At 41.7% G+C, this 57671-nt stretch carries 46 protein-coding genes, 1 tRNA gene and 2 pseudogenes (1 of these 49 running past the window's edge); 18 read left to right on the top strand and 31 right to left on the bottom strand.

The window, feature by feature from the left end; genetic code table 11:
• Window positions 1-44 carry the 5' end (the start) of a helix-turn-helix domain-containing protein gene (locus V5804_RS13555; protein WP_369591935.1) on the bottom strand. 262 nt of this gene lie to the left of the window's left edge, so only the first 44 of its 306 coding nucleotides appear in the window; it begins with the start codon at window positions 42-44; the stop codon falls past the left edge of the window.
• Window positions 44-169 (bottom strand): annotated as a pseudogene (locus tag V5804_RS13550) (type II toxin-antitoxin system RelE/ParE family toxin); the annotation flags it as partial. The gene V5804_RS13555 and the pseudogene V5804_RS13550, both read right to left, overlap by 1 nt.
• Window positions 170-245: 76 nt before the next feature.
• On the opposite strand from V5804_RS13550, the gene V5804_RS13545 reads away from it, so the two are divergent.
• Window positions 246-947 (top strand): IS1 family transposase, encoded by a 702-nt coding sequence (locus V5804_RS13545; RefSeq protein ID WP_369591934.1) that lies wholly within the window; start codon window positions 246-248, stop codon window positions 945-947.
• Here V5804_RS13545 and V5804_RS13540 read toward each other — a convergent pair.
• From V5804_RS13540 to V5804_RS13520, 5 genes and pseudogenes are all read right to left on the bottom strand, one after another.
• A pseudogene (locus V5804_RS13540) lies at window positions 910-1098 on the bottom strand (hypothetical protein); the annotation flags it as partial. The gene V5804_RS13545 and the pseudogene V5804_RS13540 sit on opposite strands and share 38 nt — an antisense overlap.
• A 351-nt stretch (window positions 1099-1449) precedes the next feature.
• On the bottom strand, window positions 1450-2001 hold the full coding sequence (locus V5804_RS13535) for a hypothetical protein (protein ID WP_369591933.1): 552 nt from the start codon (window positions 1999-2001) through the stop codon (window positions 1450-1452).
• 225 nt (window positions 2002-2226) lie between these two features.
• Complete coding sequence (locus V5804_RS13530) at window positions 2227-3459, bottom strand: IS256 family transposase (protein ID WP_369591932.1); 1233 nt, start codon at window positions 3457-3459, stop codon at window positions 2227-2229.
• A 94-nt stretch (window positions 3460-3553) separates the two neighbouring features.
• A complete protein-coding gene (locus V5804_RS13525) occupies window positions 3554-4423 on the bottom strand; it encodes a hypothetical protein (RefSeq protein WP_369591931.1) in 870 nt (289 codons plus the stop codon).
• Window positions 4424-4430: 7 nt separating this feature from the next.
• Window positions 4431-5087: a hypothetical protein gene (locus V5804_RS13520; protein ID WP_369591930.1), complete on the bottom strand. Its 657-nt coding sequence runs from the start codon at window positions 5085-5087 to the stop codon at window positions 4431-4433.
• 304 nt (window positions 5088-5391) lie between these two features.
• Between V5804_RS13520 and V5804_RS13515 the strand changes: the two genes are divergently transcribed.
• From V5804_RS13515 to V5804_RS13500, 4 genes are read left to right on the top strand one after another with little or no spacing between them, the layout of a single operon-like run.
• Window positions 5392-6186 (top strand): carboxypeptidase-like regulatory domain-containing protein, encoded by a 795-nt coding sequence (locus tag V5804_RS13515; protein ID WP_369591929.1) that lies wholly within the window; start codon window positions 5392-5394, stop codon window positions 6184-6186.
• Between the two features lie 11 nt (window positions 6187-6197).
• Window positions 6198-6458: a hypothetical protein gene (locus V5804_RS13510; RefSeq protein ID WP_369591928.1), complete on the top strand. Its 261-nt coding sequence runs from the start codon at window positions 6198-6200 to the stop codon at window positions 6456-6458.
• Window positions 6455-6601 carry a RagB/SusD family nutrient uptake outer membrane protein gene (locus tag V5804_RS13505; RefSeq protein ID WP_369591927.1) on the top strand — a complete coding sequence of 49 codons (147 nt, stop codon included), beginning with the start codon at window positions 6455-6457 and terminating at the stop codon, window positions 6599-6601. The genes V5804_RS13510 and V5804_RS13505 overlap by 4 nt, the downstream gene beginning before the upstream one ends.
• A gap of 26 nt (window positions 6602-6627) precedes the next feature.
• Window positions 6628-7725: a phosphatidylinositol-specific phospholipase C1-like protein gene (locus tag V5804_RS13500; RefSeq protein ID WP_369591926.1), complete on the top strand. Its 1098-nt coding sequence runs from the start codon at window positions 6628-6630 to the stop codon at window positions 7723-7725.
• 191 nt (window positions 7726-7916) lie between these two features.
• Here the strand turns inward: V5804_RS13500 and V5804_RS13495 are convergent, their stop codons facing one another.
• The 15 genes from V5804_RS13495 to V5804_RS13425 all read right to left on the bottom strand — a co-directional run bounded on the left by V5804_RS13495 (window position 7917) and on the right by V5804_RS13425 (window position 24934).
• Window positions 7917-8252: a TlpA family protein disulfide reductase gene (locus tag V5804_RS13495; RefSeq protein ID WP_369591925.1), complete on the bottom strand. Its 336-nt coding sequence runs from the start codon at window positions 8250-8252 to the stop codon at window positions 7917-7919.
• Entirely contained in the window at window positions 8249-8470 is a 222-nt protein-coding gene (locus tag V5804_RS13490; RefSeq protein WP_369591924.1) for a hypothetical protein, read from the bottom strand. The genes V5804_RS13495 and V5804_RS13490 overlap by 4 nt, the downstream gene beginning before the upstream one ends.
• A gap of 197 nt (window positions 8471-8667) precedes the next feature.
• The gene (locus V5804_RS13485) at window positions 8668-10035 is read right to left on the bottom strand and encodes a M16 family metallopeptidase (protein ID WP_369591923.1); all 1368 of its coding nucleotides are present in this window, start codon (window positions 10033-10035) and stop codon (window positions 8668-8670) included.
• A 29-nt stretch (window positions 10036-10064) separates the two neighbouring features.
• A complete protein-coding gene (locus V5804_RS13480; protein WP_369591922.1) occupies window positions 10065-12005 on the bottom strand; it encodes a protein-disulfide reductase DsbD family protein in 1941 nt (646 codons plus the stop codon).
• A 10-nt stretch (window positions 12006-12015) separates the two neighbouring features.
• Complete coding sequence (locus V5804_RS13475) at window positions 12016-12474, bottom strand: sugar transporter (RefSeq protein WP_369591921.1); 459 nt, start codon at window positions 12472-12474, stop codon at window positions 12016-12018.
• A gap of 6 nt (window positions 12475-12480) precedes the next feature.
• Window positions 12481-13803: a M16 family metallopeptidase gene (locus V5804_RS13470; protein WP_369591920.1), complete on the bottom strand. Its 1323-nt coding sequence runs from the start codon at window positions 13801-13803 to the stop codon at window positions 12481-12483.
• 124 nt (window positions 13804-13927) lie between these two features.
• The gene (locus V5804_RS13465; RefSeq protein ID WP_369591919.1) at window positions 13928-14983 is read right to left on the bottom strand and encodes a redoxin domain-containing protein; all 1056 of its coding nucleotides are present in this window, start codon (window positions 14981-14983) and stop codon (window positions 13928-13930) included.
• Between the two features lie 173 nt (window positions 14984-15156).
• Window positions 15157-16530 carry a RagB/SusD family nutrient uptake outer membrane protein gene (locus tag V5804_RS13460; RefSeq protein ID WP_369591918.1) on the bottom strand — a complete coding sequence of 458 codons (1374 nt, stop codon included), beginning with the start codon at window positions 16528-16530 and terminating at the stop codon, window positions 15157-15159.
• 10 nt (window positions 16531-16540) lie between these two features.
• Window positions 16541-19777, bottom strand: coding sequence for a SusC/RagA family TonB-linked outer membrane protein (locus V5804_RS13455; RefSeq protein WP_369591917.1), 3237 nt, complete (start codon window positions 19775-19777; stop codon window positions 16541-16543).
• Window positions 19778-20030: 253 nt separating this feature from the next.
• Window positions 20031-21140, bottom strand: a complete 1110-nt coding sequence (locus tag V5804_RS13450) for a FecR family protein (protein ID WP_369591916.1) — start codon at window positions 21138-21140, stop codon at window positions 20031-20033.
• A gap of 112 nt (window positions 21141-21252) precedes the next feature.
• Window positions 21253-21831: an RNA polymerase sigma factor gene (locus tag V5804_RS13445; protein WP_369591915.1), complete on the bottom strand. Its 579-nt coding sequence runs from the start codon at window positions 21829-21831 to the stop codon at window positions 21253-21255.
• Between the two features lie 169 nt (window positions 21832-22000).
• Window positions 22001-22501: an Arm DNA-binding domain-containing protein gene (locus tag V5804_RS13440; protein ID WP_369591914.1), complete on the bottom strand. Its 501-nt coding sequence runs from the start codon at window positions 22499-22501 to the stop codon at window positions 22001-22003.
• Between the two features lie 327 nt (window positions 22502-22828).
• Window positions 22829-22902, bottom strand: a tRNA-Asp gene (locus V5804_RS13435).
• A 59-nt stretch (window positions 22903-22961) separates the two neighbouring features.
• Complete coding sequence (prfA, locus tag V5804_RS13430) at window positions 22962-24035, bottom strand: peptide chain release factor 1 (protein WP_369591913.1); 1074 nt, start codon at window positions 24033-24035, stop codon at window positions 22962-22964.
• A 110-nt stretch (window positions 24036-24145) separates the two neighbouring features.
• Window positions 24146-24934: a UDP-2,3-diacylglucosamine diphosphatase gene (locus V5804_RS13425; protein ID WP_369591912.1), complete on the bottom strand. Its 789-nt coding sequence runs from the start codon at window positions 24932-24934 to the stop codon at window positions 24146-24148.
• Between the two features lie 153 nt (window positions 24935-25087).
• Between V5804_RS13425 and V5804_RS13420 the strand changes: the two genes are divergently transcribed.
• A complete protein-coding gene (locus V5804_RS13420) occupies window positions 25088-27145 on the top strand; it encodes a prolyl oligopeptidase family protein (RefSeq protein WP_369591911.1) in 2058 nt (685 codons plus the stop codon).
• Window positions 27133-27942, top strand: coding sequence for a GDSL-type esterase/lipase family protein (locus tag V5804_RS13415; RefSeq protein WP_369591910.1), 810 nt, complete (start codon window positions 27133-27135; stop codon window positions 27940-27942). The genes V5804_RS13420 and V5804_RS13415 overlap by 13 nt, the downstream gene beginning before the upstream one ends.
• A 370-nt stretch (window positions 27943-28312) precedes the next feature.
• On the opposite strand, the gene V5804_RS13410 is transcribed toward V5804_RS13415, so the two are convergent.
• Together V5804_RS13410 and V5804_RS13405 are read right to left on the bottom strand one after the other, a co-directional pair.
• Window positions 28313-30058, bottom strand: a complete 1746-nt coding sequence (locus V5804_RS13410) for a S41 family peptidase (RefSeq protein ID WP_369591909.1) — start codon at window positions 30056-30058, stop codon at window positions 28313-28315.
• A gap of 225 nt (window positions 30059-30283) precedes the next feature.
• Window positions 30284-30499 (bottom strand): hypothetical protein, encoded by a 216-nt coding sequence (locus V5804_RS13405; RefSeq protein WP_369591908.1) that lies wholly within the window; start codon window positions 30497-30499, stop codon window positions 30284-30286.
• A 123-nt stretch (window positions 30500-30622) separates the two neighbouring features.
• Between V5804_RS13405 and V5804_RS13400 the strand changes: the two genes are divergently transcribed.
• Window positions 30623-31213 (top strand): porin family protein, encoded by a 591-nt coding sequence (locus V5804_RS13400; protein WP_369591907.1) that lies wholly within the window; start codon window positions 30623-30625, stop codon window positions 31211-31213.
• Window positions 31214-31297: 84 nt separating this feature from the next.
• Here the strand turns inward: V5804_RS13400 and V5804_RS13395 are convergent, their stop codons facing one another.
• The 4 genes from V5804_RS13395 to V5804_RS13380 all read right to left on the bottom strand — a co-directional run bounded on the left by V5804_RS13395 (window position 31298) and on the right by V5804_RS13380 (window position 38760).
• A complete protein-coding gene (locus V5804_RS13395; protein ID WP_369591906.1) occupies window positions 31298-32233 on the bottom strand; it encodes a DUF4397 domain-containing protein in 936 nt (311 codons plus the stop codon).
• A 15-nt stretch (window positions 32234-32248) separates the two neighbouring features.
• Window positions 32249-33826, bottom strand: a complete 1578-nt coding sequence (locus V5804_RS13390) for a SusD/RagB family nutrient-binding outer membrane lipoprotein (RefSeq protein WP_369591905.1) — start codon at window positions 33824-33826, stop codon at window positions 32249-32251.
• 174 nt (window positions 33827-34000) lie between these two features.
• Complete coding sequence (locus V5804_RS13385; RefSeq protein ID WP_369591904.1) at window positions 34001-37126, bottom strand: SusC/RagA family TonB-linked outer membrane protein; 3126 nt, start codon at window positions 37124-37126, stop codon at window positions 34001-34003.
• A gap of 449 nt (window positions 37127-37575) precedes the next feature.
• On the bottom strand, window positions 37576-38760 hold the full coding sequence (locus V5804_RS13380; protein WP_369591903.1) for an anhydro-N-acetylmuramic acid kinase: 1185 nt from the start codon (window positions 38758-38760) through the stop codon (window positions 37576-37578).
• A gap of 98 nt (window positions 38761-38858) precedes the next feature.
• Here V5804_RS13380 and V5804_RS13375 point away from each other — a divergent pair, with 98 nt between their 5' ends.
• The 8 genes from V5804_RS13375 to V5804_RS13340 all read left to right on the top strand — a co-directional run bounded on the left by V5804_RS13375 (window position 38859) and on the right by V5804_RS13340 (window position 52507).
• Window positions 38859-40001 carry an acyltransferase family protein gene (locus tag V5804_RS13375; protein WP_369591902.1) on the top strand — a complete coding sequence of 381 codons (1143 nt, stop codon included), beginning with the start codon at window positions 38859-38861 and terminating at the stop codon, window positions 39999-40001.
• Between the two features lie 222 nt (window positions 40002-40223).
• Window positions 40224-41255 carry a DNA cytosine methyltransferase gene (locus tag V5804_RS13370; protein WP_369591901.1) on the top strand — a complete coding sequence of 344 codons (1032 nt, stop codon included), beginning with the start codon at window positions 40224-40226 and terminating at the stop codon, window positions 41253-41255.
• A gap of 8 nt (window positions 41256-41263) precedes the next feature.
• Entirely contained in the window at window positions 41264-42007 is a 744-nt protein-coding gene (locus V5804_RS13365; protein ID WP_369591900.1) for a hypothetical protein, read from the top strand.
• An 89-nt stretch (window positions 42008-42096) separates the two neighbouring features.
• Window positions 42097-44943, top strand: coding sequence for a M16 family metallopeptidase (locus V5804_RS13360; protein WP_369591899.1), 2847 nt, complete (start codon window positions 42097-42099; stop codon window positions 44941-44943).
• Window positions 44944-45269: 326 nt separating this feature from the next.
• Entirely contained in the window at window positions 45270-45851 is a 582-nt protein-coding gene (locus V5804_RS13355; protein ID WP_369591898.1) for an RNA polymerase sigma factor, read from the top strand.
• A gap of 126 nt (window positions 45852-45977) precedes the next feature.
• Window positions 45978-47162, top strand: coding sequence for a FecR family protein (locus V5804_RS13350; RefSeq protein WP_369591897.1), 1185 nt, complete (start codon window positions 45978-45980; stop codon window positions 47160-47162).
• 464 nt (window positions 47163-47626) lie between these two features.
• Complete coding sequence (locus V5804_RS13345) at window positions 47627-50992, top strand: TonB-dependent receptor (RefSeq protein ID WP_369591896.1); 3366 nt, start codon at window positions 47627-47629, stop codon at window positions 50990-50992.
• Between the two features lie 21 nt (window positions 50993-51013).
• Window positions 51014-52507, top strand: coding sequence for a RagB/SusD family nutrient uptake outer membrane protein (locus tag V5804_RS13340; protein WP_369591895.1), 1494 nt, complete (start codon window positions 51014-51016; stop codon window positions 52505-52507).
• A 193-nt stretch (window positions 52508-52700) separates the two neighbouring features.
• Here the strand turns inward: V5804_RS13340 and V5804_RS13335 are convergent, their stop codons facing one another.
• The gene (locus V5804_RS13335) at window positions 52701-53285 is read right to left on the bottom strand and encodes a hypothetical protein (protein ID WP_369591894.1); all 585 of its coding nucleotides are present in this window, start codon (window positions 53283-53285) and stop codon (window positions 52701-52703) included.
• A gap of 111 nt (window positions 53286-53396) precedes the next feature.
• Between V5804_RS13335 and V5804_RS13330 the strand changes: the two genes are divergently transcribed.
• A complete protein-coding gene (locus V5804_RS13330; protein ID WP_369591893.1) occupies window positions 53397-53882 on the top strand; it encodes a BON domain-containing protein in 486 nt (161 codons plus the stop codon).
• Between the two features lie 78 nt (window positions 53883-53960).
• On the opposite strand, the gene V5804_RS13325 is transcribed toward V5804_RS13330, so the two are convergent.
• A complete protein-coding gene (locus tag V5804_RS13325) occupies window positions 53961-54164 on the bottom strand; it encodes a type II toxin-antitoxin system HicB family antitoxin (RefSeq protein ID WP_369591892.1) in 204 nt (67 codons plus the stop codon).
• A gap of 288 nt (window positions 54165-54452) precedes the next feature.
• On the opposite strand from V5804_RS13325, the gene V5804_RS13320 reads away from it, so the two are divergent.
• Window positions 54453-56945, top strand: coding sequence for a ligase-associated DNA damage response DEXH box helicase (locus V5804_RS13320; protein ID WP_369591891.1), 2493 nt, complete (start codon window positions 54453-54455; stop codon window positions 56943-56945).
• Window positions 56946-57256: 311 nt separating this feature from the next.
• Here the strand turns inward: V5804_RS13320 and V5804_RS13315 are convergent.
• Window positions 57257-57671: hypothetical protein (locus V5804_RS13315; protein WP_369591890.1), on the bottom strand; the 415-nt coding region annotated here is incomplete at its 5' end.

Below are 57671 nucleotides of genomic sequence, written 5' to 3'. Positions count from 1 at the left end.
AATTCGTCAAAATTTTTGACATTTTTAATATTTTCTTTGTTCATTACTTTTTCTTTTTTAAGTTAAAATATTCGTCTTTCAGTTTTAAAGCCAGGTCTATTTCATTCTTTGGTGTTTTTTGGGATTTCTTTTGAAAGCCGTTAAACAAAACCACTAAATTCCCTTTGTCAAAACAGCAAAATAGGTTGTGATTCTAAATGTATGATGGGATAAAATAGCAGCGGGGCTGCCGGGGTTTGTTGGTTGTGAAATCAAACAAAACAGTTGGCTGCCCCCGCTGCCATAGTGGAAAGGTAGTAAAAAACGGCAAGAAAAAGACAGGCGTGCAAAATATACTTTGCAAGTCCTGCGGGCTTCAGTTCCAGGAAGAATACCTTTACTGGGGCGCAGGCCATAGGAACAAGGGCTTGCTGAAGCGGATGCTTTTAAGGGGCAGTGGCGTAAGGGACTGTGCCGTAGTGCTTGGCATTAGTGTAAACTGTGTGCCCAGGAGTATTTTAAGCATGGGCAAGGCATCTGTAGTTAGGCCAAAAAAAGCCGCTTATCACATAATACAGATCGACGAACAGTGGCCATATGTGGGCAACAAGCAAAAGAAAGTGTGGCTGCTGTATGCCATTTGCGAACAAAGCGGTGAAATCCTGGCGGCAAGCTGGGGCAAACGGGACAAGCGGAACATAAAAGAACTGTTAAAAAAGCTCCAGGGGCTGGAAATCAACTTTTATTGTACAGACCAATGGAAAGCGTTTGCCGAAGTGCTGCCAAAAGAAAAACACATCATAGGCAAAAAACACACAAAAAAAATAGAAGGCATCAATACCTGGTTCAGGACAAGGTTGAGAAGGCTGGCAAGAAGGACAGTATGCTTCTCAAAAAAACTGCTTTACCACTATTCAATTATGAAAACCGCTATCTATGAACGTAATATAAGAACATCATACATTTAGAAACACAACCGAAAAATATTCTGTAAATGTTGCTTTCAAATTCAATCCTTATTTCATAAAGTCCGTCAGTCCCTGTCATATGACCAAGGAATTTTTTCGGGACATTTTGAACAGTCCTTAAATTTTTAAAAACATATTCAATCTTCTCTTGAGCTTTTTCCGGTTGCTATAAATAGAAGTCCGTAAAGTAGTGTTCGTAAAAGATAATTTGTCTTTGCTTGTTCACTTTACAAAGTTAACTCAAAAGTTATCAAAAGACAAATTTTTCGATAGAATTATAAGCGAGATTTAGGCGACGTTTACCGCTAACGGCGGGGACTTGGCGAAGAACTGGAATTTGAAACCCGTAAGCCCAAACCAAAGTTAAATTTATAATTAAATGTTGATGCTTCTTTTATCGGCTAAATTTTATTCCGTCCGCCGAAACTGAAGTAAAATAGCAAAAAAAAGTTGAATCAATTCCGTCAGCCAGTTTTTTGCCAAACCCATGTTGTGTGTAGTTTTATTTCTTTGAATTGCCTACTCTGTCGTAGTTTTTTTGATCTATGTCAACTGTAATAATATTTGAATATATAACATTGTTGTTATGATCAAACCTTATTCTAAAGGGAACGCGGATAGGTCCAATCTCATTATGGTCAAGCCGTATCGAAAGTGCAGTTTTAATTTTCAATTTTTGTGTCCAATATGAATTGCCACAATCTGAATTGATAGGTAGTTGAAATTGTTGCCAAATGCTATCTTTTAAAATTTCTGTAGAGAATCCTGTTATAGTAGCATCGGCCCGTCCAATTGATGTAGTTGTATCAGTGCCGTTAACTAAATAACAATGTAAATAGGTGTTACCGTTCGAGGCTGTCTTAATTAAATATTTCTTGGTTAGCACAATCAAAGTCAAATGTTTTTCAGTAACCTGACTAAGAATAGGTTTTGACAAATTTGATTTTGTTATAGTAGCGTCGTCAACCCAAGCTTGAGCCCAATTGTAACCAACACTAAAAGATGAAGTCAAAATAAAAATTAAAATGACAAATATGGAAAGTTTATGCTTCATGTTCGGTAAATTACACACAACGGAAAAGGCTTGGCGAAGGCGGGGGGGATTTCGGCATTACAGCTCAATAGAATTACAAATGCTTAATTAACTCAAGTTGTTAGTTAGGTATTATTTTGTCAAGGGTAAAAGCAAACACGAACAAGGTGATTTTCAGCAGCCAGCCTTTGAAAGTTACCGCATGAAGTTTTGGTAGTGTAAACTGAACTGTGTCAGTGTTATTTTTCAGTTGTTGTTGAGGTGCATTTTGATTCTGTCTTCAAACATAATAAAAAGTTGAGATAAGGTGAGGTTCCAGTTGTGGAGTGGCATGGCCCATTTTTCGGAGATATTCTGTACGATCAGGTATACCAGTTTCAAAAGGGCGTTGTCTGAGGTAAAAGCACCTTTAGTTTTGGTTACTTTTCTGACCTGGCGGTGAAAGCCTTCTACCGAATTAGTGGTGTAAATTACTTTTCTGATATGGGCATCGAACTTAAAGAAGGTGGACAGGTTTTCCCAGTTGTTGTACCAGGAGTTAACCGGAACGGGATATTTTTTGCCCCATTTTTCGTCCAGCATTATCAAGTTTTCATAGCCCTGTTCTTTGGTCAGGGCTTGATAGACCGGTTTCAGATCGGCCATAAATGCTTTCTTGTCTTTTTCCGTGATGTAGCGCAGGCTGTTCCGGATTTGGTGGACTACGCAGGTCTGCACCTCGGTTTTCGGGAAGATGGCAGCGATGGCCTCGGGAAACCCTTTCAGCCCGTCCACGCAAGCGATCAACATGTCCTGCACCCCACGGTTTTTCAGGTCGGTCAAAACAGCGGGCCAGAACTTCGCGCCTTCGCTCTCAGAAAGGTACATGCCCAGCAGGTCTTTCTTGCCATCTAAAGAGACGCCCAGGATATTGTAAACTGCACGGGTAACAACGCTGCTTCCTTCCCGCACTTTGTAATGCATACAATCCAAATAAACAAAAGCATAAACAGAATCTAATGAACGGGACCGCCATTCGTTCATCGCGGGAACAACTTTATCCGTAATGGAAGACAGGGTACTGGCAGAGATGTCCATCTGGTACAGCTCCTTGATATGTTTACTGATGTCCCTGGTGCTCAGGCCAAGCCCGTAAAGGCCAATGACTTTTTCCTCCGGTTCTTCAGTGATAACGACCTGCCGCTTGGGAAGCACCAGCGGCTCAAAGCTGCCTGCGCGGTCACGGCCGCTTTCCAGCTCAAATTCCCCAGAAATGCTTTTTATCTTTTTGCTGGCCTTGCCGTTGCGCCGGTTGGCTATCCCGGCCGCTTTTTCTTCCTGCAAATGCGCTTCCAGCTCGCCTTCCAGTGCCGATTCTAAAAAGTGTTTCAATAAGGGCGCAAATATCCCTTTCTCTCCATTCAGCGGCCTGCCCGCATACATACCCTTGATCGCTTCTGCCTTGAAGCGCTCAAAATCAAAACCTTGTTGCTCGTCCATATTTCTGTATCTTAAAGTTAAAAATCATCATTAATCCTTAACTGACACAGTTTATTTTACACTCTCCCCCAATACTTCTTTTACCACCTCTTTTTTATTCGGCACGCATCAAATTAACATTATTGGTTCTGGAAGAAGTAACCGCGATGCCCTGCTTTGCGCCATCCAAAAAAGCAAAACCTTCCAGTTCATCTGCACGGTCGGTTTCAACTACATTCAAAACAACTTCTTTGCCCGTTTCAATGGATTTCTCCAAATCAACAAAAGTAAAACGCCATTTTCTTCCTTCAATTTGGTTTTGAACCAGCACCAGCGTGTTTGTGTTTTTCATCCAAAACAAATTTTGCACCCAAGGGCCGCAAGTAAACCTTTTGTACAAAACACCCGGTTCCGAAGTTTTAGCGGCCTTTTTCAACGCTTCCGGATCGTACAATCTTACTTCATTTTTCTTGTTCCCGTAATCCGCCGTCGCCACAAACCATTTGCCTTTGTATTTCACATATTCCGGCCGCGTTCCCTGGATGCAGGTGTCGTCGTCAATTGTGCCTAAGATATTGCCGTCCAGCGTTCCGGTTTTTAACAGCCCCGGCCAGTTTACACAATAAATTACCGCTTTCCAGTGTGTTCCTTCCGGGTTTAAGCGGATGGAATTTCCGATAAAAACCGGGCTTTTACCGTTATAAGCAATGCCGGTTGGATGGTTGATCACATCTTTGCCGTCTACCGTCAGCTTGTATTCTTTATGCTGATAATCCAGGCTGTCGTTTGCCAATTTATATTCTCGGATTATGCCAACCTCGCGGTCGCCGTACAAAAATATTTTTCCGTTTTGATAAGAAATCCCCTGGCAAGCGCCTAAAGAATCAACCGTAAACTCGCGTTTCAGCTTTAAATTGATATGAACAGCCATAAAAGCAGATAAATAAAAGGCAACAGCAAAAAGGGTTATACTAATTTTTTTCATGGATTTATTAAGGGTCAAGCGGCTCATCGGCATTTATTTGCCATGCTTCTTTTACCGGGTAAAATTCCTGGTCGGTATCGCTCAGCCGCTTGCCGGGTTTGTACGGCACATAATGCAGTTCCTTTTCGCAACGCGCAGCCATATTGGTGATGGCAAAACTTTGGCCTTTAGTGGTAGATGTGAGAAAAGGTTTATCAAAAGGGATTTTATGCGCGTCCTGTTCCCAGGCTTTTTGTAAAATCGCTTCCGGCTTTAAATTTCCGTACAAACCATACTTCCCCGAAGGGATCAACTGCTGCTTTACCAGCAAACCTAAAGCGTTTTCGGGCCGGTATAATTTTGATAAACGGTCAGCAACCAGCCTGATTTCCGCAGCCGTAAACTTTGCTTTTTCGGCAAAGCAAATACTGTTTTTACAGGATAAAAGTGATTGGCGCAAACTGTCTGTTTCGGCGGAAGCAAATCTTGACAGGATAGGATCGCTCTCCAGCATTTTTTTCACCTGCGGGGATTGCCCGAATAAAGTGAGCAAGTAATAGTTTTTGGATTGGACAAATTGTTGTTGGGTTGATAAAGGCAATGGCGCATTGCCAGGCTTTTGGCCAAACGCGGCAAGCCCGGCCAACAAGATGACGATTGATAGAATGCTTTTTTTACCCTGCATATTTTGGTGGTAAAACTATTGGCCGTACATTAATTTAAGGTTAATAACCGGTTATCTAAATGTAAGTTTAATTAGAAAAACAAGAAAGCATAAGCTTTGAAAAGCTTTGGTATATGCTTCTGATTTTCAGTTGAATCAAAATTAACCTCAATAAAAAAAGCAAATCTGGCAGCCTCCTTTTTATGCTTAAAAGTAACAAGGAATTGATTTTTTGGTAACAATAGGAGCCTTCCTTTGCAGCAAATAAATAGAAGCAATTAGCTAAAACAACACATTTTCTTCAGCAAAAAAATCAAAGCTTTTTATGGAAAAACTCTACATCGTTCTTTTCAAACACGCATTCGGAAAGTATAAACGGGAATTCGTCCTGCTAATTAATTTGTTGCTGATGGTTGCGCCCGCGGTTGTTTTTTCACAATCCGGGAGGATGATCAGCGGCACGGTAACCGACGAAAAAAACCAGCCTTTGCCAGGCGTTTCTGTTTTGGTAATTGGCACTACCAACGGCGTTGCTTCTGATATGAATGGTAAATATTCCATCAATGTTAACAGCAATACCAGTGTGTTAAGGTTTACATCGGTAGGCTTTACCACCAAAGAAATACCTGTCGGAAATCAAAATACCATCAACGTCAGTTTGCTGCCCAACAGCCAGCAATTGAAAGATGTGGTGGTAATTGGTTATGGCACTTCTACCAAACAGGATGTTACGGGTGCCATCACTTCCTTAAAATCCGAAGACTTTAACCAAGGCGTTTTGACTACGCCTGCCGAACTGTTGCAGGGAAAAGTGCCCGGCCTAAACGTTACCAAAAGCGGCGACCCGAACCAGGCACTATCCGTAATTTTAAGAGGGCCATCAACGATACGGACCAGCGCGCAGGAACCTTTTTATGTGATAGACGGCGTGCCGGGCACTTCCATAGATTTGCTGGCACCGGCCGATATTGAAAGTATTGATGTGCTAAAAGATGCATCATCAACTGCTATTTATGGTTCGCGGGCGGCCAATGGCGTGATCATTATCACCACCAAAAGGGCAAAGCTTGGGCAAACCAGGCTGGCTTACAGCAGCTATGCAGCGGTTGACGAGGTTTAAAAAAAATTGATATGTTGAGCGGCGATAAACTGCGCCAGTATTTAAAAAACAATAACCAGAGACCGTTGGCAAACCCGATAGACGACGACGGATCAAACACCAACTGGCAAAACCTGGTCGAGCGTCGTGGTTTTTCTAAAAACCATAATTTGTCATGCGGCGGCGCCTCCAAAAACGCTGAGTATGGGGCCAGCGTTAATTATTTTAAAAACAACGGTATCTTAAAACGGACGGCGTTGGAACGTGGGAAGGCTGGCGGCGGAACGATTTGATCCGCTTCGGGCAGTTTGAGGTAGAATATCCGTTGCCGAACGATGTGCTATCAATGAATAAAGACGTGAACCGGAGATTGTATCCCGTTCCTTCAACAGAATTAAAAACAAACCCTAACTTGGTCCAAAACCCCGGCTATTAATTTAATCACTCTTCACCTCAGCAATTATGAAAATATTTTCAGGCGTTGTGTTTTCCCTGATGCTTCTTTTACCCAGTAAAAATCAGCAGGACAACCAAATCAGGATCAATCAGATACAAGTGATCGGTTCGCACAACAGTTATAAAAAAGCAATTGACCCGGCTTTGTTTAAGTTTTTTGCAAGCCGTGATTCTGCCTCGGCCAGTAAAATTGATTATGAACATATCAGTTTTGCCGACCAGTTGAATATGGGTTTGTGCAACTTGGAAATTGATGTTTATGCCGATGAAAAAGGCGGCAAATACGCGCATCCGAAAGGTTTGGAAATGGTGAAAAACCAGGCACCGTATGACCCGAAAGGCGTGATGGAGAAACCGGGTTTTAAAGTGCTGCACATTCCCGATCTTGATTTTCGCAGCCAGGGTTTAACACTTGCAGATTGTCTCAATCAATTAAAAGTTTGGTCGGATGCGCACCCAAACCATCATCCGGTTTTTATCACTTTGGAAGCAAAAGATGAAGCCATCAAACTGCCTGGTTTTACCGTTCCCGAAAAATTTACCACCCAAACTTTTGATGAACTGGACGAAAGCTTAACCAAAAACCTCGGCAAACAAAATATCCTCACGCCTGATGAAGTCCGTGGAAAATTTAATACGTTAAACGAAGCAGTTACGCACAACGGTTGGCCAACGCTTGACCAGGCAAAAGGAAAGTTTTTGTTTGTTTTAGACGATAAAAAGGGCAAACGCGCGATGTATATCAGTAATCATCCATCTTTAAAAGGCCGTATTTTATTTGCCGATGCCGATGCCGGAACACCGGAAGCGGCGATGATGATCCGAAACGACCCAAAAGACCCGGAAATAAAAGAGCTGGTTAAAAAAGGATACATCCTCCGCACGCGTGCCGATGCCGATACGCAGCAGGCACGCAAAAACGATAAAAGCGATTTTATAACAGCTTGTAATTCCGGCGCACAAATCATCACCACGGATTATTATTTAAAAAGCATGCACTTTAAATCCGATTATGTGGTGAGTTTTCCGGGCGGTAAATATTTTCGTATCAATCCCACATTTAACAATAAAACCATTACTGCATCTGGCCAAAAAAGCAGGTAAAGTTTCATCACTTATCATTTTTATAACCCTTTTAACTATTCTCGTTAAAAACAGTATGGAGTGCTTTATTTATCGGATGTTTTTTTGTTTCCCCAGTTAGCGCACAAAAAAACAGGCATCTTTGGCACCCGGCCTATCTAATGACACCCCAAGTATCGTAAAATTTTTATCCTGATATTTATGGTATGCTTTTACCACATGGGGGTTTCAGTACGACAGGGGCCACACCATGATGCCCAGAAATCAACCAAAACATATTTTCCTCTAAAATCTTTTAGGCTCACGGGCTTACCATTCACATCGTTTTGGGTAAAGTCCGGTGCTATGGCTCCCACTGATGTTAGCTTGGCTGCAGCTACTATTTTATTAAATTTCAACCCTACCTCCGAGTTTTGCTGCTCTGGCAACAGCGAGGCAAATAAAGGAGCGATTGTATTATAATCAACAAATGGCCCTGCTAGCTCTGTTAGGGCACGCAAACTATAAAGTGAATTTAGGTTCTCTTTAATAAACCGCAGCTGGATCAATTTTTTTGCTTATTGATTTTGGCAGCCATGGCACGGATCTCGGCGATGTAATTGGGGTCTTCTTGCTGATAGGCGGGCATAGAGCCAAATTCAGCGTTTAGCACTTTTAATGAAGCATCCGGAACGGCTAATGCTTTGTAATATTTAATAGAATCGGCATTTTGGGCACATACGACGAAAGGCAACAGTATTAACAATGCGATGAATAGCTTTTTCATTTTAATTTTTTTTAAGATTGAACTTGTTTAAACTTTTTTTCTGGCCCTCTTTTTTAGAGGTTGATGCTTCTTTTACCCTATAAAAATTGGTGCCTGTATCGGCCTAAACAAATCAAAAACCGGGCAACACCAATTTTTATAGGGTAAAAGAAGCATTGTATAAAGCACAAAAGAATAAGTTTAAACAAGTTCATTAACTATTTAATAGCTTCCGGCATTAACACAAAACGGATCCGGTTTTTACCATTAAAATAAATGGTTGCGGCCTTTTTGATATCCTCCGGCGTAATTGATTCTATTATAGTTGGGTAGTTGCTGATATCGGCTGGATTCTCATTATACTGACTTTGTTTTTTTAAATAAGCCAACCAAAAACTATTGCTGTTTTGATTTCCTTTAACAGCCGATATCATCTCGGTTTTCAAAGCTTTCAAATCTATTTGTAAAGGACCATCTCCTTCTATTTTTCTGATTTCGTCTGTTAAAGACTTGGTAAGCGATTCAGTTTTTGACGGATTGCATGCAAACTCAAGCGTAGCGGTGAAATAAGGCTTATTGCCTCTGTTTAAACTGATATCAATGCACAGGCCGTACAGATCAGGATCTTCGGTTTTTAATCTGGAGGTAAGGCGCTTATTTAACTCGTTCTGCAAAATATCTACAACATACTCTGCCTTTTTAGTATAAGTTGTAAACCCGGAATATAATAGTTCAACATGTGCACGGGTGTCTGTACCCTTGTAAAATACTTTTTCGATTTTACCTGTGGGTGGATAGATAACGGCATCCTTAGCCGTTTTGTGTTTGGAGGTGGCGGGTAAACTGGCTAAATATTTCTCCAGTAAGGGCTTGATGGTTTGCGGATCAAACTGACCTACAAAAATGGCCGTAAAGGTAGACGCATCAGCAAAAAGTTGTTTAAATATCTGTAAGCTCCTATCCTGATTAATCGCTTTTAATGTTTGGACTGGTGTTTGTAGATAGCGGGTATTGAAATTGTTTTCGATCAATGCTATGGTGTCCCTGAAAAAGCTATTAGCAGTTTCTACCGGGGGTTTATAGTTATCAATCGTCTCTTTTATATTAGCCTCAAATCGTGCTTTATCAATTTGGGGCGATGTGATGTAGGCATAATTGAGTTCGAGCGCGGTAGCCAAATCAGCGGTTGATGACCGGTTATTAAAAACAGAATAAGTTTTTACAACAACCGGGTTAATACTCACCTTCCTACCGGTTAAATATTTTTGCAGCGCTTTTTGATCCAATTTGCCTGCCCCAGCCATTTTAACCACCTGTGGGGCATTGAAGGCTGAACTATAATCAGCATTACTGTATTCAGATGTGCCCATGGGCGATAATACAGCAAAATAAACCACACCCGGTTCAGTGTCTGTTGGCTTCAATAATACTTTCATGCCATTACTTAAAGTTAATGTAGTAATATTTAGCACAGTGTCTTTAATCTCCGTTTTAATTTTACCGGCAATAGGTTCCGGAACTATATTTTGCGCCTTATTTAAAAACGGCAATAACCAAAGTATGCCAATAGCGATCTGTTTTTTCATGTTAATTTTGAATAATTTCTTTGTTGATTTTACTTGTTGGCACTTGCCTTTAGCCCGCATTGTAGCCATTTTAAATAAGCAGTTTCATCTGGTGTATAACCAACCGGATGGTTCATTAATTTTTCGTCGGTATTGAGTATGACATATAATGGCTGTGTAACCTGGCCAAAATTCACGGCCTCGAAGGTTGCCCATTTATCACCATTGGTAATGATTTCTTTTTCGCCATGCGCACCTTTGAAAGTAAATTGAAGGGATTGCGGAAGTACTTTCCGGTCGTCCACGTAAAGTGATACCAAAATAAAATGGTCTTTGATAGTAGCAGCTATTTCAGGCCTGGGCCAAACGTTTTCTTCCATTTTGCGGCAATTGACACAGGCCCAGCCGGTAAAATCTATGAGTAACGGTTTGTGCTGTGCCTTAGCTATTTTTAGGGCTCTATCATAATCATTGATAACTTGCGCAGTAACCTGATCCGTTCCTGCAGATCGTTTGTAAATACTATAAGATGATGGCGGCGGAAAACCACTTAAAAACTTCAAATCGGCATATGATGTATTGGTTACCCCGGGTATTAAATAAAACACCACTAACAGCAAAACGATCCCGGTAATTAATCTTCCTTTACCGATAGTTGCTTTTTTATTATCATGCGGCAAGTGAATAATCCCGAAAAGATATAACGCTGCTGCCAGAGCGATGAGCGCCCATAAGCCGATGAAGATTTCACGTTTCAACAGGCCCCAATGCGCTACTAAGTCGGCATTACTTAAAAATTTGAAAGCCATGGCTAATTCTACAAAGGCCAATACTTTTTTAACGGTATCCAGCCAACCGCCACTTTTGGGCAACTTTTGCATCCAGCCAGGAAACATGGCAAACAGCGCAAATGGAAGGGCTAATGCCAAACCAAAGCCTGCCATTCCTGCGGTCAGCATCCAAGCTCCTGCCCCTGACGATAATGAACTTACCAGCAATGTGCCCAAGATAGGCCCTGTACAGGAGAACGATACCAACGCCAAAGTAAGCGCCATAAAAAAGATACCGCTGATACTACCCAAGCTACTTTTTGAATCGGCAGCATTACCTAACCAAGACGGCAGAGTGATCTCAAACAAACCAAAAAAAGAAAGCGCGAAAGCTACGAATAGGAAAAAGAACACGAGGTTAACCCAGATATTGGTGGAAAACACATTAAATATTTCAGGGTCAAGTTTGGTAAGTAAATGAAATGGTAAGCTGGCTAAAGTGTAAATCAAAAAGATAAAGAACCCGTAGAGTATACCATTTAAAACACCCCGGTTTTTAGAAGCAGATTGCGCCGTAAAAAACGATACGGTAAGCGGTATCATGGGAAACACGCAAGGTGTTAGCAAAGCCAGTAAACCGCCTGCTATACTTAAGAAGAATATCCCTAACATGCCGTTTTCCCCGCTTTGTGTGCCACCACAGTCTGCAACCGGACGAAGCAGGTTAACAGAGCTTAATTTTATATTAGACGCTTTAAAATCAGCTTTTCCACCTTGCAGTTGTACAATCTTGCTTTCTTTGATGGGTTGAAATTCTTTACCATTTGATGCAAATCCAGTTAATATAATTTTTAACGTTGCCGGTACGGAATTTTGGAAACTAATGGACTGAATCAGTACTATTTTACCTGTAAAAACAGATAATTTTTTTGCGAATAATGTATCGTTAATTTTTTTTGCTAAACGGGTACATTGCATTTTTCCTGCCTGTAAACCTTCATGGTTATACGCTAAATTTATGTTTGTTAAACCGGCCTCTTTATCATCATCTGCATAAACCTGCCAACCGGTTCCAATGGTCATATTAATCTTAACCAGATATTTACTAGCCGTAACCCGTTCTGCCTTAGCTGACCATTGTACCGGCGTTTGAGCTGAGACACCGGAAAAGCCAAGCAAAAGGATTCCCGTTATCGCTAAAAAGCAATTCATATACTTCATAAATCCGTACTTATTTTACAGTAATTTTAAAGGGTATATTTTGCGGAGGCAAACATTCATGATCATTGCAAACCATGAACTTTACTGTGCCCGATAGCGTGGTTTTTACATCTGCCCGAAGTTTTACTACCTGTACAAAATCAACCTTACCTTCAAAAAATAGTACCGTTAGCTTAAAAACCTGCTCATATTTACTGGCAACTTTACCAATTTCTTTTACATTACCTTGTAGCTGCGCTATCGGGTTAACTGCAAATGTAAACCTGGTAGGCACTGCGCCATTTTTCGGACTGACTTGGCTGTAAATATGCCAGGGCTGCTGCACCGTGGGCACCATGTGTACCTCGTAAGTTTTAGGGGCTATTTTTGTTGCGTAAAAATCCCATTTCACTACATCCGCTATATCTTGTGCTTTGCCTTTGGGTATCATTGCTACCAGCAATAACGCCACCATCATCAATTTCTTCATCCTCTTTTATTTGGTTTTTGTTTTGGCCGACATCAACGTAAGCTGTATGTAATTTTCTCCGTTTAAATATTGCGTTGCCGCTTGTTGCAGGGTTTCCGAAGTAGCTTTATGAAAATTGTACGGGTAATGTGCAATTACATAAGGATCGTCGCTATTAAAAAACTGAACGGACAAATAACCCGACCACCACTTGTAATCAAACGTTTCTACCTTGAGTTCCTTCTTCCGCTGATCAACATAGGCTTTCAAATCATCAGCAGAAACCGCTTTTTGTAAATCCTGAATTGTAGCTTTCACATCGGCAATGGTTTGACTGGTTTGTACATTTGAGCATTTATAACTTACATTTATCGCATATTGCGGTTTTGGATATTTGTTCAGTATAAGGTTAACCACAGCTTTATTTGCCCCATTAAATGCGGCAAGCTGGTTAAGTTTACTTTTCAAAACAGCGTTCAGCACCTTTAACTGAAGGACGACAGAATCTGTATGTTCATAAAGACCACTATAGGTTAAATTAACTGCCGATAGCGGCGGATTACCATTATAAATGGTTTTAACAATTTTTCCCTGCGGAATGAGGGCAGCCGTAGCATTAACTGCGTTTGCCGTTTGAGTTGAGGGCAGTGAACCCAGGTATTGCTCAAACATTCCCGCCAATTTTGCGGGCTCGTTCATATTATCGCCTTGCAGGTGCCCTGTAAAAATAAATGTAAAGCCGTTGGCGTTGCCAAAACATTTAGAAAATGCGTTGTAAACTTTATCCATGGTGATGCCATTGATGTCTTTGGCCGTCAAAACACTTCGATTTCCCCATAGAGTAGCATCTACAGTATCCTGAAAAACAGCGTAAGGATTTTTGCTGTCTTCACTCAGCTTATTTTTCAACTCTTTGATGTAAGCAGCAAAATAAGTGTCATCTTTTTTGGGGTGGGTAAAATACAGGGTGATAGCCTGTAATGCGGTTTCGATTTCTTCGCGCGTAAAAGTGCCGGTTATGATGCTTGCCCTGTCTGTTATTGTAGGGTTGATCACTACGTTTTTGGCATCAAGTTTCACCTTTAATTCGGCTGCATTAAGATCACCAAGGCCACAATGGCGAATAATCTCCCCTGCGTGAACGGCCGATTGGTAATCAGCATCATTAAGTAGTGAAGCACCGCCGGGACATATGGCATTTAGAACAATATCTTTTTGTGAATCATCAGCCCGCAAGACAACTTTTACGCCATTAGAAAAGGTATACTGCCAGGTCCGCAACTCGGCATATTTGGTTCGTTTTAATTTGTAATAGGCGTCCCTGCCCACCTCGGCAGGTTTGGTTTTCATTAGCCCGCCCCCCTGTGTAGGTACCGTGGCCGATGTTTGCGCATAGCTGTTAAAATGAAATAGCATCCCCGTAAGGGTAACTATCCCTTTCAATTTTTTCATCATACCCTTGTTAATTTATTACTTATTTAATGAGTTGCTCCAGTTTAGATTCTACTAATTCGCCTCTCAGGTTAACGGCGATCACTTTTCCGTCGGGACCAATTAAAAAGTTTGATGGAACTGCCTTGATGGCATATTGCACAGCAGTAGGATCCTGATAGCCCTTTAAGTTGGAAACGTTCATCCAGGGCACATCATCGTTTTCTAAAGCGGATATCCAAAGCGATTTATCATCATCAATGGAATAACCTAAGATTTCGAAATTTTTGCTTTTAAACCGGGAGTAAGCTTTTTTTAAATAAGGAAACTCAGCACGACAGGGTATACACCATGATGCCCAAAAATCAACCAATACATATTTGCCACGAAGGTCTGTCAGCTTAACAATTTTGCCCTCGACAGTTTTTGCGGAAAAATCCTGTAATGTTCCGCCTATCATTAGGTGAGCCAATCTTTCTAAATGTGCACCATATTCTTCACCCTCCTTAGTTGCCCTGATTCTTGGGGATAGCATTTGGTAAAGCTCTCTGATTTGGGGTATTTCGCCAGGATAAGTTTGCGAGAGGTCATTTTGAACATTAAATCTCAGGTTTAAAACAGCAAATGACATTTTTGAATCAGGGTACTGTTGGATAACGTTCTTGCAAACAGCGAACATTTCATCAAATTTTTTAGTGGAAAACAACTTGTTAGAAGCCGATTGAAATAGCACAGCCTGAGGCGATCCTTTCATTTTAGCATTTTTTAAATTGGTAATGCCATCAACCGTTAAAAGATCGCCTTTGCCGATGAAAAGTTGCAGGTCATCATTGTAAACACGTTTAGATATACTATTCCCGTAAGAAAGCGTTGCCTGATGTAAATCTGTATCTTTGATAGTTCCTGAAAACGCAAAAGCACCATCTTTCATCACAACTGAATCAGTGATCCATGATTTACTTGTTCCGTCAGAATAACTAAAGTAGGCTTTTTTATAAGCGGCTGCCGAAGCCGACACTTTACCCCTAAGGGTAAAGTTATCGGTTTGAGCCTTTAGTACCGCTGGTGCCAATAATAATATCGCAAAAATCTTTTTCATAGTGTTTTGTTTAGTAACAATTAAGAGCCTGTTTAAATTTTGTTCAACATATTTTCTATGCTTCTTTTACCGCATAAAAATTGTACTTTTTGTATTGGAACATCTTGCAAAAACAAGATTTACAGGCATAAAAGAAGCATTATAAATTTTCATTATAAAAATTTAAACAGGCTCTAATAGCCTGAGTTTTGAATCAAAAACGGATTTGCCAATAAAATCTCGGTGGTATATGGTAATAATACTGCCTTGGCGGTAAAAGTTGGCTTGAGCGGAAATAGTTCGGCATACGTCTTACCAGTGCGGTTCAAATCAAACCAGCGCAAGCCTTCTTCTGTCATCAGTTCCATTCTTCGCTCATTTTCTATTTTTGAAAGCATATCATCCTGGGAGGTTGCAATCAATGCGTCTGCCTTTGCCCTTGCACGAATCACATTAACATCAGCAAGGCTTCCGGCAATATTATTTTGCTGCGCTCTTGCTTCTGCACGTATGAGATATTGCTCGGCAAGCCTAAACATGACCTCATACTCGGTTGAGTCACCCGTGGTAGCCAGGCGGGCCTTATATTTATACGGATAGTAATCATTTGCCGCTGCATCAGTGCCCGCCTTTATCCAGTCGGCTTTACGAAGGTCGTTTGCTCCAAAAAGATTTATTAAACCAGGGCGCAGTTGATAAAAAACGGTTGTCGTCGGTAACGGAATAAATGTTGGCGCAAAATTTACAAATCCGTTAATGTTGTATAACTGCCAGATGGTTTCGGTGCTTCCTTTGATAAAAACCGCATTAGGATCAGTTGGCAGCGTGTATGTTCCGGAATTGATAATGGTTGTAGATGCTGCTTCTGCATTAATCCAGTCTTTCTTCTGTAAATAAATTCGGGCCAGTAATGCTGTCGCAGTATATGTATTGGCACGAACCCGATCCGCAGATGGATAAGCAGCCGGCAGCAATGCCTGAGCGTCCGTCAGATCCTGAATCATCTGCGCTATAGTTTGGCTAACCGGTGTATTAGGTATCTTTGATGATACAGCAACATTACTGGTTAATACCAATGGCACATTACCAAAGTAATTAATGAGGCGGTAATAACAAAAGGCCCGTAAAAACTCACATTCGCCTTTTACCTGTTTGGCTACGTCTGGAGTTAGTGTATTAGGCACCGCCAGTGCATCAAGTATCAAATTAGTATTATAAATGGCTTGATAATAGTTTTTATAGAAATCATAATCGGTGGTAACATCATAAGTGTTTTGCTGCGCCTGTAAAATTGTTGTACTTGATGCGGCGTTGGTTGCCAACACTTCATCAGAAAATAAAACCCCATTTGTTATGGTTGACGGAGCTGTATTATTCACTGAAGCATAGGCGCCTGCAAGTGCCGCAACTATACTTGCATCGTTATTCAGTGCAACCGAAGCCGCGATAACATTAGTCGGTATAGGTGTGGCAACAAATTTGTTGCAGGCAGATAGACCCAATAATAATATGGCAGTGAAAATGAATATGACATATCTAAGTTTACTTTGTATTATGTTTTGTTTCATTTCTAATGATTTAAAAGGTGAGGTTAATACCAAGTGTCAACGTTCGCAACGGCGGCAAAACACCATTACCAGTCTCAGGGTCAAGCAGATATACACTATTATTAAATGTATACACGTTTTGTGCCTGAAAAAAAACTTTAGCATTTTGAATATTTACCTTATGAATAATGCTATAAGGCAGACTGTAGCTAAAATTTATATTCCTCAACCTGAAAATATTGCTGTTCACAAAGTTTACATCACTTTGCTGAAAATTACGGGCCACATATGTTGCTGTTGATGTAGTGAATTTAGGCGTACTGGTATTTAGTTCGTCGCCCGGATTTTGCCAACGGCTCAAAACCTGGGTTGTACGATTGGCACCAATATTTCCAGACCGCGAAGCATTAATGGCCGGGTTATAACTATTAAAACGGGCGTAGTCAATAAAAAAACTTAATTGAAACCCCTTGTATTTGAAATCATTACTCATTCCACCCGTTAACGGGTCTTTGTTGCCGAGGATGACACGATCAGCAGTGTTAATGACACCATCGCTGTTTAGGTCTTTGTAAGTTGGAACACCCTTGTTTGATAAACCGTTAAAAACATAGCCTTGTATCGAGGTAATTGACTGTCCGACAAACAAAGTTTGGGCGTAAGCGGTATTTTGAATATTTGGAAAACTTAACAGCTTATTGTGACTAAAGGCAACATTAAACGAACTTTTCCAGCTGAATACTTTGTAATCCAAATTAATGGTATTTAGTGTAAACTCCCATCCCTGGTTTTGAAGCAAGGCCGGAAAATTTGCAAGATATGATGCGTAGCCTGTTTGCGTTGGTATTTGATATTGGATTAGCTGGTTATCGGTGCGGTTGCGAAAAAAAGAAGCTGTTGCTAATATTCGATCTCTAAATGCGCCGAGTTCAATGCCGAATTCTAACTTACGATTTTCTTCCCAATGAAAATTCGGGTTGGCTAATACACCAGGTGTTAGTGCATTACCCTGATAACTTGTAACACTGTTAGCCGGTGACACGCTGTAGGTAGAAATATATTGGTAATCTCCGACATTGTCATTGCCGTTGATACCATAACTAACTCGGATTTTTCCGTAGCTTAAAAAAGGCAGGCTTTTTTCTATTAATGCTTCTTTAGTGAAAATCCATCCAAAGCCAGCGGAACCAAAATTACCAAAGCGGTTATTTGGGCCGAAGCGCGATGAACCATCTCGTCTATAGCTTATGTTCGCTAAAAATTCCTGGTCGAAATCGTAGTTTAATCTTCCAAATAATGCCGTATACGCATACTGGCTATCTGAAGCTGAATAGCTGACCGTACCAGCCGAGCCCACATTATTGATTAGGGCTTCGTTTGTAAAATTATCACCATAGACTGTTGAGCTTGTGCTATTGGTTTTTTGAAATGACATACCTATCAGGAAGCCAATATTGCTTTTTTTATACTGCAGGTTGTAATTAATTTGTGGCTCAACGATCCAAGTATTGCTTTTATCATCCGCTACCTGCAAGTTACCGCTGGTATTTTCTGTAGGATCAAGTGATATCAGGGGATTGGTTTGGCGTTGTGAAACGACAGTGTTATTAAAACCGGCATCAACTTTTAGGTCAAGACCTTTCAATACTTTGTATGACAGCGTTGCATGACCATTATAAGTATCTGTCTCACTATGGAAGGGCTGCAGTGTATACGCATATGGAAATCCATTGACGCCCTGATAATTAGGAGCTCCTGTATCCGTATAAAGTGGATATGACGGTGCATTAAAAATGTTGCTGGTTAAATCCAAGCCCTGCAAATTCAAAGTGCTTACGCTATAACCAGAAATAATGCCCAATGTTAACTTTCCGTTAGGTGAAACATGGTTGGCATTTACACGAATAGATTTACGCTCATCATTCGCATCACCGGGAAAAACTGTTCCCTGGTTTTGATAACCTGCATCAGCATATATGGTATTGCCACCGGAACCGCCAGAAACCGAAATGTTGGCATTATTGGTAACGGCCGTACCTCCAATCAATTCTTTTTGCCAGTTATGCACATGTACTGTATCCCAGGTAAACAGATCGGGGGAATTGGCTGCTGTTTGCGTGATGACATTATTCTTTAAAGCTTCACGGCGCATGGCATTATATTGATGCACATCCAGCATATTATCGAAATGGGCGACCTTAGCAAAACCGGTATATGCGTTAAAGTTTACCGATGCGGCACCCGCCTTTCCTTTCTTAGTTGTAATTAAGATCACCCCATTTGCCCCGCGTGATCCGTATATTGCAGTAGCATCTGCATCTTTCAAAACAGTTATACTTTCCACATCTGCCGGGTTTATTCCTTCTAATCCGCTGATTCCGTTTACCCCCAGATTACTCCCATTCACTGCATTTTGAGTTTCCGCGATAGGTACACCGTCTAATATATATAAAGGAGAAAGCCCCGCTCCTATAGAATTGGCCCCTCTGATTCGCACAGTGGGCGCAGAACCCGAAACACCTGTAGTCTGTACGATTGACATACCAGGAACCCTGCCCTGTAAAGCCATCAACACGTTGCTGACAGGCTGTTTGGCAATTTCCTCGGCGTTTATCTGGGTAATGTTACCTGTATTTAAACGGCGGGTAGTTGTACCATAAGCAACAATCTGTACCTGATCCAACTGTCCAATAGCAGTTTTCATTTTTATAACCAATGGATTGGGCAAGCCCGAGACAATAAACTTGCGAGCAGCGTAGCCGATAAATGAAAACTGGATGCTATCTGTTTTATTGGCATCAATCCTAAATTCGCCAACATTATTGGTAACAACAAACGACAAGATTTGCTGTCCCAGGGAAGCTTGCCAAACCTTGACGTTTACCCCAGGCATCGGCAAACCTTCTTCATCCACCACACGGCCGGAAATTGTATATTGTGCAAGCACTGCTTTAACACGATCAAAAAAGGAAACCTCTTTAAGTTTAATTACGATGGTTTTATCTTCAATTGTATAATTTAATTGACTGTTGATCAGGCATTTATTCAATACATCTTTTAAAGCAGTATTGTTAAAGTTGGCATTAATTATCTGATCATTATTTTTACCCTCTCCAGACCATAGTATGCTGTAGCCGGTTTGTTTATTGATCTGGTTAAAAACCTGTTTTAAAGTTGCATCCCTTTTAACAAAGGTTATCCGTTGTGCCAAACCGACCGCACTTACGTTCATTAAAGTGGTAATGAGTATAACGATAACCAGTTTCATGATCCTAAGGAATTTATGGACATAGCATGAGGGCGTAGAAAAAATTTTTGTAAAATTTTTATACATTTGATTGTCTGTTTAAACTAAAAAATATTGTTCAAAGCTCTATTTGTATCGCCTTTGGCGAGTAGATTAGCAGGTACTTGATCAGGGGCGCGCCAATGCTCCTGATTGTTTTTCAGCTAACATTTCGGGTTAAGTTTTTATCTCTCCATATCGCATATTTAAAGATTAATTATGATCTTAATTCAGGTTACTTCATCACGATTATCTTTTTACCTTCAATTTTAAACTGTACTTGTTTGGTACGTTCCAGCATGCGCAGTACCTGGTTAGCACTGCCAAAATGAGTAATGATACCATTGAAGGGAATATTTTTCACATCACTGTCGGCGTATTCCACATCTACATCGTACCAGCGCGAAATTTTGCGCATAATGCTTTCCAGTTTTTCATCGGTGAAACGGAACATACCATCCTTCCAAGCAATGGCTTCCTCAGTATCTGCATTGTAAACAGCTAATTCATTATTAGCTAAACTGGCCTGTTGCCCTGGTTTTATTACTACACTATTACTGCCCGAGGTTACCTTAACACTTCCTTCTAAAAGCGTAGTTTTAACAGCTGGCTCGGCATTGTAAGCATTGATATTAAAATGAGTACCTAAAACCTCTACCATTTGGCTACCCGAGCTTACTCTAAATGGCATTACTTTATTGTGGGCAACTTCAAAATAGGCTTCGCCCGTTATTTCAACCTTACGATTAGCACCGTTAAACACCGTAGGAAATTTGATAGATGATGCCGCATTCAGCCAAACATTAGTACCATCGGATAAGGTCAAATGGTATTGGCCACCGCGTGGAGTGGCCATAGTATTATACGCCACTTCATTACTTCTGCCTGATCCTGCAACATATTGCACATCGCCCCTTGCTGTTTTGGTAATTGAAGCATTCCCTTGCTGCGCAATTTCGCCGTTCTGAATATTATCTAAGATGATCCGTTTTCCGTTGGCCAATGTTAGAATTGCTTTATTACCACCAGGTTTAATAAGCGTTGCCAGGTTTCGTGCCGATTGTTGTTCTGCCCGTTTATGAATGAGATAATACCCCCCAAAGGAAAGCAGCAGCATAATGGAGGCAGCAACCGCAACGCGTGGCCAAACTGACATTGGTCGAATTTGCCGCGCCAACTTGACACGGACCTGATCAACATCAAACTGAATATCTACAACTGATAAATCAGTCTTTAATTCTGAATTATAATTTAGATACCATGTTTCCAACAATGCAATTTCCCCGGAATTTGCTGTCCCGGCATTATACTTCTCAATTAAGGACTTAATTTGATCTCTATCCATTTTAAAACGAGCATATTTTGCCCTTAATAACAGTAAAGACCCTTAAGTTTACCTTAGGGTGTAGATAAATTTATAATTATTTAATAAATGATAAACAAGCGTAAGTTTTGTTCTAAAATTTAATCAAGAAAACCAAAAATGCGAATAACCCTAACTTAACACGGAGGATTTTAAGAGCATTATTCACTTGTTTTTTAACTGTAGGCTCGGCAATGTTTAATTGGCCTGCTATTTCTTTGTGGCTAAGCTGGTTTTTCCGGCTTAAAAGAAATATTTCTTTCATCTTAGGAGGCAAGGCATCTATTTCACGTTCAATAATAGCAGCTAATTGATTTTGACGAACCAGATGGTCGGTTATACAAACACCACGATTAACAGATTCCTGTATTGAGGTTATATATTTTTCCTGATGCTGTTTATGCGCGATGTGTTTAAATATACGATTACGTATAGCTGTATTTAGGTAGGCAGATAAACTAGTATAGAAGTTCAACTTTGTACGGTTGTTCCATATTACGCTAAAAAGCTCCTGTAAAATATCCATGGCTTCCTCACGACTACGTAACTTGTTATATGCGTGAAGGTATAATGGGCCGCTATATCTATTATAGATTTCATTATATGCGGTATGGTCACTTTCTCTTAACAGAGAAACCAATTCCTGGTCTGTTAGTGTTTGATAGAGTGCCATATCGTTTACAATAACGAATATAAAAATTTATTAACAATCTATCATAATACCCTTTTTATTTAAGACATTTTTAAATTTAAAGTTGGTGTAAATTATGAAAAATGCGAACCTGTTAGTAGGTTGGTTTTACCACAAATCAAACGATGCAAACAAGGTTTACAGAGATGAACTATCCGCAATGGGAAGTTGTCAAAAAAAGCTTGGAAATACAAGGGCGGAATCGAAAATACCCACTGCGCAGGCAGTATTTAAAATCATTTAAAAAAGCGATATTGATCTTCGTTACAGAAATATCTGAAATGTTATACTGCAAAAGCATAAAATCTTTGGCCTGCATTAAGCAGGTTTCATAACGTTGCAAGGTGCTTTTTTCAAACTCCTGCCCCACAAGGCTGCGCATCTTTTTGTTGTGGTCTTCAAATACGGATAGCAAGGTACGTGCTTTTTCTTCCTTGCCGATAAAACGGCTTTTCAAGGTTTCAGCGGTAATTGTTTCGTCTGCTTCCAACATCCGGCGTTGGAGTTCCAGAATTTTAAATTGGATACCATTTAAAAAAGCATTTAATGTACTGGCATCCGCTTTTGATCCGGTAGCCCGGCCAGTAGCAACATCCCATCTTTCAGGATCACATTTGCGGCTGACAGCAAATTCGGTACGCTTGCCGTCCACGGTTAAACGTAAATAAATTGCATTTCCCCTGACCGGTAATTTTTAGGCTTTCTTAGGGAAAAGAGCAAAGAGAGGGTAGTTCTCATGGCTTTTGATTAATTAAAAGTGGATAAAATTGATTAATTAATCATTAGAAATCAAGATATTCAATAACTGAACAAGCTGCAATACAACTTTTTACAGGTTAATTCGTGAGTTAGTAAGCAAACCCAAAAATGACTCCCTTTTACTTTGTGAAAAGATGAATAATTTGGTATTCCCTAAAAACAAAAAACCCCTTAAACGATGTCATTTAAGAAGTTTTTACTGTTTTCAATATTGAAAAAGCGGAATGGACGGGACTCGAACCCGCGACCTCCTGCGTGACAGGCAGGCATTCTAACCAGCTGAACTACCACTCCGTTTGAGGTTGCAAATATAGCTTTGATTTTGGTTTCTGCAATCTTTTTTGAGAAAAAAATTAAGCTACAGAACCTTCTTTTAGCTTTTCGGCATTTTCGGCAAATTGTAGCGCATCAATGATTTCCTGGATATCGCCATCCATAATGGCGGGCAAGTTGTACAACGTTAAGCCAATACGGTGTTCGGTTACGCGCCCTTGAGGATAATTGTAGGTACGGATTTTAGCCGATCTGTCTCCGGTTGAAACCATTGTTTTCCGTTTGGCGGCAATGTCGCCGTTGTGCTTTTGCAGCTCGATGTCGTACAATTTACTGCGCAGCATTTCCATCGCCCGGATGCGGTTGCCCAATTGCGAACGCTCGATCTGGCAAACCACCACCATGCCGGTTGGTTTGTGCGTGAGCTGAACTTTGGTTTCTACCTTGTTTACGTTTTGTCCGCCTGCACCGCCTGATCGCGAAGTCTGCAACTCCACATCTGCCGGGTTCAGGTAAAAATCTACTTCTTCTGCTTCCGGCAAAACCGCAACAGAAGCGGCAGAAGTATGTACGCGGCCCTGCGTTTCGGTATCTGGAACGCGCTGCACACGGTGAACGCCCGATTCGTATTTCAACAAACCATAAACATCTTCGCCGGTAACTTCGATAACTACCTCTTTGTAACCGCCGGCAGTGCCTTCGGTAATATCCGCAATATTATATTGCCAGCCCTTTTTCTCGAAATAACGCGTGTACATCCGGAATAAATCGCCGGCAAAAAGGGCGGCTTCATCGCCGCCGGTTCCGCCACGGATTTCGAGGATGGCATTTTTAGAATCTTCCGGGTCTTTTGGGATCAGCATCAGCCTGATTTTCGATTCCAATTCTTCCTGCTTCGCCAAAAGTTCGTCGAGTTCGGCTTTAGCCATCGCTTTAAACTCCTCGTCTTTCTCGTTGTCCAGGATTTCGCGGTTTGCATCAATATTGCTCATCACGTTCTCGTAAACGTGATATTCGTCCACCACTTTGCCCAACTCTTTATATTCGCGGTTTAGCTGCGCGTAACGCTTCATGTCTTTGGTAACCTCGGGGTTGCTCAGTTCAGATTCTACGTTTTGCCAGCGCTGTTTAATCGCCTCTAATTTATCTAACATATTGTTTTTTGAAGACGGAAGCTTGTGCCGCTAATCCTGCTATTCAGATTGGCAATGCTTCTTTTATCGGGCAAAAATACGGCTTTTAAACAAATTTATTGGGGCTGATCCTAAAAGCTTGTGTTTGAAATTTGGGATGATTCCGAATCTTCCTTCTCAAAATACTTCAACTCCAATTTTTCACCGGTAAAAACAGCATAGGTTTTGTGGTAAACCCATTCGCCCAGATTAATGTAACGACTTTTTGGGTTGAGTTGGATGTCCAAAGGCAAATGCCGATGCCCAAACACCATATAATCGTAATAGCGCGTTTTTAAAACTTCCTTGCAAAAAGTAACCAGCCATTCCTGCTGTCCGGGCTTGGATTCTTCCTCTTTTTCGTTGATGATCCTGCTTTTACGGCTCCATTTAGAAGCAATAGTTACACCCAAATTTGGATGCAAACGTGCAAAAAGCCACTGGCAAACTTTACTTCTGAAAAACCACTTCAATAGTTTATAAAACTGGTCGCCCGGACCCAAACCATCGCCATGATGCAGGAAAAACTTTTTGCCGTTGCGTTTAATTTCCAGTTCGTTGCTGATGATGGCTGCGCCCAATTCTGTTTTCAGATATTCGAACATCCACATATCGTGGTTGCCTTTAAAAAAGTACAGCTTTACACCGGCATCCGAAAGTTCGGCCAGTTTCCCTAAAAAACGGACATAACCTTTGGGCACTACGGTTTTATATTCGAACCAAAAATCAAAAACATCGCCCATTAAAAAAATTTCGGCCGCATCGTTCCCCACAAAATCCAGCCAGCGCACCAGCAAATCTTCCCGCTTGCGCGAAGTCTCGTAATTTGGAACGCCCAAATGGAAATCGGAAGCAAAATACAATTTATCGCGAACGGCCATGGCAGCAAAAATACAGTAAAAAGCAAGTGATTGGGAAATGTGCCAATGCTGTTTTTACCACACCAATTTTATACCGGTAAAAACAGTATGTCAAATTACAATCAAAAATAGTTATTTAGCTTAACCGTTATCCGGTTCTATCCGCATAAAAACATGAATACAAAAACGCTGCATTACCCGCTAACCGCAAAAGGAAATGTTACCGATGATTACTTCGCAACAGAAGTTCCCGATCCTTACCGCTGGCTGGAAGACGATCAATCCGAAGAAACCAAAGCCTGGGTGCAAGCCGAAAACGAGGTAACGCAGCAGTATTTGGCGCAAATTCCTTTCCGCGAAGCGATTTACAAAAAACTGCAAAAGCTGTGGAACTACGAAAAATACAGTGCTCCTTTTACCGAGGGAAAATACACGTATTTCTACAAAAATAATGGTTTGCAAAGCCAGTCGGTTTTGTACCAGCAGTTGGGGCAAAATAAGCCGGAGGTTTTTCTCGACCCGAATACTTTTTCTACGGATGGAACCACTTCTTTGGGCGGCATCAGTTTTAGCAAAGACGGCAGTTTGGCGGCTTACCAAATCTCGGAAGGCGGTTCCGACTGGCGTAAAGTGATCGTGATTTCCACGGAAAATAAAACCGTTATTGGCGATACGTTGGTGGATGTCAAGTTCTCCGGCCTAGCTTGGAAAGGCAACGCAGGTTTTTATTACAGCAGTTACGAAAAGCCGAAAAAAGGCAGCGCGTTGGCCGGATTAACACAACACCATCAGCTTTTTTACCACAAATTAAATACGCCGCAAGCTGAAGATGAACTGGTTTTTGGCGGAGCAGAAACACCGCGCCGGTATGTTGGCGCTTATCTAACGGAAGACGAACGTTTTTTGGTTATCTCCGCAGCAAACAGCACTACGGGCAATGAACTGTATTTGCAGGATTTATCCAAGCCGGAAAGCAGTTTGATGAACGTGGTTGATAACTTCGACAGTGAACAGGAAATTGTGGATAATGAAGGCGGCAAGTTGTTCATTTTCACTAATTTGAATGCGCCAAATTATAAACTAATTACGGTTGATGCTTCCAACCCAAAACCGGAAAACTGGCAGGATTTAATTGCAGAAACAGCAAACGTTTTGAACATTTCTACCGGCGGCGGAAAGCTTTTTGCCGAGTATTTAAAAGATGCCACTTCGCTGATTTTGCAGTACGACATGAACGGCAAATTGGAGCACCAAATTGAGTTGCCAGCAGTTGGTACGGCCGGTGGTTTCAGCGCGAAAAAAGAGGACAGGGAAACGTATTACACGTTCACTTCTTACGTCTATCCGTCCACCATTTTTAAGTACAATATTGCTTCCGGAGATTCGGAATTGTATAAAAAATCGGGCGTGGAGTTTGAGCCAGAACTGTACGAATCGAAACAGGTTTTTTATCCTTCGAAAGACGGAACGCAAATTCCGATGATCATCACTTACAAAAAGGACACTGTTTTTAATGGCAAAAATCCAACCTTGCTGTATGCTTACGGTGGTTTTGGGGTGAATTTAACACCAGCTTTTAGTACTTCTAACATTATTTTGCTGGAACAAGGCGGAATTTACGCCGTACCAAATTTGCGCGGCGGCGGCGAGTACGGCGAGAACTGGCACCTGGCCGGAACTAAAATGAACAAGCAAAACGTGTTTGATGATTTTATGGCCGCTGCCGAATATCTTTTCCAAAACCAATATACTTCTCCCGAATTTTTGGCGATTGCAGGCGGTTCCAACGGCGGTTTGCTGGTTGGCGCAACCATAACGCAGCGGCCGGATTTGTGCAAAGTAGCTTTCCCGGCAGTTGGCGTGTTGGATATGCTGCGTTACCATAAATTTACGGCCGGTGCAGGTTGGAGTTATGATTACGGAACAGCAGAAGAATCCGAAGAAATGTTTGCTTATTTGTACCGGTACTCGCCTTACCATGCTTTAAAACCGGCAGCTTATCCGGCAACGATGGTTACCACGGCAGACCATGACGACCGCGTGGTTCCTGCGCATTCTTTTAAATTTGCCGCGCGTTTGCAGGAAGTTCAGCAAGGCGAAGCGCCGGTTTTAATCCGAATCGAAACCAAAGCCGGGCATGGCGCCGGTCGTTCTACCGCGCAAATCATCAGCCAGGAAACGGACAAATGGGCGTTTATGCTTTGGAACATGAATATCAAATGGAAAGAATAACCCGCCAAAAAAGTACCGGTAAAAGAAGCATTGCGGTTTGGCTTTTGCTGATGGCATACTGTTTTTATGCCCCTTTTTTAAGTGCGCAAAACCCGGCAAAGTCAAACTTAAATATCGTTTTTATTGGCAACAGCATTACGCATGGCGCAGGATTAAAAGACTTTAAAACAATGGCTCCGCCAGTTTTTGCGGTTGATTTTTTAAAGCAGCAAGCGCAAACTGGCGAGGTAAATTTTTCGAACCAGGGCATAAGCGGCTTTACAACGGTTGATTTTTCACCCGGAACACGTTCCTTTAACCAGGTAGAGCAAGCTGCCCGTGGGTTTGAAAACACAAATGCACAACTTGTTTTTTCGATTGATTTGGGCACGAACGACAGCGCGGTGAAAGGCCCGAACGGCGCACCGGTTTCGCCCGAAAACTATTATCAAAATTTAAAAGCGATTGCCGACCAGCTTTTGCTCGATTTCCCGAAATGCAAAATCATCTTGCACCGCCCTTTGTGGTATAGCCCGAACACTTACAACCGGTCGCAATATTTAGCGGAAGGCTTGAAACGATTGCAAAGCTATTTCCCCGAAATCCATTCGTTGGTTAAAAGTTACGCTAAAACAAACCCTAAGCAGGTATTTTTGGGCGATAAAAAAGGCTTTAACCAGTTTAAAAAGCGGCACGAACAATTGATGCAGCACGAAAACGGCCAGCAAGGCATTTTCTATCTTCACCCCAATGAACAAGGCGCACAAAAATTAGGTGTTTTGTGGGGAAAAGCGATTGCTAAAGTTGTTGAAAAGTGAGTTTTAAACTGATTGAAACCGTTTAAATTTTTATCTGCAAAAACCTTTTGCAAGTTGTTTAAAACTTATTTTTGTTAGAATAAGGCTATTTACAACGACATCAATTCATCCCCCTAACCCCCTTCAAAGGGGGAAGCATGTCGCCTACCTTTCTAAAATTTAGAAATTTCGGCAAAAGAAAAATATGCGCCATGGCCCTTTTCCCCCTTTGAAGGGGGCCAGGGGGATGACCTTAATTATTGCCCGATAAAAGAAGCACCTGGAAATAAGTTTAAACAACTTCATTGCAAAGTTTGGCTGATGCTTCTTTTATCGGCATAAAATTAGTGTTAAAAAGCAATACCAATTTTATGCCGATAAAAGAAGCATGCTAATGTTCCTCGTCGTCTGTTGCGGGGGTTTTTGCGGCCAGCGCGGCAATCGGTTTGCCGATTACTTTGTGGCTGCCTTCGCCTTTTAAAATCGAAGCCAGTTCGGGCTTGTTTTGGATGACTTGTGTGGCGGCTTCCAGTTCTTTATCAAACTTAAAACTGTTTTCGATACGGCCTTTTTCGTAATAATAACGCGTAACCAATTCGCTTTCCAACACTTTTTTGATTTCGGCCTGATGCTGCACCAAATCGTTCTTTTTGCTCGCGGCCAGTTTGGTTTTCAAAGCTTCGTACTCGTTTTTGATCTCGCCCATTTGCTTTTCGCGGTCGGCAATGATTTTTAAATCCGTAAGCAAACGCTCGGTTTGCGTGCTGTAGCTGTAATCTTTGCCCGATAAGTACTTTATAAAATCGGCATAATCGGCATCGCTCAAACTAAAATTATCGGGCGAAGACAACTGGTTGTGGGTGTTGCGGTAATTGTTGGCGTAATTAAAAATCAGCATTTTGTTGACCAACGCATGGGTGATATTGGCCGGAAGTTCCTGTTTCACCGGCACATCAGGGTAAATGCCGCTGCCATCGTAAACCGAACGTCCGTTTTTGGTTTTGAATTCGTGGATAAGCGAATCGGCTACTTTCACCACCGATCCGTCTTCTTTCCGATGGGTATAATCAATCGCCTGGATACACCTGCCCGAAGGGACATAATATTTAGAAATGGTGATTTTGACCAAACTGTTGTACGGCATACTAAAGGTTTGCTGCACCAGGCCTTTGCCGTAACTGCGCTGCCCAATGATAACGGCGCGGTCCAGATCCTGCAAAGCACCAGCCACAATTTCTGATGCGGAGGCCGAACGTCCGTTTACCAAAACCACCAGCGGCAGTTCGGTTTCTATCGGTGTATTTTGCGTGTAGTAAATGTTGTTTTTCTCTTTCACTTTGCCTTTTTGCGCCACCACCTCTACTCCTTTTGGCACAAAAAAATTGACAATTTTAACGGCTTCCTGCAAAATCCCGCCGCCATTGTAGCGCAAATCCAGCACAATGCCTTTCGGGTTGTTTTTTTTGAGGTCGAGCAAAGCATCCTGCACTTCCTGGGCAGAGTTTTCCAAAAATTTGTCCAGCTTGATGTAGCCGATACCGCTTTTCAACATCCCGTGGTAAGGCACGTTGGGTTGTTTTATTTCTTCGCGAAGCAAATTCTTTACAATCGGTTGCGCTACGTTTTCGCGTTTTACCAGCAGTTTTACCACGCCGCCTTTTGCGCCTTTCAGCAAAGCGCTTACTTCGTCGCTGGTTTTTCCGTTCAGGTCAACATCGTTGATTTTTAATACTTCATCGCCTACCCGAACGTCTGCTTTTTGTGCCGGGTAGCCTTCAAACAATTGCGAAATGATGACCTTTTTGTTGCGGTTGTAAACGCCCGCACCGATGCCGCCATATTGCGTGCTGATGTAATGCAGCTTGTAATCTTCAATTTCTGATTCGGGCACAAACTCGGTGTATGGGTCCAGGCTTTCCATCATCGCATCCAAACCTCTTTTAACGAGTTTGGTGGAGTTGATCTCGTCCACATAATTGATGTTGACCTCTTTATAAACCGTGGCAAAAATATCCAGGTTTTTGGCCACCTGGAAAAGGTCTTCCTGAAAACCCCAGCCCGTTATAGCCAGAAGAAACAGCCCGCAGCCAATAACTGTTTTTTTACGCCTGCCAAACTCTACACGATGCTTTCTCATACAAATTGATTCTGAACCTAAAAACCTGTTTAAATTTTGTTCAATGCATTTCACATGCTTCTTTTACCACCTAAAAATCATTGACTTCTTTGCGGTTTCTGTGCCGGTATAATATCCAACACAGAATTTATGGGCATAAAAGAAGCATCGCATTTTTTCTTGTATAAATTTAAATTGGCTCTAATTTAGCAGAAATAATGCTTGTCGCTTTACAAAAAACAGGTTTTACAAACGATTATTGTCAATATTAACCAAAGCTTTTTTCAGCGTAAAAACAACGTATTCGCGGTCGCGGTCAACAAGTGCCATAATTCGTTTGATCAAATCGTCTTCGTTGCCTTCGGTATATTGCAGTTGCTCGTCGGTTAGCCGGTTGTATTTTCGCTGTACTTTAATTTTAACGCGTTCCCAATCTTTATTGCTGATGGTGATTTCTGCCATTTCGATAATTTTTATCCAAACCTAATACAAATTTTAAGCGTTTAAAAACAGTACCGGCAATTTTAAATAATGCCTGGTGCTAAACTATACAAACCCAATTTAATCAAACCCCAAAAAACGAACATGAAAAAATATTTTTTCACCCTGCTGGTTGCAGCATTAAGTTTTAGCGCGAAAGCACAGTTTAACATCGGCGTAAAAGGCGGCATCAATTTTTCGCATTTAAGTGTAAACGACGGAAGGATTAATTCGACTGCGCTTCCCGGCTATCAAATTGGTTTGTGGTCGCGTATCGGAAAAGGGTTTTATGTGCAGCCGGAAGTTTATTTGGGCAGTTCGGGCAGTAATTTTGATTTTCAATACAATAACCAAACCGTTACCGAAAGCGGAAAAGTCAGGTTTACTACGTTAAACGTACCGGTTTTATTAGGCCAGTCGTTTGGTTTTAGCAAACTGAATTTCAGGATAATGGCCGGGCCGATGTACACCTACATTTTGGACAACAATGAAAACCTATCCCAAAACGTACAAAACGCTTACCGAGATTTTGGCAATTACCGCAACAGTACGTTGGGCTACCAGGCCGGTGCCGGTGTTGATATTTTAAAATTTTCTGTTGATTTACGTTACGAAGGCGGCCTAACTGAAATCAACCCGGCTTATGGCCAGCGCCAAAACGTGTGGCATTTAAGTTTGGGCTACAAGTTTTTATAGGATAAAAGAAGCATCAAGCCTCACCCCAACCCTCTCCAAAAGAGGGAGTTGGCCAATGCTTCTTTTATCATGGTAAAATTGGGGTTACTTGTTGGTGTAAGAAGTAATCCCCGCAGGGTTAAAATAAATTTCGGGATATTTTGTAGTTGGGTCTGTTGTAGGCAAAGTTGGCCTGGTGCTGGCTTTTAACGTTATTCCTGCACCTGGCACAACATAATCAGCAGCAAGCCCTCTGCCGATAATGGTATAATAACGGCCGGGCGCAAGCGATACTGCTGCAGAAACTGTACCTAACTTTGTTGTTGTTCCGGCTAAATACATTTGGAAAGTATAGTTGGTAAGCCCGGCCGGATTAACATTTACGGCAACAAAATCACTTACATTACTATAGGCAATATTAGAAGTTAATGTTGAGGTAGTAGCTGTTGCAGCAGATGTTGCCGAAACATCTACAGGTTTACCATTAGGTACCATGTAAGCAAAACGCACATAAGCTTTGCCTGCACTTGCTATTGGAAACTTATCTTCAACAACTTTAATTCCGAGCGGCGAAGTTGTAGAACCCGGCAAGCCCAAAGCAAACACAGAGTAAGCCGAACCGTCAATAGTATTTTGGGTGGCAGTACCAATTACTGTACCGGGTGCGTTTGTTTGCGGACTAACCAAAGCAGGCGCAGGAGTTGATGTTTGGATTTTGATAACTGTGCTGCCTGATGCAACAGCCGCATAATTGTTTCCGGGAAAAAGGCCCTGATAGGTAGCTAAAGATCCTGTATAATTATAGATTATACCAGTTGTAATTGATGTTGCCAATGCATTATCTGTAACAGAAAGCGATGCATTAGGCGTGATCTTCGTTCCGTTTACGTAACCATCTATAGCCGGGGTTCCTGGCGCGGTATGCAAAATTTTAATTTGTGTTCCCGAAGCAGCGTCGCCAAATTGTGTAATTACACTTTTTTTACAACCAAAAGTTGCTACAAGCAATATACCTAAAAATATATTTGATGTTTTTTTCATTACAATTTCTTTAGCTTATGGTAAAACAAACCAGGGTTTTGTGGTATGATAATCAGGGGCAGTTGCGCCTATTTTTTGAAGGGCCGGTACGTTCCAGATGTATTCTGAATTGTAGCGCGGACGAACGACGTACACTTGCTTTCCGGCATTGTCCGGGTATAATGTACCTGGCTTTATAAAGCCCTGGAAAATGGTTGCATCATAACTGTACCTACGCTCATCAGACCATGCTTCTATCGGGTTCCATAAGAACAAGGCGATAAACTTTTGCTGTAATATATCGCTTAATTTTAAAGTTGCTGCCGATTGGCGTACGCTTGGCCCGGCCAAATATTTTGTTTGTATAGCAGACGGGATATAGTTTTGGGTACCGGTAAGGCTGGCTGCTACCGGAGGGTTGCTTGCAAAATCAAGTGCTCCTTTTATGCCGGCAATGTACGCCGTGTAGGCACCACCTAAATCTCCTTTTTTAAACAATGCTTCTGATTTCATAAACTGAAGCACAGGATAAGTCATCAATACGCCCCTCGAATTATCATTAAAAAGGTATTTGGCTGTTCCGGTTGTTTTTATTGTGTTAGCGCCGGCAAAAGCAGGAATCAAAGTTTTAGGATCGGCCGAATTGATATCGCCAAGCGGAGGTACAACGCCACGATAAGCCCTGTCGGCACTACGGTTTAGCAACAAAGGCAAACGTGGGTCAGCAAGCGTATCCTGGTCTGTTGTACCTGCAAGTATTCGCCCGTCAAGTAATCTCACAATAAAATCAGACTGGCGGAAACCTCCTAAGTTACCACGTGTTGGCCCCCAAAAATTGGCATCAGTAGAATTAGAGGCCGTGTTTTGCACACTGGCATTATCGCCATTACCTGCAAAAGAAAGGTCAACAAACTTAGCTACAGAATCTGCGTTAAAAGTTGATTTGTTGCTCATGTGCAAAGCATTTTGGGCGAGAATTGAATAAATAAATTTCACCCATTTGCTGCGGTCGCCGGCATACATGTAATCACCTTTTTGTAAGGTAGGCGAAACGCCTGTTATTCCATCTGTTTTTGTAGCCTGGTTAAAATATTGCAAGGCCAGCCTGCATTCTTTTACGGCTTCTGCATAAACGGTTTGCGGGTCATCATAGTTAAAAGTAAGCTTGGTAGGGTCATATGCTTCTTTTACCACCATATAATTGTATATATCGGCGCCATTTTGCCATCCCCAAGCACGAAGCGCATGGGCCACGCCCAGATATTCGTATTTGTTATGGGCAGTAGCATCCTGTATCATCAGGTTTACATTTTGCCCAAGGCTAAAATAAATGGTACGCCACATTTCACCGTTTGCATCTGTACCAGGTGAGTAGCCTTCTTCATCCCAAACGTTGTTGGCTGCTGAGGCTCCCCATATTTGGGCATATTGGCCAATGTACCTGCTATCATACCAAACACCGCGCTCCATACCAGCCTGTATAGGCGGCAACAAACTTGCTGCATCTACTATGGTAGGCGCATTAGGGTTGGTATTGATATCTACAAATTTTTTACAACCGCTTGCTATACCTATGGTTAGTAAAGCCGTTAAAGTATATATGAGTTTTTTCATGTCGAGTTTCTTAGAGCCTGTTTAAATTTTATTCAATTTATTTTCGATGCTTCTTTTACCCCCTAAAAATCATTGGTTTATTACAGTTTTTGTACCGATGAAATATTTAAAAACAAAATTTATAGGCATAAAAGAAGTATTATGGATTTTGATGATAGAAATTTAAACAGTTCCTTATAATTTCACACTTACTCCGAAAGAAATTGTCCGTGGCGTAGCTAAAGTACCATAGTCAAACCCGGCCGCTCCAGATCCCCTTGTTGATGAATTTGTTCCGTTTACTTCAGGGTCTGCACCGGTATAGTTGGTAATTAAAAACAAGTCCGTTGCCGTTACATAAACCCCGAATGATTTAAATACTTTTTGTCTGCCTAACAAGGAAGCAGGCAATGTGTAACTAAGCGTTACGTCCCTTAATCTTAAAGTGCTGATGTTGCGTTCAACAAAATCAGACTCAATAGCATTTTTGTAATAATCGTTTTGGTAATAAGGATTGATCTGAATAGTGTTTGCCGTAGGGGCGGCCGAATTTTCTTTGCCATCTTTAAGCACTCCCGGTACTACAATCGGGGTTTGCCTGTTTACAGTGCGTGCGCTCAGACCATAACGGGTAAGGAACAGTTCGTTACCGTTAAACACATCGCCGCCATGACGATAATCCAACAAGAAAGACAAACCAATACTTTTATAAGTAAAGTTGTTGCCAAAGCCTAATGTAAACTTCGGCTGACGGTCGCCTACGGTAACAAACGTACTATTTGAAATAGGCATACCGGTTGAAGGGTCAACCAATATTTGCCCCTTATTATTGCGTGCATAGCTAAAACTTGCAATATTCATCAAACTGCTGCCAGGGAAGATACTGGACCGGGCATTGGCATATATCCAGGTATCGGAATTGTAGTACTCTGGCAGATCGCCCAGGTTGATTACTTTACCGCGGTTTAAAAAGAAGTTTACAAATGGCTTCCAGGTAAAATCCTTCGTTTTTACAGGTGTAGCATTTAACTCAACCTCAATACCTTTATTTTGAATCTCACCGCCGTTAACCAACTCCAAAATATAGCCGGAGGCGTAGCTGATACGCGGGTCAAAAATCTGGTTGGTCGCACGGTATTTATAGAAGTTGATCTCTGCCCCTAAACGTCCGCCAAAAAACTGAAGCTCTGTGCCCAGCTCCATTTGATAATCCTTCTCCGGTTTAAGTGCAGGGTTATTACCAGTAACATCGTAAGCATAGCCACCACCCGTTGTGGATTGCTGTATTACACTCGATTTAATTTTATAAGGGGCAAAAGGATCCTTGCCTACACCTGCATAAGAGAAACGTATTTTACCAAATGATAAAACTTTACTGCCTTTTAAACCAGGCAGTTCCGAAAAGTTAAACCCAACACCACCTGATGGGTAGAAGTAAGAAGATTTAGTTGTACCGGCCAAACGCGACGAATAATCATTTCTGGCGGTAGCGTTTAAAGTGATCAGTTCTTTATATACCACACTTAAACGGGCAATTTCTCCGATCCGGCGCGTTTCGGCATAAGTTGATGTGGCACGCTGTGTTGTTGGTGTGGTATTGTTAATGGTATTAAAATCTGGCTGCAAAAATGCTTCGCCGTACTGGCCGTTGGTGATATCCTTGCCATCGTAAACCTCGGCACCCAAAGCCAAAGTTGTACGGAAATCGCCAAAGTTGTGCTTTAACGTGGCAAAAAATGACCCGTTGATCAATAAGTTGTTGTCATCATAATTATCAATAATACCGCCTTTAGTGATACCGCTTGCAGGTTGGAAACCTGATGAAATTGCATTTTGATAGGAATTGCTATACTGGCTTACCAGGTTATTTCCCTGCGTGGTATAAAAATCTACACCAAATAAACCTCTTAAATTTAACCAGCTTGCAGGGTCATAAGAAAGATCAAAATTACCGATCATGCGGTTTGTTTTATCTCGGCTAATGTTATTGTTCACATCCCAAAAAGGGTTGTCAAAATCTATACTTGCATCAGCAGTAATATTTTGAAGGCTTGGAGGCAATAATGTTCTGCGGCTGCCATCAGGATTTAAGTAGTTACGAACATTATCATTTGTAGGCCAGGATAGCGCGTTGATGTACGTTCCGCCATCGCCTTTGTTGGTTTTACGGTTATCTATATTAAAATAATTGAAGCTTGCACTGCTGGTTAGCTTAGGCGTTAATTTAGCCTGCCCGGCAAAACGGAGCGAGAGTTTATCGTTGTAAACCACAGGTATAACACCTCCTGTATGCCGGTATTCTCCTGATATGCGGTAACTTGCATCTTCTGTACCACCTGCAAAAGCCAGGTCATGCAGTTGCGAATAACCGGTTTGAAAAAAGTTTTTTAAATTATTATACGTCTGCGTTCCGGGGGCATAAGCCGGGCCGTAGGCAAGCCTGGTTGTAGGGTCTGCGTATCCGGCAGTACCGGGGCCAAAAGTAGTTTGGATTTTAGGGAAACGGTATTCGTTAGAAAAACTGAAGTTATTGTTGTAAGTAATATTGCCTGGCCCGCTTTTGCCTTTTTTGGTAACAATAACAATTGCACCGCCTGCCGCATCCGAGCCGTAAACTGCCGCAGCATCTGCACCTTTTAATACGGTAACAGATTCTATGTCATCCGGGTTGATATCTGCAATACGATTGGTAAAATCTTCGCGCCGGTTATCGCCGTTAGAGGCCAATGCACTTTGGCTCATGGCATCGTTGTTAACACGGATGCCATCAACCACAAACAATGGCTGGTTGCTGCCGCCAATAGAAGTGATCCCACGTAAAACAATAGATGCCGATGCGCCCGGCACACCGCTTGTACTGGTTACGGTTGCACCTGCAATCCGGCCTTGCAGGGCATTTACCAGATTTTCGCGCTGGGTTTGCTCAATTGCAGCACCGGTAATGGTTTGGGTAGAAGATGTCAGGTCGCGTTTGCTCTGTTTAACGCCAAAGCCTGTGGTTACCGTTACTTCGTTCAGTGTTTTGGTGTCCTGTTTTAACTGAACATTGATAGCACTTGCTGCACCAACAGGTATTTCCTGCGTTGCCGTTCCAACAAAACTAAAAACTAATGTTTGCCCAGCACTGGCATTAATGGTATAAATACCCTGCATATCCGTTTGCGTGCCCGTTGTTGTGCCTTTAACTTTTACGGAAACGCCGGGCAGAGGCAAGCCGTCTTCGGCAGCTACAACTTTACCGGTGATGGTTTTGCTTTGCGCAACAGCTTGTGCCACATAAAATAAAAACCCGAGAAAAAACAGAAGTAGATTTTTTTTCATACGTAATTGGTTTTTTGATTGAACATTAGATAAAAAAGAAAGAATTTATTATGGACGAAAGACGAGATAAATATACTTGAATAAAAAACAAAGGCAATTAAAAATCTGGCTGGTTAAACAGCCACTGTTTAAGAAACACGGGTTTCAGCCACGCAATATAATGTACTTTCTTTTAATTTTTTCACATAATATTTCTTTGTACAATAAAGTAAATGCCATGCTTCTTTTATCAGGCAAAAATTGGTGTTTGTACGAATTTAAAAAGCCAACTGGTTAAGATTTTTAGGTGATAAAAGAAGCATCAACCCAAAAAGAAGGCGGCAGAAAAAAGTTCAAACAACTTCACCATAAAAATTTATAATGCTTCTTTTATGCCTATAAAATTGGTGCCTGTTATTATATCGGCACAAAAACTACAATCCACTAATGGTTTTCAGGAATTGAATGATTTACCGCCCAAAACTAAACTTCCCCATCAGCACCGCCGGATTAGAATTTATCACAATCGGCTCTCCCGCCACCGCTTCATTGGCCAGCAAAGCAAACAATACCGCTTCTTTCGCATCCGCCGGCAAACCAAGCGCGGCCGAATTTTGGATACTGTTTTTAGGCATTAGTTTTTGAAGTTGTTGCATCAAAAAAGGGTTCCGCGCGCCGCCGCCGCTTGCAAATATTTGTAAACCTTCCGCAGAAAAATTTTTAAGGATGCAATCCGCAATAATTTGTGCCGTAAAAACAGTAAGCGTGGCAACCAAATCGGCAGGATTGATTTTTTGCGTTGATGACCTTTCTTGTGCCACCTGCACATAATCCAAATTAAAAACTTCCGGCCCGGTTGATTTTGGCAAAGCTGCTGCAAAAAACGGATGTGCTTTTAAAGCCGCCAACAGTCCTTCGTTCACTTTACCGGAAAGCGCAATTTTGGCACCGGCATCAAAAGGCAAATTAAAATATTGGCGGCAAGCGGCATCCATCAGAGTATTTCCGGGGCCAACATCGCTCGAAATTATGGTGCTAAAAGAAGCATCGGCAGGCAAAAAAGTAAAGTTGGCAATGCCGCCCAAGTTCAGCAAAACCCTGTTTTCGCCTTTTTTACTGCCCAAAATCACATCGCCGTACAAAGCCAAAGGTGCGCCTTCGCCACCGGCAGCCACATGTTTTTGCCGGAAATCGCTGATCGTGATAACCCCTGTTTTCATGGCCAAATGGTCGCCGTCGCCAATTTGCAGCGTCGCGTTTGGATAGTTTTTTTGCCGGTGCTGGTGTTTCGGCGCGTGGTAAATGGTTTGTCCGTGGCTCGCAATCAAATCAACCGATGCTGTTTTTACCTGCCATTTTTCGAGGCATTGCAGCACCATTTCTCCGTGCAGGTTTCCGATAAAAGCATTTAACAAAGTCAGTTTCTCCAGGTCAACCATTTTTTTAGAGAAGACCTGGCGTATTTCTTCCCGAAAAAAATCATTGTAACTTACCGTTTCAAATTCCAGCAACTCAAATTGCGTTTGCATCCCGTTTCCGCTGAAACGGCACAAAGCCACATCCAAGCCGTCCAACGATGTACCCGACATCAACCCGATAATCATTTTGTGTTTCTTTTGCGCAATTGCAAAAAGTTGCTGTAAATTGCTGTTCAATGTGTTGCGGTTTTATTAGATTGCGAACGGCCTAAACTAATTCATTTTCTGCTGACCCGAAATTTTTTCCTGCTGATTTTTGTACCGATAAAAGAAGTATGACCGAAACCCTTACCCAAAAAACCGCCAAACCACGCCTCCTTTCGCTCGATGTTTTCCGCGGCATCACCGTTGCCTTTATGACTTTGGTAAACAACCCGGGCGATTGGGGCCATATTTACGCGCCGCTGGAACACTCGGAATGGAACGGCTGCACGCCAACCGACCTGGTTTTTCCGTTCTTTTTGTTTATCGTTGGCGTATCCATCGTTTACGCGCTCGAAAGCAAAAAAACGGATATTGGTTTACATAAAAAACTAACCATTGGCGTCCTTCGCCGGGCCGTAATTTTGTATCTTATCGGGCTGGTGCTCAACCTTTTTCCTTATCTTCATTTTAGTACCGTACGTATCCCGGGCGTTATCCAGCGCATTGCCGTGGTTTACGCCATTGCCGCTTTGTTTTATATTTATGGTAACCGCAAGGTTTGGACAAATGCTTTTGTGGCCATTTTGGTTGCTTACTTTCTCATCATGACTTTTATTCCGGTTCCGGGAGTTGGTTATGCCAATTTAAACCCGGAAACTAATTTGGGCGCCTGGCTCGATCGTACAATTTTAGGGGAAGCACATCTTTGGAAATCATCCAAAACCTGGGACCCGGAAGGGATTTTAAGCACCATTCCTGCTGTTGCAACCGCGCTTTTTGGTATTCTGGCCGGAACTTTTTTAAAGCGGAAAGACAAAGACGATGCGCAAAAAGTTTCCTGGCTGTTTGCTGTTGGCGTGCTGTCCGTCATTGCCGGTTTAGTGGTTGATCTTTTTTTCCCGATAAACAAAGCATTATGGACCAGTTCTTTCGTTTTATATACCGGCGGCCTGGCCACCATTGGTTTAACTTTGCTTTACTGGCTGATTGATGTGCAAGGCTACAAACGTTTTACCAAACCGTTTGTGGTTTTTGGGGTGAATGCGATCACGGTTTATACTTTGTCCGGTTTGATTCCGCGTATTTTAAGTATGATAAACGTTCATAATGCGGAGGGAAAAACAGTAAACGGGCATCAATACCTTTACGAAAAGTTTTTTACGCCTTACTTTTCGCCCATCAATGCCTCTCTGGCCGGTGGCTTAACTTATGTTTTGATTTGGTTTGTAATTTTATGGCTGATGTACCGGAAAAACATTATCATTAAGGTTTGAAGGATTTGACAAACTTAAATTATGAATTTGTTTAAACTTATCCTTTTGTGCTTTACGCGTTATGCTTCTTTTATCGCATAAAATTGGTATTGCCAGTTTTTAATTTGTTTGAGACCGGTAAAGGCACCAATTTTTATAGGGTAAAAGAAGCATCACCCCCAAAAAACAGGATCTTATAAAAAAGTTTAAACAACTTTTATTTTAAAAAACGTATTGTTTTGAATGGAAAAAGCTATTTTCGAACAAAAAGCAGTTGCTAAAAAAAGCATCATTGTTAAATTCCAAGAAATGGAAAAACTAAAATTTATAGACCTTTTTTGTGGCATTGGCGGTTTCCGTATAGCAATGGACCAGGCCTGCAAAGAAAATAATATTTTACCTGAATGTGTGTTTTCGTCTGATATAGATAAATTTTGCCAGGATAGCTACGAGAACAATTTTGGTGAAAGGCCTGCTGGCGATATCACTAAAATTGACCCAAAAGACATTCCTGACCATGACATTTTATTCGGTGGCTTTCCTTGCCAGCCATTTAGTATCATTGGCAATATGAAGGGTTTTGAGGATACAAGGGGCACTTTGTTTCATAACATAGCCAGTATTATTAAAGAGAAAAAGCCAAAAGCTTTTGTACTGGAAAATGTGAAGCAGCTTGTTGGGCACAACAAGGGCCAAACCTTACAAGTTATCCTAAACACACTTAAAAAGGAACTGAAATACACAGTTCGTGTTGCTGTACTTAATGCACTTGACTATGGTTTGCCTCAAAAAAGGGAACGCGTTGTAATTGTCGGGCATAAAGACCCGATATTATTTTCTTACCCGCATCCTGTGCGCCCTTTCAAACCTTTATCAGAAATATTAGAACCAAACGTAGACAAAAAGCATATTGCATCTGATTATATCGCTACCAAAAGGAAAGAAAAGCATACTTCTGCCTACAAACTTTCCATTTGGCACGAAAATAAATCCGGTAATATCTGTTCTTACCCCTACTCCTGTGCTTTACGTGCAGGCGCTTCTTATAACTATTTGCTTGTAAATGGAGAAAGAAGACTGACACCAAGAGAAATGTTTCGCCTGCAAGGTTTTCCCGACAGCTATAAAATTATTGAGAATGACACACAGGCCAGAAAACAAGCTGGCAACGCAGTCCCGGTAAACCTTGTTAAAGCTGTTATCCTTAAATTACTGCCATACGTAGCCGAAACATGCGATATGAAATCTGTTTTATATGATTATGAAATATTATAACAACGTGGATGGACAACAATTCACCTAAATTAAGGACCGTTAATAAATCTGTCCCTCCCTACCCGTTAAATAAGTTTCCGAAAGATTTCCCTTACAAAATTGGCGAGCAATTGGTTTATATACTTGCCACAAGAGGAGAGGCCGATATAGAAGGGAAAGAATGGGAAGCTATTTTTGGAAAAGCCATTGGCGCAGACTGGACACCGAGTGTTGTAGGGTTAGATGACATCAGGATGGGCAATACTGCATGGGGCGCAAAATCTATCCTGAATAAAAAACCCTCTACCGTTACAAACATTAGGTTGATTTCTGGCAGGAATGATTTGATAAATTCATATAACTACAACGTGCAACCTGGTTTATTCCCGGAAGAGCATGGGGAAAAAGTTTTGAACATTTACAACGCCAGGGTTTCTGCAATACGTGAGAAGTTTCAACATTTAAGGACTATAATTTTAATCCGGTCTAAAAATTTATTAGAATGTGTGATATACGAGGTTGATGCAATCAGATACGACCCTGAATTATTTTTTTGGAAATGGAATGGCAAAAACCTGTACGGTTACTATAAAGAAAATGAGGTTCAAAAATTTACCTGGCAATCAGGAGGGCAACAATTCACGATATTTGAATCAGTACCAAAAGAAAGGCTGGTAATAAATTTACGAAAGCCAGAAGTTGTATCTAAGGATTTTGTACTTGATAAAGTAGGGTTTAACAATAGCTGGATAACAGTAACCGAGCTAACCTAAATAGGCATTTCAATTTTAACACCAAAAAAACACCGATAAAAACAGTATCCCCTAATTCTAAAACACGTAAAACCTTATTGACTTTTTTCATGCTAAAAAACCGCTTCCTCTACCTTTCGATTGCTTTGCTGGCTTTTGAAACCGCCGCAATCGCCCAAACCAAACCGCAGCCTTCGCCCCGGAACAGGCCGCGCCCCGAAGTTCTGGCTGGTTCGCTTGTCCCGGCCGACCCGGCCGTGCTTATCGGCAAACTGCCCAACGGCTTAACGTATTACATCCGCAAAAACACAGAGCCGAAAAACCGCGCCGATTTATACCTGATAAACAAAGCAGGTTCAGTTTTAGAAAACGACGACCAGCAGGGTTTGGCGCATTTTGTAGAACACATGGCTTTTAACGGCACGCGCGATTATCCGAAAAACGAACTGGTCAACTTTTTGCAAAAATCCGGGATTAAATTTGGCGCCGATTTAAACGCTTATACTTCGTTCGACCAAACGGTTTATCAGTTGCCGATGCCAACTGACAGTACCAAGCTTTTTGCCAAAGGTTTTGATATCCTGGCCAATTGGGCGGGTATGGATACGTTTGACGACAGCGAGATCAACAAAGAACGCGGCGTGGTTTTGGAAGAAGAACGTTTGCGCGGTAAAAATGCACAGGAGCGGATTTCTTTACAAACGCTTCCGATTATCCTGAACAATTCGCGTTACGCCCAGCGTTTGCCGATTGGGAAAGAAGACATCCTTAAAAACTTTAAACCACAAACAATCAAAAATTTTTACAAGGATTGGTACCGTCCGGATTTGCAAGCGGTGGTTGCCGTTGGCGATTTTGACCCGAAGCAGGTTTTGGCATTAATTAGGCAAAACTTTTCGGAACTGAAAAACCCGGCCAAAGAAAAACCATATGTGAAATATGAAATCCCGGTGCACAAACAAACGCTGGTAAAAATAGTAACCGACAAAGAGCAGCCTTACACCATCGCCCAGATTATTATAAAACGGCCGGGAACGGTTGTAAAAACCACGCTGGATATGCTGCAAAACCTGCGCATCAATTTGTTCAACAGCATGATTAATGCGCGTATTTCCGAACTCACGCAGCAAAGCAACCCGCCGTTTTTGTTTGCGCAAAGCAGTTACAGCGATTTTCTGGCTGACCTGGAAGCGTTTAGTTCCATCGTGGTAACCAAACCAGGCGAATTGGAAAAAGGCGTAAAAGCAATTGTTGCCGAAAACGAACGCGTACAAAAATTTGGCTTCACGCAAACCGAATTAGACCGTGCCAAACAAAGCGTGATGGCCGCATTAGACCAGCAGTTTAACGAGAAGGACAAAACGCGTTCTTCGGTTTTTGTAAACCAGTACCAGCAAAACTTTTTAAAAGGCGATGCCATCCCGAGTATTGATTTTAAGCACGATTTCTATCAGAAAAACATCGGTCGGATTACGTTGAGTGAATTGAACGGCCTCACCAAAAAGTTCATCAGCGATGAAAACCGCGTAGTGATTGTGCAGGCTCCCGAGAAAGAAAAAGCCAATTTGCCAACCGAAAAAACGTTGCTTAATTGGATTTCGACCGCAGGCGAAGGGATTAAAGCTTATGTGGACGAAGTGAGCAAAAGCCCGCTTTTAGAAAAAGTGCCAACCGGTTCTAAAACAGTTTCCGAAAAGAAAAACGCGGCCATTAATTCCACCGAAATGACTTTAGGAAACGGCGTAAAAGTGGTTTTGAAACCAACTGATTTTAAAAACGACCAGATCCTGATCAACAGTTTCAGTTTCGGCGGAACTTCTCTGGCCAGTGATGCCGATTATATTTCGTCAAGTTTTGCCGATGGAATTGTGGGCAGCAGCGGCGTGGGCAACTTCACCCAAATCCAATTGGATAAAATGCTGGCCGGCAAAATCGCCAACGTTTCGCCTTACATCAGTTCTACGGCGCAGGGTTTTAGCGGCAGTGCTTCGCCAAAAGATTTGGAAACGGCCTTGCAGTTGATTTATTTGTACACCACTTCTCCGCGCAAAGACCCTAACATCTGGAATTCCAACCTCAGTCAATATAAAACCGTAATTGCCAGCCGTGGAGCTGTTCCGGAAAACGTTTTCCAGGATACCGTTTCCGCTGTAATGAGCAGTTACAATTTGCGCGGCAGGATACCAACTTTAAAACAATTGGACGCTGCTTCGCTGGATAAAGCTTTTGCCTTTTACCAGCAGCGTTTTGCCGATCATGGCCATGATGTTTTTACGTTGGTTGGAAATTTCGACCCCGAAAAAATAAAACCGCTGCTGGAAAAATACCTGGGCGCGCTGCCTGCAACCGGAAGCAATGCTTCTTTTAAAGACCTAAATATCCATGCGCCGGCCGGCAAAATCACCAAAACGGTTTACAAAGGTTTGGAGGCAAAAAGTTCGGTGCAATTGGTTTTTACGGGAGATTACAAATACAGCGAGGCCAATAATTTGCAGTTGGATGCGCTGGAAGAAATCCTGAACATTAAAATGATCGAACGTTTGCGCGAGAAAGAAAGTGGCGTTTATTCGCCTCGCGTAAATGCCAGTTACACCAAAATCCCGGAACAACGTTTCAACATCACTGTTTCTTTTGGCTGTGCGCCCGAAAATGTAAACAAGCTGATTTCGGCTGCACTGGAAGAAATTGATCTGATCAAAAAGAACGGTGCCGAAAAGACAGACATCGAAAAATTTGTGGCCGAGGAAAGCCGCTCGACAGAACTGCAATTGAAAAACAACGGCTTTTGGCTGGGACAGATTTCCAGAAGTTATCAATATCAGCAAGACCCGGCCGATGTGTTGGAACATGTGAAAAACCTAAACCAGATCACCGTTCAAAGTACAAAAGCGACGGCCAACCAACATTTAAGCGGCGAAAACCTGATCCGTTTTATTTTACTGCCGGAGAAGAAATAGGTTGGGTGATGGGTCATGGTTCATAGATCATGGGTCATGGTCAAAACCTGTCAGATGCTTCTTTTATCACCCTTTTTTTGGGGTGGTAAAAGAAGCATTTTTGTTTAATCCGATTTTTGCTTGAATTAAATAGCACGAACCGTAAACCTGTTCAAGGGCGAGCCTGCAAACCTTTTGCCTAAATCATCATGCTTCTTTTACCACCCTAAAAAAACAGTGGTAAAAGAAGCATATTGGTTTTTAAAAAATAATTTAAGCAAGGGCTTATTTTATTAATTGGAAAGAATGTAATTTTATGGCTACATTTCCCGAACCAATTATAAACCATGGCTGACCAACCTATTAATTGCGACAAAAACCTGTGCCTGCAAATCTCCCTGGGAAACGAGCAGGCATTTCAACATTTGTTTAATACTTACCACCAGCAGTTGGGCACTTACGTTTTACGGCTTACCAATTCAGCCGAACTGGCAGAAGAAGTTGTGCTGGATGTATTCTTAAAGATTTGGCTGAACCGGGAAACGCTCCGGGAAGTACAAAATTTTAAAGCTTATTTGTTTGTGGTATCTAAAAACCACACGTTGAATGCCTTAAAAAAGCTGGTTAAAGCGCGTTTGGCACAGAAAGAGCCGGAAGCGCATTATACACAAAATTTTTTGGCACAAGCAGAGCTTAACCCCTATTACAGTTTGCTGGACGAAGCCATAGACCACCTGCCGCCGCAACAACAAAAAGTATATTTGCTAAGCCGGCACAAACGTTTAAAGTATGCCGAAATATCGGAGAATCTCGGCTTATCGCACGAAACCGTGAAAAAATACTTGCAGATTGCTACCGCTTCCATCACCAATTATGTTAATGCAAACGTAGCCGCCCGCTTAATTTTGTTGGCCCTGCTGTTTTTTTAATTTTTTTTTAGAATCAATATCCCCTTTTTGTAAGTGTTGGTTGTCTTGTACACAAGGTCGCCTCAACTTCCTTGTTAACCAGCTGTACTAAAAATATTAATCCGGGTGATAATGCCAAATGCAAGGTTGAACTACCTATTTAACCAATACTTCAAAAAAACTGCCACTAAGCAAGAAGAGCAGGAACTTTTTGAATTATTGGATACCTATGCGGGTGATGAGGAATTGACTTCCCTTTTAAAAAACACCTGGGACGGATTTGAAAATAAGGAAGATGTTTTCGATCCGGTAAAAAGCGGTCAGATCCTGGATTATATTTTACATGTCAAAGCCAAAGAGGAAGATAGCGTTACCTTACCATCAATTAAGCAAATTCCAATATGGAAAAAAATTACGGCGGCGGCCGCGGCCCTGCTTTTATTAAGTATTGGGGCCCGTTTTTATTTTAACCGGCCGCAAAAGTGCTGTAACAAAACAGCCCAAAAACATCAGCCTAAAAACGACATCCTGCCGGGAGGGAACAAAGCCATCCTGACGCTTGCAAACGGCAAAACAATCGTATTGGACAATGCACATACCGGGCTTTTAGCAAAACAAGGAACCACCAACATTGCCAAAACCAAAGACGGGCAGGTGATTTATAAAGCACCAGTTGGTTTACCGAATGACCATAACATTGCCTTAAATACCATTTCAACGCCAACAGGCGGCCAATACCAGGTTGTACTTGCCGATGGCAGTAAAGTTTGGCTCAATGCGGCTTCATCTTTGCGTTTCCCTGCTGTTTTTACCGGCAAAAAAAGAGAAGTTGAAATAACCGGCGAAGCTTATTTTGAAGTGGCAAAAAACGCGGCAATGCCGTTTGTTGTAAAAACAGGCCGCTCTGTAATCGAAGTACTGGGCACGCATTTTAACGTGATGGCTTATGCCAACGAAAGTGTTATAAAAACCACATTATTGGAAGGATCAGTAAAAGTAAAAAGCGGGAATTCGGTTAATTTTCTTAAACCCGGCCAGCAAGCGCTTTTAAATGCACAAGGCCAAACAAAGATTATTGAAGATGCAGATGTGGACGACGAAACAGCCTGGAAAAACGGCCTTTTCCAGTTTAAAGATGCGGGCATCGAAACCGTAATGCGGCAGGCCGAAAGATGGTACAATGTAAAAACAAGTTACGAAGGGAAAATACCGGTTAAACAGTTTACAGGCCGGATATCGCGCAGTGTAAAGATTTCCGAATTGTTGAACATGCTTAAGTTTTTTGGTGTCAACTTTAAAATGGACGGCAGAAATATTACGGTTATGAAATAAAGGAGTTAGGGATGTTTGAATTTTTATCAGAAAATTAATATGCTTCTTTTATACCTATAAAATTTGTTTTTGTAAACGATAGAGATAAAAACCAAATCGAAAATTTAAGATTTTAGGTGATAAAAGAAGCATTGAAAATAAATTGAACAAAACTTAAACTGGCACTTATACAAGTTTGCATTTAACCAACATAAAATAAAACCAATTATTCACTTTAACTAAGCTATGATGAAAGAAATACAAAATTAAACCTATATGCGTCGGGGCTCCCTTCGTTTCCATAACCGAAACGATCATAAAAAACCGGGCAAGTGTTTGCACCACTTCCCGGCAAGTGTCTGGATCCCCAAATTACAATCGACGAATTGAAAGCTATTGTTTAACCCAAACTCTACAAACTTATGAATTTTAATTCTGAGGCTATGCCTTTGGCCTGGCCTAACCTGTCCAAAATTTTATTGGTTATGAAATTAACTGCTATTTTGATAATTGCAGCCCTTACCAATGTTAGCGCTAAAACTTATAGCCAGATCGTAACACTTCATCAAAAAAATTCCACTGTCGAAAAAGTGCTAAAGGCTATCGAAAAACAAACCGGTTACCATTTTTTATATGACAAGCAGGACATAGCAAAAGCCGGGGAAATAAACATTGAAATAGGCCCGGTAACGGTAGAAGAAGCATTGAACAAATGCTTTAAAGACCAGCTTTTAACCTACAAGATCATTCAGAAAACAATTGTTGTTAAAAAGAAAGAGGCTGCTATTGAGACCAATGTTGTTGCCGCCCAAAAAGTACAAGGTACAGTAAGCGATGTCAAAGGCCCTTTGCCGGGCGTAAGTGTTAAGGTTAAAGGATCAGGCATTGGTACAGTAACCGATGTAAACGGCAAATACAGCTTAAACGCCCCTGACGGCAACGGAACACTGGTGTTTAGTTTTGTTGGTTATACCACACAGGAAATTCCTATTGCAAACAAATCACAGATCAATGTGGTATTGGCCGAAGCGCCTAAAGCACTGAGTGAAGTTGTAGTGGTGGGCTATGGCACACAAAGACGTGCTGACCTAACGGGATCTGTTGGAAGTGTAAGCGCAAGACAATTGCAGGAACGGCCGCAAACGAATTTGGAGCAGGAGCTGGCCGGAAAAATAGCCGGTGTAAACGTATCAACAAATTCTGGCGAACCGGGCGGCGATACCAGGATTCGTATCCGTGGTTACAGCTCTATCAACACCAGTACAGATCCTTTATATGTAGTTGACGGAATTGTATGGACAGCAGGAGGAAACTCCATTAACCCGAATGACGTAGCCACTATTGATGTACTTAAAGATGCATCTTCTACGGCTATTTACGGTACGCGCGGTGCCAATGGCGTAATTTTGATCACTACAAAAAGAGGCGCTAAAAACCGCCCCAGCACGGTTAGTTATGACAGTTATGTAAGCTTGAGCAAAATGGCAAAAGAGCTTCCTGTACTAAATGCAAAAGAGTTTTTGGCCGTAGAAGACCAATCTTATGCTAACATAAAAAAATATGATCCGGTAGGATGGGCTGCCGGAAAATATGTAAATGATGACCCGGTAAAAATAAGGACAGCACTGATTGGCAAATTATTTGATGCCAATTTAAACCCTTTGTATGACGTTGACTGGCAAAAAGCAACCACAAGGACTGCTTACAGCCAAAACCATAACCTGTCATTTACAGGAGGTTCAGAAAACATTAACTATGGGCTGTTTTTAAACTATGCTGATGATGAAGGTATTATCCTTAATAGTTACTTAAAACGCTACAATGCCCGTTTAACGTTGGACAACCAAGTTAAACCCTGGTTAAAAGTAGGCGCTACCTTAAATTATAACACCCAGGACCAACAGGCCGGCAGTTATGGCACAGGCGGCAATAACATTCCCAGGATGTTGATAGAAATGATCCCTATTGTACCTATCAGATACCCTGACGGAAGTTATGGAAAAAGAACGGACTACCCGAATATGGAAGGCGGCGACAACCCGGTAGCCCAGGCACTGGAAATACAGCGGTTGGCCAAACTACGCGTTTTCAGCGGCAACGGTTATGCAAACATTGATTTGTTTAAGGGCCTTAGTTTCCGCAGTGTATTGGGTGTAACCACTTCCGCTAATTATTATCCAAGTTCACAAACCGGCCTTGTAGGAGGATCAACAGCAAGCCAAACCTATAGTTCTGCCTCCCTTAATGAAAACAACAATACTTTTTGGCAATGGCAAAATTATTTTACCTATAACAACACGTTTAATAAAATACACGCCTTAAATGTAGTTGTAGGTACAGAACGTCAAAATTTTCAACAATTAGGTTTCGGAACTTCTACCGGCAGCCTTTCTGATAATTTTTATCAGTATTATAATCTTGGTGCCGGCTCTATACCAGGTTTGCCATCATCAGGTTATACGGCATGGCAAATGCAGTCTTTTTACGGAAGGGTAAATTATGGCTATAAAGATAAATACTTGGTAACTTTAACAGGCCGTACCGATGGATCATCCCGTTTTGGAGAAAACGTTAAATATGGTTTTTTCCCTTCGGCAGCATTAGCCTGGAGGGTATCGCAAGAGGATTTCCTGAAAGACAATAAAACGATTTCTGATCTTAAAGTCAGGTTAAGTTATGGCCTTACAGGCAACTCTGAGATTGGGCAGTACCAATCGCTTGCAAATATCAATACAACCAATTATGTTTTTGGCGGCAGCCAGTCAATTGGCACAACACAAACAAGCATTGGCAACCCTCAACTACAATGGGAAAAAACTGCGGAATATGATTTAGGTGTATCATTCGGTTTGTTTGATAACCGTATCACTTTAGAAGCCGATGCTTATTCAAAAAAAACACAAGCACTTTTACTAAATGCACCACTGCCGGAAACAAGCGGCTTTAACAGCGTTTATAAAAACATAGGTAAATTAGAGAACAGAGGGCTGGAATTTTCAGTTAATACCGTTAATATTAAAACAAGGGATTTTAGCTGGAACACCAATTTCAACATATCTTTCTTAAATAACAAGATTTTAGCCTTGGGTGCATCTAATGATGATATTTTCCTTGGCCCTACATTTCTTTCACAATTTAACTTAATGCGCGTAGGTTTACCGGCTGGCAGCTTCTATGGCTACAAAGTTTTAGGCACTTGGGGAACGGGCGAGGCAGCGCAAGCGGCTAAATACGGCTTGTTGCCGGGAGACCTTAGAATCCAGGACACAAACGGAGACGGCAGGGTTACCTCTGCTGATAAAGTTGTACTTGGCAAATCTATCCCTGATGGTTACGGCACGTTCAGCAATAACTTTAACTATAAAAGTTTTGATTTGGGCGTGGAGCTGCAGTTTAATTACGGAAACCAGATCATGAACCTAACCAGGCACTCCGGGCAGGACCGTACTGGTCAAGCCAACAGTTACGCAACCGTACTAAATGCTTGGACACCCACCAATCAAAACACTTTTATAGCTGAAGACAGGCCTGCTTACGTTCGCTACCAAACAGAAATTTATTCTACAAAAGTTGAAAACGGGTCGTTTATCCGGGGAAGGGCAGTAACGTTAGGCTACAATTTCTCTAACAATATTTTAAAGGCGATAAAATTAAGCCGATTACGTGTTTATGCACAGGCACAGAACCTTTTCGTAATTACAAAATATACCGGATATGACCCTGAAGTTTCAACCTATAATGGGTCGGTAAACTTTAACCAGGGCCCTTCGAGTAATTTTACCCAGAATATCCAGTTTTACGATTATCCAAAACCAAGAACTTTTTTGCTTGGCCTAAATGCTAGTTTTTAATTAACGTTAAATATAAACATCATGAAATTTAACTTAAAAAGATATAATACCTACCTGCTTTTAATCATCGTTTTGTGTTTTAGCAGTTGCAAAAAATACCTTGACGAAAAGGACAAAAGTAATTTTGTTAAAACAAACTATTTTGCCACCGGCGCACAGGCGCAAACATTTGTTAATGGTATTTATACATCCTTATACCTGTTTCAAAATGGCGATGCCTATGGGGAAAGCCCTTTTATTACCCTTGAACTTTTTGCCGGCCATACAACTTCCCTCGGCCAAAGTGTAAACAACGGCAATGTTATCAACCAACGTACAGATGCTACCAACCCGGGTTTTGAGGATGTTTGGCAAAATAGTTATAACGCTATTGCCAATGCAAACCTTGCCTTACAGCAAATACCTACTGTAAGTATGGATGAAACATTAAAAAAGAAACTGTTGGGGGAAACAAGCTTTTTGAGGGCTTTCTTTTACTATCATCTTGTTCGTTTGTATGGTGATGTACCTTTGATTACAAGCCCGGTTACAGTTACCAGCCCCGACCTTTATCCTGACCGAAAACCTATTGCTTCAATTTATGATTTAATCATCAGTGATTTAATTGCGGCCCAAAGTTCCGGCCTGCCTGCTGTTGATCAGACCGGTAGGGTATCCCTGGGTGCTGTTAATACATTGCTGGCAAGCGTTTATCTTACAACGGCAGGTTATCCGCTTCAAAAAACAGAAAACTATGCAAAAGCAGCAACCACAGCAGCATTGGTACTGCCTTCCTACACACTGTTTGATAAATACGATTACCTGCATGACAATCCACATAAAAACCAGGGTGAACTAATCTTTCAATCGCAGTACCTGGTTGGCGTAAGAACTAATGCGATCACGCAATTAACCGTACCGTTTAACCTTCCTGTTGGCGCTTACGGAGACCATTTGGGCGGGATGATCCCAACAAACCAGTTTTTCAACAGTTACGAACCTGGCGATTTACGCACGCAAGAACGGCAGTTTTATTTTTCGAGCTATCCGCAATTTGGCAGTAAGACAGATACCGTAATTTTTGGCGTACACGCCTTGTACAAATATTTCCATGTAGAAAGTGCTTTGGGCAATGGCATTTGCGACGAAAACTGGACATTCCTGCGCCTGCCTGAAGCCATGCTGATCTATGCCGAAGCAAGCAATGAAGTGAACGGCCCAACGCCAGATGCTTATGCGCAGGTTAACAAGATCAGGGCAAGGGCGCAATTGCAGCCATTGAGCGGTTTGACCAAAGATCAGTTCCGGGCAGCCATCTGGAAAGAGCGCTACCACGAACTGGCGTATGAAAACAAAGCGTACTTCGATATCCAGCGCACTCACCAAATTTATAATGTGGCCAACAATACTTTTGGGGATGCCGTTTCAACGCCCAACGAACAAGGTGTAACCATGAAAGCCCAATATTATTTATGGCCGATACCGCAACGGGAAATAGCTACCAATAATAAACTGACACAAAACACGGGCTGGTAACATCCTGTTCTGTTGGTTTGCCATGCTTCTTTTAGCACACCATTTTTTGTGTGCTAAAAGAAGCATTTTTGTTTAAAAGGTTTTTCTCGGAATGAAAAGTAAGCTGAGTAACTCTCTCGGCCTAAAACCACCCATGCTTCTTTTACCACCTAAAAATCAGTGTTAAAAGAAGTATTTTTGTTTACTCCGACTTTTAATTGGAATGAAAAGGAAGATAAGTAAACCCGCCGCGGCCGCCCAATAAATAAATAATTACGCCCGTACATTTGCCGCCTGCATTACTTTCAAAAGCGATGCCTTTAAAGGTATCATAAACAAAATAGCGTTGTTTGTTTTCTGTAAAAGCGGCCGTTTTGCGCACCTTAAAAAAAGCATTGATTTGTTTTAAAGTTGAACCCGGGCCAATCCCTTCAGCCGTTTTAAAATAAGGCGAAGTAACCCGAATTTGCTTTACACGGCTCGTGATATCATCCATTCCGCCCATATACCGGGAAAAGAAAACCTGCGTTTGGTAACCCAACGAACGATGCCCGGCATACCAGGTAGCCAGCGATTTGCCCATCGCCGCATCGCCTGCATCAGGCCGGCCTAACCTTTTATAAACCAGTACGGCATCTTCTTGCAATTTGGTTTGCCCGATGGATTTTCCCGGAACGATCAGTTGTGCTATCGGCACTGTTTTTTGGTCGGTAAAAACAGTATAGTTGTTTTTTGGCGGAGTATTAAAGCTGAATAGCAGCCAAAAACCAACGAGCAAATAATTTTGGAACGCTTGCATAATTTATAGGGATAAAAACAGCATCAGCAAAAATGAATGAACTAAAGCGAAACAAAGCTGCTTTGTTTAACCTTTTTAATAAAGCTTAATGTTGAAATAAACACCTTTGTTATGACAAGCAAACCCATATTCCGTTTAAATAAAATATTGTTTTCCTTGTTTTTGTTGGGAATTTTGAGCAGTTGCAGCCAGCAGGAATTAGACAAAGAAATCAAGGCCGACCTTACAACCAAAGCAAAAACCGACCTTAACCTGGCAGCCGTTAATTATATGGTGGAAGATGGTGTGGTTACTTTAACCGGGAAATGTGCTTCCGAAAAATCAAAAAGTGAAGCCGAACAAACCGTAAAAGGCATCAACATCGTCAAGGGGATTGTGAACCATATTGAAGTTGCGCCGGTTGTTTTGACGACGAATTTCCCATTGAAGCAGGCAGCCGACAGCGTTTTAAAAACCTATCCAACGGTTCGGGCCGATGTAAAAGGCGACACGATTGTGCTGGAAGGAAAAGCAAAAAGCCAGGATGCCGGTAAAATTTTAGCCGGTTTGAAACCTTTGCATCCGCAGAAAATTGAGAACCAACTTAAGGCGGATTGAAGTTTGGCTATTTTGGCGTTTTAGTGGAACTTGGAAAAATCCAGCAGGAGTTATTTCCAGAAGATTAGGATGCTTCTTTTATCGGTATATTTTCTCTAAATTTTTGCAAGTCTCCAAATAATCTTCTATGGCTTCTGCAAAAGCCTGTCTCAGTTCGGCAACCGAAGTCCCTTCAAAAAGGATCAAATCATTTAACCCGATAACTTTTCCATAAAAAACCTCGTCCTCCGCACTGTAAGTTATGGTTGCTGTATAATCCTGATACTTTAAAGAATTAATCATTTTTTATTTTTCCTTTCTGCCTCAACTCAATCATTTAAAAATAGTTTTACTTTGAAATACCTGATTGTGGAGGAAAGCACTTTTAAAATAACCTCATGGCAGGTTTAGTCAGGCCGCTTTTCCTCCCTTTTCTACCGTCCCATAAATGGGACGGCAATGATTACCTTAAACTGCCCGGTCTGTAATTCATTGCCGTTGGCTTCAGCCAACGGTTAAAGTTAAATAGGCAGAAGCAGTCCAGCACTTCAGCCAAAAATATACACAATCCTTTTAACTTTGTATTTCAAGATGAGCACAAAGGGGCAGCAGGTAATCCGCAATTGGTACAAGCAGAAAAAATGGAAGCAGTTTACGTTTCAGCAGGAAATGGAAGCGGCTTACCTGGCCGGGCAATCGGGCTTGCTCAATGCGCCAACCGGAAGTGGTAAAACTTTTGCGCTTTTTCTGCCCTTTTTGGCCGGTTATATTAACGAACACCCGAAAGATTACCAGACCCGGAAAAACAACGGACTTTTACTGTTGTGGATCACACCGCTCCGGGCTTTGACCAACGACATCCGCAAAGCCATGCAATCCGTTTGCGATGATTTGGGTTTGCCCTGGACGATCGGCACCCGGACCGGCGATACTTCAACTGCCGAACGAAATGCCCTCCGCAAAAAACTTCCGGAAGTATTGCTCACCACGCCCGAAAGCCTGCATTTGATGCTTGCCCAAAAAGATTATCCCAAAACGCTGCAACACTTGCAAGTGGTGGTGGTGGATGAATGGCACGAACTTTTAGGCAGCAAAAGAGGCGTGCAGGTGGAATTGGGATTATCGCGGTTGAAAAGCCTCACCCCAACCCTCTCCTCAGGAGAGAGAGCCGAAAACGTAAACCGGCAACTGAGAATATGGGGCATCTCCGCAACCATCGGTAATTTGGAGCAAGCTGCTGCTGTTTTGTTGGGAAATGATTTCCCGAAGGAAAACGTTCGGCTCATCCGTTCGGATATTGAAAAAAAGATTACCATTGAATCTGTTATTCCGCACCAGATTGAACGTTATTCCTGGAGTGGGCATCTTGGCGTAAAACTGCTGCCGCAGGTGATGGAAATTGTGTCCAAAAGCAATACGACATTACTGTTTTGCAACACACGCGCACACGCCGAAATCTGGTATCACGCCATTTTAGATAAGTATCCGGAATACGCCGGGATTATGGCGATGCACCACGGTTCGCTGGATAACGATTTGCGGAAATGGGTGGAAAATGCACTGCACAGCGAAATGCTGAAATTAGTAGTTTGCACTTCCAGTTTGGATTTGGGTGTTGATTTTCGTCCCGTAGATACTGTAATCCAAATCGGCAGCCCGAAAGGCGTTGCCCGTTTTATGCAGCGCGCCGGGCGAAGCGGGCACCATCCTGGCGCAACTTCCAAAGCGTATTTCGTGCCCACACATTCGTTGGAACTGATGGAAGGCGCGGCTTTAAAAGAAGCGATGCTGGCCGGAATTTACGAAAGCCGCGACCCGGTTTTGCTGGCTTTTGATGTGCTGATGCAATACCTGGTTACGCTGGCCGTATCGGATGGTTTTTACGCCGATGCTGTTTTTAGGCAGGTAAAAACAGCATACGCTTACGCCGATCTTTCGCGCGAAGAATTTGGCAGTTTGCTCGATTTTATCGTTTATGGCGGCAAAACGCTTTCGCAGTACGACGAATTTTTGAAGGTTGAAATTGAAGAAGGCCTGTACAAAGTGAACAACCGCCGCGTGGCCATGCGCCACCGGATGAGCATGGGCACAATTACCAGCGAAGTGAGTCTACGCGTAAAATGGCTGAGCGGCGGCAGTTTGGGCACGATCGAAGAAAACTTTATTTCCAAAATAAAACCCGGCGATAATTTTTGGTTTGCGGGAAGAAGTTTGGAACTGATCAAGGTGAAAGACATGACGGCTTTCGTCAAAAAATCTGCTTCTAAAAAAGGCATTATCCCAAGTTGGATGGGCCAGCGGATGCAGCTTTCTTCGCAGTATTGCGCCGTTATCCGCCAAAAGCTGGATGAAGTGGCGCACGGGTTGGAAAAAGACATCGAAATAAAAGCTTTAAAACCGCTGTTTGATTTGCAGGCGAAAGAATCCTGTTTGCCGCAAAAGCACCAGTTTTTAATTGAAGAATTGGAATCGCGGGAAGGCCACCATTTGTTTTTTTATCCGTTTGAAGGAAGGCAAGTGCATGAAGGTATGGCTTCACTCCTGGCCTATCGTTTGGCGTTGATTAAAAGCGCTACGTTTTCCATCGCTATGAACGATTATGGTTTTGAACTATTGACCGATGATTTTATACCGATAAAAGAAGCATTGGAGGAAGACCTTTTTTCACAGGAAAACCTGTTAAATGATATCCAGCAAAGCCTAAACGCCACCGAAATGGCCAAGCGCCGTTTCCGCGATATTGCGCACATTGCCGGTTTAGTTTTTACCGGTTATCCTGGTCAACCCATCAAAAACAAACATTTGCAGGCTTCCACTTCTTTGCTGTTCGAGGTTTTTAGCGAATACGAGCCGGATAATTTACTGGTGCAGCAAGCCTACAACGAAGCTTTGGCGTACCAGTTGGAAGAGTTCCGGCTTCGGGCAGCACTGCAACGGATTTCGACACAGGAAATCGTGATCAAAACCATCAAACGCCCAACCCCTTTTGCCTTCCCGATTTTAGTTGACCGTTTACGTGAAAAGATGACGATGGAATCGTTGGAAGAACGCGTGGCGAAGATGACGGTGCAGTATGAAAAATAGGGGATAAAAGAAGTATTCAAGTCTTTATAACTAACTCAAATTTAAAATCAGTTATTATTTATAGAATAAATATCCAAAAATATTTACCGAAGTAGGTAAAAGTATAAGCGATATGACAATTGATAGGCAAAGTAATATATTGAAAAGCCTACTATCTCCAATTTTTTTATCGATATGTAAAAGGTTATAACTCAAAAAATATAAAGGGCTATATATTATTGCTAATTCAACAATAAATATTAATATACAAAATATAATAAATATAGCTGACATTTTTAAAAAATATAAGTTAGAAATCAATCTAAGTATGTTTACTGTTTAGGGGGAGGCAAAGATACGCCATTTTTTATTTTATTAGAATCAACAGTATCTTGCTCTTTAGTAACGGAATCTTTGACAGGTTTAGCATCTAACTTTTTTCTACTATCTAAAAACTTTTGTAGTTCGATTTGTCTTTTTTGACTTGCATCCAAAAAATTACTGTAAGTTTTTATAAGCCCTGAAGAACTTCCTTGTACTTTAAGATTACCTAATTCTAATTTTACATTAGTGTTATCAGACAATGATAGAATTCCAGCTATACTAACGACAGCAGCAATCCCTAATCCCCTTAAAAACATACCTCCTTTAGATTGAACTTTTATTTTTATAAAAAGTTCTTCGTTTTCTTCAATCCCATATTCTAAACAAAATTCTTTATACAAATAAGTAAGGCTGCTTATAAAT

It is taken from the genome of Mucilaginibacter sp., from assembly GCF_041088075.1.
In the GTDB taxonomy this organism is placed as follows: Bacteria; Bacteroidota; Bacteroidia; order Sphingobacteriales; family Sphingobacteriaceae; genus Mucilaginibacter_A.
The sequence above is the reverse complement of the archived record's forward strand: the minus strand, read 5'-3'. Positions and strand labels throughout refer to the sequence as shown.

What these genes read in the sequence shown, in the direction of transcription:
- V5804_RS13535 (WP_369591933.1), bottom strand. Translation starts at nt 2,001, where the DNA reads ATGAAGCATAAACTTTCCATATTTGTCATTTTAATTTTTATTTTGACT.
- V5804_RS13530 (WP_369591932.1), bottom strand. Translation starts at nt 3,459, where the DNA reads ATGGACGAGCAACAAGGTTTTGATTTTGAGCGCTTCAAGGCAGAAGCG.
- V5804_RS13525 (WP_369591931.1), bottom strand. Translation starts at nt 4,423, where the DNA reads ATGAAAAAAATTAGTATAACCCTTTTTGCTGTTGCCTTTTATTTATCT.
- V5804_RS13520 (WP_369591930.1), bottom strand. Translation starts at nt 5,087, where the DNA reads ATGCAGGGTAAAAAAAGCATTCTATCAATCGTCATCTTGTTGGCCGGG.
- V5804_RS13515 (WP_369591929.1), top strand. Translation starts at nt 5,392, where the DNA reads ATGGAAAAACTCTACATCGTTCTTTTCAAACACGCATTCGGAAAGTAT.
- V5804_RS13510 (WP_369591928.1), top strand. Translation starts at nt 6,198, where the DNA reads ATGTTGAGCGGCGATAAACTGCGCCAGTATTTAAAAAACAATAACCAG.
- V5804_RS13500 (WP_369591926.1), top strand. Translation starts at nt 6,628, where the DNA reads ATGAAAATATTTTCAGGCGTTGTGTTTTCCCTGATGCTTCTTTTACCC.
- V5804_RS13490 (WP_369591924.1), bottom strand. Translation starts at nt 8,470, where the DNA reads ATGAAAAAGCTATTCATCGCATTGTTAATACTGTTGCCTTTCGTCGTA.
- V5804_RS13485 (WP_369591923.1), bottom strand. Translation starts at nt 10,035, where the DNA reads ATGAAAAAACAGATCGCTATTGGCATACTTTGGTTATTGCCGTTTTTA.
- V5804_RS13480 (WP_369591922.1), bottom strand. Translation starts at nt 12,005, where the DNA reads ATGAAGTATATGAATTGCTTTTTAGCGATAACGGGAATCCTTTTGCTT.
- V5804_RS13475 (WP_369591921.1), bottom strand. Translation starts at nt 12,474, where the DNA reads ATGAAGAAATTGATGATGGTGGCGTTATTGCTGGTAGCAATGATACCC.
- V5804_RS13470 (WP_369591920.1), bottom strand. Translation starts at nt 13,803, where the DNA reads ATGAAAACCAAACCTGCCGAGGTGGGCAGGGACGCCTATTACAAATTA.
- V5804_RS13465 (WP_369591919.1), bottom strand. Translation starts at nt 14,983, where the DNA reads ATGAAAAAGATTTTTGCGATATTATTATTGGCACCAGCGGTACTAAAG.
- V5804_RS13460 (WP_369591918.1), bottom strand. Translation starts at nt 16,530, where the DNA reads ATGAAACAAAACATAATACAAAGTAAACTTAGATATGTCATATTCATT.
- V5804_RS13455 (WP_369591917.1), bottom strand. Translation starts at nt 19,777, where the DNA reads ATGAAACTGGTTATCGTTATACTCATTACCACTTTAATGAACGTAAGT.
- V5804_RS13450 (WP_369591916.1), bottom strand. Translation starts at nt 21,140, where the DNA reads ATGGATAGAGATCAAATTAAGTCCTTAATTGAGAAGTATAATGCCGGG.
- V5804_RS13445 (WP_369591915.1), bottom strand. Translation starts at nt 21,831, where the DNA reads ATGGCACTCTATCAAACACTAACAGACCAGGAATTGGTTTCTCTGTTA.
- prfA (WP_369591913.1), bottom strand. Translation starts at nt 24,035, where the DNA reads ATGTTAGATAAATTAGAGGCGATTAAACAGCGCTGGCAAAACGTAGAA.
- V5804_RS13425 (WP_369591912.1), bottom strand. Translation starts at nt 24,934, where the DNA reads ATGGCCGTTCGCGATAAATTGTATTTTGCTTCCGATTTCCATTTGGGC.
- V5804_RS13420 (WP_369591911.1), top strand. Translation starts at nt 25,088, where the DNA reads ATGAATACAAAAACGCTGCATTACCCGCTAACCGCAAAAGGAAATGTT.
- V5804_RS13415 (WP_369591910.1), top strand. Translation starts at nt 27,133, where the DNA reads ATGGAAAGAATAACCCGCCAAAAAAGTACCGGTAAAAGAAGCATTGCG.
- V5804_RS13410 (WP_369591909.1), bottom strand. Translation starts at nt 30,058, where the DNA reads ATGAGAAAGCATCGTGTAGAGTTTGGCAGGCGTAAAAAAACAGTTATT.
- V5804_RS13405 (WP_369591908.1), bottom strand. Translation starts at nt 30,499, where the DNA reads ATGGCAGAAATCACCATCAGCAATAAAGATTGGGAACGCGTTAAAATT.
- V5804_RS13400 (WP_369591907.1), top strand. Translation starts at nt 30,623, where the DNA reads ATGAAAAAATATTTTTTCACCCTGCTGGTTGCAGCATTAAGTTTTAGC.
- V5804_RS13395 (WP_369591906.1), bottom strand. Translation starts at nt 32,233, where the DNA reads ATGAAAAAAACATCAAATATATTTTTAGGTATATTGCTTGTAGCAACT.
- V5804_RS13390 (WP_369591905.1), bottom strand. Translation starts at nt 33,826, where the DNA reads ATGAAAAAACTCATATATACTTTAACGGCTTTACTAACCATAGGTATA.
- V5804_RS13385 (WP_369591904.1), bottom strand. Translation starts at nt 37,126, where the DNA reads ATGAAAAAAAATCTACTTCTGTTTTTTCTCGGGTTTTTATTTTATGTG.
- V5804_RS13375 (WP_369591902.1), top strand. Translation starts at nt 38,859, where the DNA reads ATGACCGAAACCCTTACCCAAAAAACCGCCAAACCACGCCTCCTTTCG.
- V5804_RS13370 (WP_369591901.1), top strand. Translation starts at nt 40,224, where the DNA reads ATGGAAAAAGCTATTTTCGAACAAAAAGCAGTTGCTAAAAAAAGCATC.
- V5804_RS13365 (WP_369591900.1), top strand. Translation starts at nt 41,264, where the DNA reads ATGGACAACAATTCACCTAAATTAAGGACCGTTAATAAATCTGTCCCT.
- V5804_RS13360 (WP_369591899.1), top strand. Translation starts at nt 42,097, where the DNA reads ATGCTAAAAAACCGCTTCCTCTACCTTTCGATTGCTTTGCTGGCTTTT.
- V5804_RS13355 (WP_369591898.1), top strand. Translation starts at nt 45,270, where the DNA reads ATGGCTGACCAACCTATTAATTGCGACAAAAACCTGTGCCTGCAAATC.
- V5804_RS13345 (WP_369591896.1), top strand. Translation starts at nt 47,627, where the DNA reads ATGAAATTAACTGCTATTTTGATAATTGCAGCCCTTACCAATGTTAGC.
- V5804_RS13340 (WP_369591895.1), top strand. Translation starts at nt 51,014, where the DNA reads ATGAAATTTAACTTAAAAAGATATAATACCTACCTGCTTTTAATCATC.
- V5804_RS13335 (WP_369591894.1), bottom strand. Translation starts at nt 53,285, where the DNA reads ATGCAAGCGTTCCAAAATTATTTGCTCGTTGGTTTTTGGCTGCTATTC.
- V5804_RS13330 (WP_369591893.1), top strand. Translation starts at nt 53,397, where the DNA reads ATGACAAGCAAACCCATATTCCGTTTAAATAAAATATTGTTTTCCTTG.
- V5804_RS13325 (WP_369591892.1), bottom strand. Translation starts at nt 54,164, where the DNA reads ATGATTAATTCTTTAAAGTATCAGGATTATACAGCAACCATAACTTAC.
- V5804_RS13320 (WP_369591891.1), top strand. Translation starts at nt 54,453, where the DNA reads ATGAGCACAAAGGGGCAGCAGGTAATCCGCAATTGGTACAAGCAGAAA.